The sequence below is a fragment of the Actinophytocola sp. genome (assembly GCF_036378875.1).
Taxonomy (GTDB): domain Bacteria; phylum Actinomycetota; class Actinomycetes; order Mycobacteriales; family Pseudonocardiaceae; genus Actinophytocola.
In genome coordinates, this window is sequence record NZ_DASUVO010000073.1 from 1 (window position 1) to 57671 (window position 57671).

Annotated in this window: 37 protein-coding genes and 4 tRNA genes (1 of these 41 running past the window's edge); 13 read left to right on the plus strand and 28 right to left on the minus strand. The window is 70.3% G+C overall.

What is annotated here, in order from left to right; translation table 11 throughout:
• The coding region (locus tag VF106_RS20245; protein WP_330841325.1) for a DUF4386 domain-containing protein at positions 1 to 555 on the plus strand (555 nt) is incomplete at its 5' end.
• 153 nt (positions 556 to 708) lie between these two features.
• The gene (locus tag VF106_RS20250; RefSeq protein WP_330841326.1) at positions 709 to 903 is read left to right on the plus strand and encodes a hypothetical protein; all 195 of its coding nucleotides are present in this window, start codon (positions 709 to 711) and stop codon (positions 901 to 903) included.
• A gap of 15 nt (positions 904 to 918) precedes the next feature.
• On the opposite strand, the gene aroQ is transcribed toward VF106_RS20250, so the two are convergent.
• On the minus strand, positions 919 to 1464 hold the full coding sequence (gene aroQ / locus VF106_RS20255) for a gamma subclass chorismate mutase AroQ (protein ID WP_330841327.1): 546 nt from the start codon (positions 1462 to 1464) through the stop codon (positions 919 to 921).
• Positions 1465 to 1862: 398 nt separating this feature from the next.
• On the opposite strand from aroQ, the gene VF106_RS20260 reads away from it, so the two are divergent.
• On the plus strand, positions 1863 to 3710 hold the full coding sequence (locus VF106_RS20260; RefSeq protein ID WP_330841328.1) for an AfsR/SARP family transcriptional regulator: 1848 nt from the start codon (positions 1863 to 1865) through the stop codon (positions 3708 to 3710).
• Positions 3711 to 3722: 12 nt separating this feature from the next.
• On the opposite strand, the gene VF106_RS20265 is transcribed toward VF106_RS20260, so the two are convergent.
• The 8 genes from VF106_RS20265 to VF106_RS20300 all read right to left on the minus strand — a co-directional run bounded on the left by VF106_RS20265 (position 3723) and on the right by VF106_RS20300 (position 13082).
• Entirely contained in the window at positions 3723 to 5417 is a 1695-nt protein-coding gene (locus VF106_RS20265; protein ID WP_330841329.1) for an ATP-binding cassette domain-containing protein, read from the minus strand.
• Entirely contained in the window at positions 5414 to 7057 is a 1644-nt protein-coding gene (locus VF106_RS20270; protein WP_330841330.1) for an ABC transporter ATP-binding protein, read from the minus strand. Before VF106_RS20270 ends, VF106_RS20265 begins: the two co-directional genes overlap by 4 nt.
• Positions 7058 to 7210: 153 nt before the next feature.
• A complete protein-coding gene (locus tag VF106_RS20275; protein WP_330841331.1) occupies positions 7211 to 7351 on the minus strand; it encodes a hypothetical protein in 141 nt (46 codons plus the stop codon).
• A gap of 25 nt (positions 7352 to 7376) precedes the next feature.
• Positions 7377 to 7523: a hypothetical protein gene (locus tag VF106_RS20280; protein ID WP_330841332.1), complete on the minus strand. Its 147-nt coding sequence runs from the start codon at positions 7521 to 7523 to the stop codon at positions 7377 to 7379.
• Between the two features lie 47 nt (positions 7524 to 7570).
• Entirely contained in the window at positions 7571 to 7726 is a 156-nt protein-coding gene (locus VF106_RS20285) for a hypothetical protein (RefSeq protein ID WP_330841333.1), read from the minus strand.
• 54 nt (positions 7727 to 7780) lie between these two features.
• Positions 7781 to 9580 carry an alpha/beta hydrolase family protein gene (locus VF106_RS20290; RefSeq protein ID WP_330841334.1) on the minus strand — a complete coding sequence of 600 codons (1800 nt, stop codon included), beginning with the start codon at positions 9578 to 9580 and terminating at the stop codon, positions 7781 to 7783.
• The gene (gene lanL, locus VF106_RS20295; RefSeq protein ID WP_330841335.1) at positions 9580 to 12312 is read right to left on the minus strand and encodes a class IV lanthionine synthetase LanL; all 2733 of its coding nucleotides are present in this window, start codon (positions 12310 to 12312) and stop codon (positions 9580 to 9582) included. The genes VF106_RS20290 and lanL overlap by 1 nt, the downstream gene beginning before the upstream one ends.
• Before the next feature lie 77 nt (positions 12313 to 12389).
• Positions 12390 to 13082 (minus strand): hypothetical protein, encoded by a 693-nt coding sequence (locus VF106_RS20300; RefSeq protein WP_330841336.1) that lies wholly within the window; start codon positions 13080 to 13082, stop codon positions 12390 to 12392.
• Positions 13083 to 13230: 148 nt separating this feature from the next.
• Here VF106_RS20300 and VF106_RS20305 point away from each other — a divergent pair, with 148 nt between their 5' ends.
• Positions 13231 to 13527 (plus strand): RNA polymerase sigma factor, encoded by a 297-nt coding sequence (locus VF106_RS20305; protein WP_330841337.1) that lies wholly within the window; start codon positions 13231 to 13233, stop codon positions 13525 to 13527.
• Positions 13528 to 13571: 44 nt separating this feature from the next.
• Here VF106_RS20305 and VF106_RS20310 read toward each other — a convergent pair whose 3' ends face one another.
• The 6 genes from VF106_RS20310 to VF106_RS20335 all read right to left on the minus strand — a co-directional run bounded on the left by VF106_RS20310 (position 13572) and on the right by VF106_RS20335 (position 19725).
• Positions 13572 to 17159, minus strand: a complete 3588-nt coding sequence (locus VF106_RS20310) for an RNA polymerase sigma factor (RefSeq protein WP_330841338.1) — start codon at positions 17157 to 17159, stop codon at positions 13572 to 13574.
• Between the two features lie 203 nt (positions 17160 to 17362).
• Complete coding sequence (locus VF106_RS20315; protein ID WP_330841339.1) at positions 17363 to 18331, minus strand: hypothetical protein; 969 nt, start codon at positions 18329 to 18331, stop codon at positions 17363 to 17365.
• Between the two features lie 995 nt (positions 18332 to 19326).
• Positions 19327 to 19400 (minus strand) — tRNA-Lys (locus tag VF106_RS20320).
• A gap of 27 nt (positions 19401 to 19427) precedes the next feature.
• A tRNA-Lys gene (locus VF106_RS20325) sits at positions 19428 to 19501 on the minus strand.
• Positions 19502 to 19533: 32 nt separating this feature from the next.
• Positions 19534 to 19606: transfer RNA gene (locus VF106_RS20330), tRNA-Gly, on the minus strand.
• Positions 19607 to 19655: 49 nt separating this feature from the next.
• Positions 19656 to 19725: transfer RNA gene (locus VF106_RS20335), tRNA-Trp, on the minus strand.
• 535 nt (positions 19726 to 20260) lie between these two features.
• On the opposite strand from VF106_RS20335, the gene VF106_RS20340 reads away from it, so the two are divergent.
• Positions 20261 to 21229 carry a helix-turn-helix domain-containing protein gene (locus VF106_RS20340; protein WP_330841340.1) on the plus strand — a complete coding sequence of 323 codons (969 nt, stop codon included), beginning with the start codon at positions 20261 to 20263 and terminating at the stop codon, positions 21227 to 21229.
• Positions 21230 to 21245: 16 nt separating this feature from the next.
• On the opposite strand, the gene VF106_RS20345 is transcribed toward VF106_RS20340, so the two are convergent.
• The 4 genes from VF106_RS20345 to VF106_RS20360 all read right to left on the minus strand — a co-directional run bounded on the left by VF106_RS20345 (position 21246) and on the right by VF106_RS20360 (position 26569).
• Positions 21246 to 22304 carry an ornithine cyclodeaminase family protein gene (locus tag VF106_RS20345; RefSeq protein ID WP_330841341.1) on the minus strand — a complete coding sequence of 353 codons (1059 nt, stop codon included), beginning with the start codon at positions 22302 to 22304 and terminating at the stop codon, positions 21246 to 21248.
• Positions 22305 to 22333: 29 nt separating this feature from the next.
• Positions 22334 to 24121: an AfsR/SARP family transcriptional regulator gene (locus tag VF106_RS20350; protein WP_330841342.1), complete on the minus strand. Its 1788-nt coding sequence runs from the start codon at positions 24119 to 24121 to the stop codon at positions 22334 to 22336.
• Positions 24122 to 24291: 170 nt separating this feature from the next.
• Positions 24292 to 26292, minus strand: coding sequence for a carbamoyltransferase C-terminal domain-containing protein (locus tag VF106_RS20355; protein WP_330841343.1), 2001 nt, complete (start codon positions 26290 to 26292; stop codon positions 24292 to 24294).
• Positions 26293 to 26353: 61 nt separating this feature from the next.
• Positions 26354 to 26569 carry an MbtH family protein gene (locus VF106_RS20360; protein ID WP_330841344.1) on the minus strand — a complete coding sequence of 72 codons (216 nt, stop codon included), beginning with the start codon at positions 26567 to 26569 and terminating at the stop codon, positions 26354 to 26356.
• A 196-nt stretch (positions 26570 to 26765) separates the two neighbouring features.
• Between VF106_RS20360 and VF106_RS20365 the strand changes: the two genes are divergently transcribed.
• The gene (locus VF106_RS20365) at positions 26766 to 33182 is read left to right on the plus strand and encodes a non-ribosomal peptide synthetase (RefSeq protein ID WP_330841345.1); all 6417 of its coding nucleotides are present in this window, start codon (positions 26766 to 26768) and stop codon (positions 33180 to 33182) included.
• A gap of 59 nt (positions 33183 to 33241) precedes the next feature.
• Here the strand turns inward: VF106_RS20365 and VF106_RS20370 are convergent, their stop codons facing one another.
• Positions 33242 to 34267, minus strand: coding sequence for an asparaginase domain-containing protein (locus VF106_RS20370; protein ID WP_330841346.1), 1026 nt, complete (start codon positions 34265 to 34267; stop codon positions 33242 to 33244).
• An 87-nt stretch (positions 34268 to 34354) separates the two neighbouring features.
• On the opposite strand from VF106_RS20370, the gene VF106_RS20375 reads away from it, so the two are divergent.
• The 7 genes from VF106_RS20375 (at position 34355) to VF106_RS20405 (ending at position 50227) form a co-directional block, all read left to right on the plus strand.
• Positions 34355 to 40270, plus strand: a complete 5916-nt coding sequence (locus VF106_RS20375; protein WP_330841347.1) for a non-ribosomal peptide synthetase — start codon at positions 34355 to 34357, stop codon at positions 40268 to 40270.
• 34 nt (positions 40271 to 40304) lie between these two features.
• Positions 40305 to 45257, plus strand: coding sequence for a non-ribosomal peptide synthetase (locus VF106_RS20380; protein WP_330841348.1), 4953 nt, complete (start codon positions 40305 to 40307; stop codon positions 45255 to 45257).
• 77 nt (positions 45258 to 45334) lie between these two features.
• Positions 45335 to 46291 carry a TauD/TfdA family dioxygenase gene (locus VF106_RS20385; RefSeq protein ID WP_330841349.1) on the plus strand — a complete coding sequence of 319 codons (957 nt, stop codon included), beginning with the start codon at positions 45335 to 45337 and terminating at the stop codon, positions 46289 to 46291.
• 16 nt (positions 46292 to 46307) lie between these two features.
• Positions 46308 to 47279, plus strand: coding sequence for a TauD/TfdA family dioxygenase (locus VF106_RS20390; RefSeq protein WP_330841350.1), 972 nt, complete (start codon positions 46308 to 46310; stop codon positions 47277 to 47279).
• 2 nt (positions 47280 to 47281) lie between these two features.
• Positions 47282 to 48043, plus strand: coding sequence for a thioesterase II family protein (locus VF106_RS20395; RefSeq protein ID WP_330841351.1), 762 nt, complete (start codon positions 47282 to 47284; stop codon positions 48041 to 48043).
• 34 nt (positions 48044 to 48077) lie between these two features.
• Positions 48078 to 49001 (plus strand): ornithine carbamoyltransferase, encoded by a 924-nt coding sequence (locus VF106_RS20400; RefSeq protein ID WP_330841352.1) that lies wholly within the window; start codon positions 48078 to 48080, stop codon positions 48999 to 49001.
• The gene (locus tag VF106_RS20405) at positions 48998 to 50227 is read left to right on the plus strand and encodes an MFS transporter (protein ID WP_330841353.1); all 1230 of its coding nucleotides are present in this window, start codon (positions 48998 to 49000) and stop codon (positions 50225 to 50227) included. Before VF106_RS20400 ends, VF106_RS20405 begins: the two co-directional genes overlap by 4 nt.
• Positions 50228 to 50323: 96 nt before the next feature.
• On the opposite strand, the gene VF106_RS20410 is transcribed toward VF106_RS20405, so the two are convergent.
• The 8 genes from VF106_RS20410 to VF106_RS20445 form a co-directional block, all read right to left on the minus strand.
• Positions 50324 to 50668, minus strand: a complete 345-nt coding sequence (locus VF106_RS20410; RefSeq protein WP_330841354.1) for a hypothetical protein — start codon at positions 50666 to 50668, stop codon at positions 50324 to 50326.
• Positions 50665 to 51993 (minus strand): cation:proton antiporter, encoded by a 1329-nt coding sequence (locus tag VF106_RS20415; RefSeq protein WP_330841355.1) that lies wholly within the window; start codon positions 51991 to 51993, stop codon positions 50665 to 50667. The genes VF106_RS20410 and VF106_RS20415 overlap by 4 nt, the downstream gene beginning before the upstream one ends.
• Entirely contained in the window at positions 51990 to 52535 is a 546-nt protein-coding gene (locus VF106_RS20420; protein WP_330841356.1) for a flavin reductase family protein, read from the minus strand. The genes VF106_RS20415 and VF106_RS20420 overlap by 4 nt, the downstream gene beginning before the upstream one ends.
• Before the next feature lie 39 nt (positions 52536 to 52574).
• Positions 52575 to 54113 (minus strand): tryptophan halogenase family protein, encoded by a 1539-nt coding sequence (locus VF106_RS20425; protein ID WP_330841357.1) that lies wholly within the window; start codon positions 54111 to 54113, stop codon positions 52575 to 52577.
• Between the two features lie 94 nt (positions 54114 to 54207).
• Entirely contained in the window at positions 54208 to 55239 is a 1032-nt protein-coding gene (sbnA, locus tag VF106_RS20430) for a 2,3-diaminopropionate biosynthesis protein SbnA (protein ID WP_330841358.1), read from the minus strand.
• A gap of 4 nt (positions 55240 to 55243) precedes the next feature.
• Complete coding sequence (locus tag VF106_RS20435; RefSeq protein ID WP_330841359.1) at positions 55244 to 56587, minus strand: NAD(P)/FAD-dependent oxidoreductase; 1344 nt, start codon at positions 56585 to 56587, stop codon at positions 55244 to 55246.
• Complete coding sequence (locus VF106_RS20440; protein WP_330841360.1) at positions 56584 to 56898, minus strand: acyl carrier protein; 315 nt, start codon at positions 56896 to 56898, stop codon at positions 56584 to 56586. The genes VF106_RS20435 and VF106_RS20440 overlap by 4 nt, the downstream gene beginning before the upstream one ends.
• A protein-coding gene (locus VF106_RS20445) for an amino acid adenylation domain-containing protein (RefSeq protein ID WP_330841361.1) crosses the window boundary here: on the minus strand, positions 56895 to 57671 show its 3' portion. 750 nt of this gene lie beyond the right edge of the window; the window shows 777 of its 1527 coding nt (coding positions 751-1527); its start codon lies off the right edge, out of view; its stop codon occupies positions 56895 to 56897. Before VF106_RS20445 ends, VF106_RS20440 begins: the two co-directional genes overlap by 4 nt.

The window sequence follows — 57671 nt, forward strand, 5'->3', positions numbered from 1 at the left end:
GACCCCAACGCGATGCTGGCCACCCTGGTCGCGCACGAGTCGCTCGCCCGCGCTGACGTTGCCTTTGAACTGGGCATGGTCGTCACCCAGACCCTCGCCGCGGTTTGGTTCTATCGCCTGTTCCGCGCCGTAGACTCCGTCGCCGCGAGCGGGATCGCCGCCTTCGGCCTGGTCAGCGCCGTCGTGGGCCTCGTGAGCGCGGCGCTGCGGGCCACGGCGGTCGAGGTATCGGTCGACCCGGTCGGCGACGCGGCGGCCAACGTCCAGATTCTGTACCTGGTCAGCGACAACCTGTGGGGCGTCGGAGCACTGTTCTTCGGCCTGTGGCTCATCCCCATGGGCTGGTGCGTGCTGCGCTCGGGCTGGATGCCCCGCGTCCTGGGATGGATCCTCATAGTTGGCGGCGTCGGGTACGTGCTCAGCCCGTTCGTCCTGTACCTCGCCCGCGACGCGCAGGTCCTCTTTGACGCAATGGCGTATCCCGCGTCCGTAGGCGAGTTCTGGATGGTCGGCTACCTGCTCATCCGCGGCGTGCGTCGGCAGGCACTGAACTAACCTCACAGTGGTTTCTGGTGGCATGCCACCTGGGGCCCGCCACCGGCGGACCTGACCCAGCGGTTGTCGGTGGCCCGGGAACGGCTCGCCGGGGTGCCGAAGTTGACCCCCCTCAGGGGCAACCACTACGTCGCCTCGACGGATGAGTCCCCGGTGTTCAGCATCCAGCAAACAGATCTGTACGTCCCAGCGTTGCGCCTTGCCGATCTCCCGAACGGCCGCGGCCAGAAAGTGCTGTCTCGGAACGACTTCCCGTGTGGTGACGTGCCGTTCTGGAGCGATCTGCACGAGTGGAGCCAACTTGGCATCGTGCCCGACCTGGCTGACGGAGCAGGCACATCCGCATAGGCGTTTGCTGGCGAATCATGCGCACAACGGCCGGATCGCGCCCCACAGAGCGCGCTCGTGCAGCCGGTCGAGGCTGTACCGGTGGTCGGTCTTCATCTCCGAGAGGACCAGTGAGATCTTGCACCGCGGTGTCGGGCCACGCAGATCCGTGGTAGCCGTCAGTTGGTCGATGAACTCGACGGTGATGCGGTCCAGTTCCGGGCGCACCTCGGTGGCCAGATCAGGACGTTCGGTCGGTGCCAGTTCCGGATGTCGGGTCCACCGGTCGAACAAACCCCGCTGCACCATTTTGCTCATCTCGATCTGTGCTCGGAAGAACTGGACGGTGTCGGGTATGTCGATGCCCGCTTCGGCAGCGAGTGCCGCCGCCTGGTCCAGCACCTGCTGCTCCCGTACCGGGTCCTCGATCGGCGTGGCCGTGCCGAACTTGGCCGCGGCGACCTTGTCGGCGAGCAGGATCCGCTCGGCGGCGAGACCCACCAGCGGCGTCAGCCCGTCGCTGGACAGGGCAGGGGTCGCCGCGGCGGGCATCGCGCCTGCCGTCAACAGGCCGCACAACATCAAGGTAGCGAGTCCGGCTCGTAGCAAGGAGGAGCCAGCAATTCTTGTGGACACTCGAATCTGCCTTCTCTCGGTGCGTAGTGACCGTAGCGCGGATGCCGCGACACGGCCATCGCACTTGTGTCCTCCCGAGGGGGCGCGGACGCGCCTGACCCGGAGCGGCCAGGCGCGCCCTTCTCTTGGGCCGCTTACCGGGTGATCGATAGCCAGGGGCGCCGAAGTGGAGCAGTACGTGTTGCGAGTGGAGCCTGCCCGCTCCGGATCGTCTTCGCCGCGAGTGTCGCCGCCGCCCGTTCCTCCCGCTTTCGGCGACAGCTGAAACCCCTTGTGTGCGTGATCATGCCGCTGACAGGGTCGTGCCCGGGAGAACGCGTCGGGTATGGGGGAGAGGATGTTCGGTGGCGGTAGGCAGTTCCGGTGTTGTGGAGAACGACGATCTGAGCTTCGGTGTCCTCGGGCCGCTGGAGGTGTTCGACGGTGGGCAGCGGATCAACGTCAGCGCTGGCAAGCTTCGTGTGTTCCTGGCAACACTGCTGGTCCAGGCCAACCGGCCAGTGTCGCTGGACGAGTTGGCGATCCGGCTGTGGGGTGAGCGCGCACCGCGCGGAGCGCGTGGCACGCTTCAGGTCCATGCTCTGCGGCTGCGGCGCCTGCTCGGTGACAACCACCGCAGGAAGGTTCTGCGCACCTGGGCGGACGGGTACAGCATCGAGGTCAAGCCCGAGCAGCTCGACCTGCTGCGTTTTCGGCGGTTCCGCGCTGATGCCAGGAGCGCGCTCGGCACCGGAAACCTGAACGCGGAGGCGACACTTCTCGGGCGGGCACTGGGAGAGTGGCGGGGGCGTTCGCTGAGCGACGTCCCGTCTGACTCCCTGCAACGGGAGATCGTCCCCCAGCTCGAGGAGGACAAGCTGCTCGTGCTGGAGCGTCGGCTGGAGATCGACCTCGAAGCCGGCCGCTGGCGGGAGATCATCAGCGAGCTGGTGCAGCTGACCAAGGATCACCCGTGGCACGAACCGTTCTGGGAGCAGCTCATCGTCGCACTGCACCGTTCGGAACGAGTGGCCGACGCGCTCGACACCTACCGCACGGTGCTGCGGCGCTTCCGGGAAGAGCTGGGCGTCGAACCCGGCGAGCGGTTGCGACGGCTCCAGCAGGACATCCTGGCCGGCAACGGGGCGGGCGGGCGAGGCCCGGTGTCCGCCGGCCCTTCGGTGAAGATCGAACCAACGCCGCCGGCCACGATCAGCCAGCTGCCACCCGTGGTCCACGGTTACGTCGAGCGCCAGGAGGTTGTCGACCTGGTGGCCATGACGAGCGCCATGAACGGCGCGATCTTGACGATCAGCGGCATGCCAGGAGTCGGCAAGACCGCGTTGGCGTTGCAGGCGGCGCACCGCCTGTGCCCTCGATACCCGGACGGCCAGCTGTACCTGAACCTGCAAGGGTTCTCCACCACGCCGCCGCTGTCCCCGACGGAAGCGCTCGAGCGGTTCCTCCGATCCATCGGTGTGCCGGCCGACCAGATCCCACCCGACATGGAGGGGCGCGCCGCGCGATACCGCGCGGAGTTGGCTGAACGCCGTGTCCTCGTGGTGTTGGACAACGCGGCGAGCCCAGGTCAGGTCCGTCCGCTGTTGCCAGGACACCCCGGTGCGGCGGTGCTGGTGACCAGCCGCATGGACCTGCGGGGCCTGACAGCCACGCACGGTGCGCACCGGGTCCTGCTTGACGTGCTCGCCCCGGACCAGTCGGCGGAACTGCTCGTCAACCTGGTCGGCGCGCGGCGGGCGGCGGCGGAACCCGGCGCGGTCGCCGAACTCGCGGAGCTGTGCGCACATCTGCCTCTGGCGCTACGCATCGCCGGTGCGAACCTGGCCGCGGATCCGCACGCTCAGGTGGCGCGACTCGTACGTGACCTGCGGGAGTCGAACCGGCTGGCCCAACTCGCCCTCCACGGGGATGAGCTGACCACGGTCCGTGCGGAGCTCGACCTGTCCTACCAACGACTGTCGCGTTCGGACCGGCAGCTGTTCCGGGAGTTGGGCAGCGGCCCCACTCCGGAACTCACCGTTCTGGACGTGGCGTCGCAGAGCGGCGCCACGCCGGACGACGTGCGGCGGGCGCTGGATCGGCTCACCGCGGCGAGTCTGCTCCAACAACCGGCGGCAGGGCGGTACCGGCTTCACGAACTGGTGTGGGAGTACGCCCGCGACCAGGCACACGTGGTGCCGATCTGCTCGTAGACGGTCGGCTCGCTACGTCGTCATCATGTCCGCGAACAGCGGTGATCTCCTGACGAGGTCGCTCGCCGCGCCTACTTGCGCGCCCTGGCCGTCAAGCACCAGGACCTGCTGTGCGCGTGCGGCCGAACTCATCCGGTGGGCGATGACGACCAGCGTGCCGCCGCGTGCGGCGAAGATGGTCTCCACCCGCGCTTCGGTGACGGGATCGAGATGGCACGTTCCCTCGTCGAGGATCACGATGTGCGCCGGTGAGAGATGGACACGTGCCAGGGTGATCAACTGACGCTCCCCTTGGGACAGTGCCTCCACGTTGCCAAGGTCGGTGTCGTAACCACCTGTGCGACGGACAAGGGGACGCAGTCCGAACTCGTCGACCACCGCGTCCAACCGTTCGTCGGTGACCGAGGTGGCGAGATAGCAGAGGTTCTCCCTGAGCGTGCCGGCGAAGACGTACGACTCCTGCGGTACGACGGCGATGGTTCTACGCAGCCACGGCCGGGACAGCTCGGTGAGGGGGACGCCGCCCAATGTGATCTGCCCGGCCTCCGGCTCGGTGAGCCCTGTGATCAGGTTGGCGAGTGTGGATTTGCCTATCCCGCTGGGACCCACGATCGCGAGGTGCGCGCCGTGGTGGAGGTCCAGGTCGAGCTCCTCGACGATGGGCGCGGAGTAGGGGCCGTACCGGAACGTGACTCCGCGCAGCCGCAGATCGAACCTGGCCGCGACGCGGTCGGTAATGGGTGCGGTCGTGGCGGGTACGACGGTCGCCTCGGCAAGCCGCTTCAGCACCACGGCCAACTGCAGGCCCGCGTTGCCGACGGCCTGCACCACCGACCGCAACGCGGGCTCCAGGCCCGTCACGAGGTAGGTCGCCGCGCCGAGCAGCTGGCCCGGGGTGACGGACCCGGAGGACACCAGGCGTGGCGCGAGGAGAAGCATGACCAGCAACGGCAGCCTGGCCCCGAGTGCGATGACGGCGATGCGCCCGGCCCCGGCGGTGGCGGTGGCGCGTGCGGCCGCCGCCTGGTCCGCCACGGCCTGGCCGGCACGGCGTGCTGAGATGGCCGCCGCGCCGCACGCGCGGATGTCGCGGAGCCCGGCGAGCATTCTCCCGCCCTCGTCGGCAAGTCGCTCCTCCGCGATGAGGGAGGCGCGATAGCGGCGCCGCAGCACCGGCGACAGGACGGCCAGCAGCATGCAGGACAGCACGAGGCCGCCCACGGTCAGCCAGGCGAGCTCGGGGAGTAGCGCGAGCAGACCGAGCACGACGGCGATCACGGAGAACACGACGGCGCGCATCGTCATGAGGAGTGCGGCGACCAGCTGACGCACCGCCTCGGCCTGCCGGGAGATCCGCGTGACGGCCGCGGTGTCGGTTCGGTCGTCGCCGTCGGCGGCACGGTGCAGGCTGGCTCGGACTATCCGCCTGACCACGTGGTCGCGAACCGACTCGGCGATTGTGGCCAGGGGCGCGATCGCCTGCCGTGCGCCAACCGCGCCGACGATCATGGCCACCGCGAACAGTCCGAGCATGAGGAGCCCGGTGGCCGGGCGGCCCGCGAGAAATCCCTGGTCCACGGCCCTGGCGATGAGCTGTCCGGACAGCAGCACCGGGGCGGTCTCCAGCACCGACCAGCCGGCCAGCGCGGCCAGTTCGCGGCGCCGGGACGCCAGCGCGGGACGGATCAGGCTCCAACCGGTACTCATGAGCGTGCCTCCGTCAGCTGGCCGCCGAACAACTCGCGATAGCCGGGCTCGGCCAGCAGGGTCTGATGTGGACCCGTCGCGGCGACCCGGCCGTCGTGCAACCAGACGACCAGGTCGGCATTGCTCGCCGTGGATATCCGCGCGGTCACGACGATTCTGGTGGCCCGCTGCCGACCGAGTGCGCCGGTGATCCGCCGCTCGGTGATCGTGTCCACACTGGACAGTGCGTCGTCGAGAACGAGCAGCCGTGGCTCCCGGCTGAATGCTCTGGCCAAACCGAGTCGCTGATACTCCCCGCCGGACGCGTGCAGTGTGTCGACCGGGGTGTCGAGCCGCTGGGGCAACCGGGCGACGAACTCCGCGGCGTCGCTCGCGCGCAGTGCCTCGGTAACCGCGTCCTGACCGGTGGGGTGGTCGCCGAAGGTGATCGCGTCGCCGACCGTGTCGCCGAGGAGGACCGGGCGTTCGAAGGCGTGGGCCACCGCCCTCGGCAGCTCGTCCGGGTCGGCGACGGCGAGATCGACCCCGTCGATGGTCACCGTGCCGGCGTCGGGTTGGAGCAGGCCGCCGGCGATGGCGGCGAGACTGGACTTGCCGGTGCCAGAGACACCGACCACCGCCACCGACGCTCCGGCGGGCACGTCGAGGTCGATGTCGTCCAGGACGACATGGCCGTCGATGACGAGCTGGATGCCGCGCATGCGCACCGCACCGCGTCCCGAAGCAGGGAACCGCGCCGTACCCGACGACGCGGGAACGATGTCGAGCGCCTCGGCCACCCGCTGGGCTGACCCGCGCACCCTGCCGAACTGGCCGAGCACGCCGAGCTGGCGCAGGACACCCATCGCGTAACCGAGGTAGCTGCCCACGGCGATGAGGGCGCCGGGACTGACACGTCCGGCCCATACCCCGTAGCCGGCCGTGGCCAGCACCCCGACCTGAAGTGCTGGCGCGATCAGCGACAGACGCCAGCCGATGTCGCGTTGGGCAAGCCAGAACGCCCTGCCACTGGCCCGCAGCGCCGGCAGCGGCGCCAACACCCGGTCCACCTCGCGGTTGACCGTACCGGCGGCGCGGACGGTGCGAATCCCTCTGATCGCGCCGAGGAGCCGGGTGGCCAGCTCGCCCTGTATCCGCTGGTAGTCCTGGGTCAGCACGGTAACCCGGCGCAGGAACCCGTTGGCGAGCAACAGGACCAGCGGCGCGCCGGCGAGGAACACCAGTCCGGTCCACAGGTCGATGACCAGCAACGCGACGATGCCGGCGATCGACGTCAACCCCGACACCGCGGCGCCGGCCGCGACCGGCACCGCACGGCCGGTCTCCGTCGTGCCCTCCAACAACCTGCTCAGCAGGTCACCGTCGGGGAAGCGGCGCTGTCCGCGTAGGTCAAGGCGCAGCACGTGGTCGACGATCCGGCGCCGCAGCCCGGCCGTCGCCGCGGTCACGACCCGGACCTCGACGAGCTCCGCCACCAGTTCCGCCGTGGTCGCCGCGACGAGCACGACACACAACCACACCAGAGCCGTCGCCGTCGGCACGCGACCCAGTGCGGCGTCCACCGCCGAGGCCAGTGTGGCGGGGAGTGCGATGGCACAGGCCGCGTCGAGGACACGAACGGCCGCATAGGCCGCGCTCATGCCTGGCCGGGAACGCAACGCCTGTCTCAGTGGCTGGGCCGGTGACGGCGGCATCGGTGTTTGCCTCTCGTGTCCGTAGTCTTCAACGAGGTGGCCGCCCCGGGTAACAGCCGGGGCGGCCACCGTCGCATTACCTGTTCACGATCGCCGGGATCACGGCGTGACGATGTCCGGCACCGCGGCGTCGAACGTGTTCCACGGGCAGGTCACCAGGCTCCCCAGCGCGCAGCATCCCTCAACGGTGTCCGCGGCGCTGGCAGGCAGTTCCTGCAGCACCTCGACTCGGATCGTCATGACGGTTCTCCTTGTTGGACCGGCGTCAGCCGGTGTTGGTGCAGCTGTGGCAGGTCGAGACAGTCAGGCTCCAGATCTGGCAGCCCTCGACGACGGAGTGCCAGCAGCAGTCGTCGCTCAGGCTCACCTCGGTGGGCTCTAGCTCCTGCAGGACGTCCACGGACAATGACATGGGTTTCACCTCCTTGGCGGAGTCGTGTGGTGCATCGCGATCGAGTGTCAGAGGGTGAAGGTGCAGCCGAAGCACGTGAAGAGCGTCGTTACGATCGGCGGCGGCGCGAGCGGGCCGCAGCAGCTGCCGAGGATCGGGCAGTCCGCCAGGCCGATCTCCTCGGTGGAGTTCAGCTCCTGCAACATGTTGACGTCCAGAGACATGGTGATTTCACCTCCTTCCGAGCGTGGTTCGCGGTATCGGAACGCGGCTCTGCGTCACTCGCTGTGGCTGAGGAACCGAGCCGCTGTCTGGTGAAGTTCCGCCGACCCGTCCAGTGCGCCATGGCCTGCCTCGGGAACTTCGTGGTACTGGAAGTCGACGTCCGGGCGGCGGCCGAGTGCGGACAGCTCCGCGACCAGTCGCCGGGACTGGGTGACCGGAATCGTCTCGTCGCGCGCGCCGTGCACGATCATGACCTCCGCGCGAAGCCTCGGCAGCAACGCGAGCACGTCGCGTGGGCCCAGTTCGTCGTCGATCGGGGTGCGTCCGCCGAGCCGGTCGATCATGGCCCGGACCTCGGGCGTCGCCTCGGTGTAGAGCCGCTCCGGGGAAAGCATGGGAGCGACCGCGAGCACTCTCGACCAGAGCTCCGGCTCGGCGCACGCGGCGACGAGCGCGAGGAAGGCTCCGTAGCTCGCGCCGTACAGTGCCAGCCGGCCGCCGCCCCGCTCGCTCCGCAGGTACCGGGCGGTGGCCAGTACATCGGCCAGGTCGGGACCGGCCCACCGGTCGACGATGAGCCGGTGGAACGCCTCGTCGTAACCGGTGCTTCCCCGAGGGTTCAGCGCCACCACCGTGATGCCTTCCGCGGCGAAGAGCTGGAACAGCGGTGAGAACTTCACCGACCAGCTGGCCGCGGGTCCCCCGTGCAGGGCGAGAACGACCTGCCGTGCCGTCCGCCAGTCCTGGTGGCCGCAGACGATTCCCTCGATCTCCCCGTCCGCGCCGGGAAACCGCTCGAGCCAGCTCAGCGCCCACGCCGAGAAGCCACCGGCCGGAGTGTCGTCCGGCACCTCTGACCGTTCCGTGCCCCGATAGTGGACGGCACGGCACGGAAATCCCGCACCGATCGAGAACGCCCACATCTCCGGCGGCTCGTCGGCCGAGTCGACCCAGGCGACCGCGCCGAGCCCTCGTCCCGTGGCGCGGTCGAGGACGGACACGGAGTCGGTCTCCGTGTCCAGCACGGCAAGTTCCTCACGTAGGCCCTCCCGGACGTGCAGGGTCACCCACCGGCCGCCGGCGTGCATGGCCAGCGGTACGACCGTGCCGCTCAGCTCGTCGAGCGAGCTCAGTCGTTCCGCAGGCCCTTCCTGGCGGAACAGCCGGAGCCGGTGGGCGCCCTGGTACTCGCTCGCCAACAGCACGGCACCGGTTCGTGCGGTGAACCACGCCGTGTCGCCGTCCGCCGAGGGGGTGATCGGCAGCGGCGTGCATTCGCCGGTGGTGAGGTCGTACCGCGCAGGCCGGCAGTGCCGGCCCTGTCTCACGTTCACCACGTAGCCAGAACCATTGCCGTCCGCCCAGCCCCCGCCGCGCAGGAGCAGCGGTGGCAGGGTGCCCAGCTCGTGTAGTGGCTGGTCCGGCCCTGGCCACAGCCAGCTCGCGCAGGCCCCGTCGGCCGGTCCGTCGCGGCCGATGAAAAGCACTCGACGTGACCCGTCGGGGGCAGGGGCGACGATGTCCGGTCGGAACGGCAGCGGGCCGACGGACCGTGCCGTGCCGTCCGGCTGGACATGGGTCAGATCCTCTGGAGCGAGCACCAGCACCGAGCCGTCGTCGAAAGGCAGGGCATCGGTTGGCGCGGGTTCGCTGCTGTTCGCCTGCCACTGGAGCCCTGGTATCGCCCGAGACCCCGGCATGGCGCCGGATAACGTCCAGTACTCGACGTACATGAACCCCCGGCCGTCGGTGACCAGGCACGCGGCGCTTCTGCCGCTCGCCGAGTACCGGAACGTGAACCGCGAGCGCAGGCTGACCAACGTCTCCCACAGCTCGGCTGTCGCGGCGGTCATCACCGTGGACCGGTGGGGAGCGCGAGATCGTCGACCATCCACCACCGCTCGCCGCCGTGGCGCAGCCGGTGCAGGAAGCCGACCGCACCGGTGAACCCGGTGTTGTAGCCGTAGCTGAGGCCCGCGCCGGTCTCGTTCATCACCACAAGCCGGTCCTCACGCAACGCGGTCAGCCGGTAGAGCGCGAGAGCGTGCTCCTCGGCCCAGTCCCGGTACTGCTCGTCGCCGGTGGCGGCAGCCATGTCGAGCAGGAACTCACCGTTGCCCGCGAGGCCGTGGCAGTGGCTCGCGGCCAGCAGCCACCGTTCGGCCCTGGTGGCCACCGCGGCCCGATGGGCGGCATCGCGGTACCGCTCGTCACCGGTGGCGCGCCACAGTCGGATCAGGAAGGTGCCGATGCCCGGCGCTCCGCTGCACCACCAGCACGAACCGTTCAATCGCTCCGAACCGTCGGCGTCTTCCTGCGCGATCGGCCACCACGCCCCGTCGCCGGACAGCTGGGCAAGCGACAGCAGCAGTTCCCCGCCGTCGACGGCCTGCCGCACCAGGTCGGGACGGTCCAGCTCGGTCCCGGCCGCGAGCAGGAACGCGCAGATGCCAGCGGTTCCGTGCGCGAAGCCGTAGTGCACCAACCCGTTCGCGTTGGGATCCGGGCTGTTGCGCACCGGCCACACCATCTCGTCCGGCACTCGCAGGGACAGGACGGTGTCCGCACTGATGAGCACTCGCTCACGCAGGTCGGGGTCGTTCGTGCGTCGCCACAGGTGCAGCTGGGCCATCCCGCTGCCGGCGACACCGTGGGTGAGGTCCGGGTTGTTCCACACCACGGGGAGGTGTTTCGCCCGCTCGACGGCGCGGTCGGCCATGTCCTGGTCACCCAGCTCCACGGCGGCCTCGTAGAGCGCCCAGTGGGTGCCGGCCCTGCCGAAGTACAGACCGGGCAGTGTCCGGCCCTCGGTGCGCAGTCGCCGGTCGAGCCATGTCGCCGCCGTGCCAAGGGTGGCGCGGAGCTCGTCGTCGCCGGTCGCGCGCACCGCCCGCCGCAGCGCGTCGATCGTGCCGGCGATACCGGCCTGCACGCTGAGCGGGTCGAACATCCTGCCTTCGAGCGGCGTCGCAGGCCAGAGGTTCTCGGGATTCTCGGGTGTCATCGCCGCGACGATCTGCCGGCGACCGTCGTCGAGGAGTCGTTGTTGGAGCTCGGCCGTCAACCGGGTCGGCAGGGCGGGGTCCGATGTGGACCTGGCGTTCGGTTCGAACGCCTCGAGGCGCTCACGGACCCGGTGCAGCGGCGTCCTGCTGTCGGGGTCGGCGCACATCAGCCCGCGCAGCACCGGGGCGAGCGCGCGCAGCGTCGGGTTCGCGCCGGCCACGGCGTCGATGAGGAACCCGATCCGGTCGTCGTGCGGGCGTACCGTGCCGTCCGGGTCGTCGGCGGGGATCAGCGCGTGGGTCCCGCCGCACAGGTAGAAGAGCGACGCGCCGACGCTGTAGAGATCGGCGGTCGGCGGTGGCGCGGGGTAACGGGGCGGGCCGGTCACCTCCTCCGGCGCGACGTAGGACATCGTCATCACGCGGGTCACCTGCTGCCCGGGCACGGCGAGGAACTCCGTGTCGATCAGTGCCAGCGTCTCGTCCGGCGTCACCATCACGTTGTTGGGCGTGAAGTCGCGGAACACCAGTCCCTTGTCGTGCACCGTCGCGGCGAGGTCGACCAGCTGCCGGGCGATCGGCAGGACGCGGTCAAGCGGGATCACCCGATCCGGTCGCTGCCTGACCTCGGTGTCCACCCAGTTGGTGAGGGTGATGCCCGGCACCTCTTCCTCGGCGAGGAACAGGTGCCCCTGGTACTCGAACAGGGAGACGGGTTGCGTCGCCACGCGCAGCGGCGCCAGGAGGCGCAGCGTCTCGTACTCGTTGCGCAGGAAGTCGCGGGCGTCCGTGCCGTCCGGCTCGGCGGCGACGAAGGGCCTGGCTTCCTTGATGATGACCTTCGCGCCGGTGTGCTCGTCCATCGCGCGGTAGACGCCACCCCGGTTGGAGTGTCGGATCGCCTCGTACACCACGAAGCGGTCGTCGAGCATCACCTTCGACGTGCCGCGTTCGGCGTTCTTCCGTTCGTCGTCCGCCGCGGGGAGGGGCAGCGGCGCCCAGCTGGGTGGGGAGTACCAGGCGTTGCGGTTGTCCGGCGTCCACTCGCCGTCGGGGGCAACCAGCATCGGCACGAACGCCCCGTCCGACTCCAGCACCTGCTGCGTTCCGGAGAACCCGCCGTACCGGTAGTGCACCAGGCTTTCCGGTCGATATCTCCGGTCGGAGAGAATCGCCGGCCCCTCCATCCCGTCGGTCGCCTCGTGCAACAAGTCCAACAGGGACCGGAACTGCTCGTCATCGCTCGGATATATCGTGATGAATTTCCCGCCGGCGCCGCGCGAACATCGCACCGACAGCAGTGACCGCAACTCGGTCAACCCTTTGGCGAACTTGTATGCCACCCTGTGCTCGAACAGCACTCTCGACGCCGCTTCGAGCACGCGGGACGCGGACCGGGGAGTGGCCGACAGATGAATCTTCCACCCCTGTGGTCTCGTCAACTGGCCCGGCGGCGTAACATAGCACCAGATGTCGGACACAGTGTGCCGCCAACCGTGCAAACGAACAACGTCGTCACGAACGCGCAGAAAGTCGTCGACGAATGACACCTCGGTCAGCTTTTCTCGGTCGCCCACCATCGCTCCACTCGCTATCCAGCCGACATCGGTTGATACTTCAACCAGGTCGAGACGAGACAATCATGTCCGACGCGGCTTCAAAGTCGGCGAAACCTTGGTTTAAAAGCGCTTAAAGCCGATCTGGACGATGGGACGGCCGCGCCGGGGGCGGGGCCAGGGATGGCTGGTGATGGCTCCGCTAGGTCGTGGTGTGGGGTGTGCAGCCAGGCGAGGGTGTCGGTTTCCTTGACCTGTATGTGGGTTGGGGTGTACTCGGCGGGGTCTATGCCGCGGTAGTGGTGGCGGACGACCGCCTGGTAGATCAGGTCGGACACGACGACGACCACGTCTGGCTGGGTCGGGTGGCGTAGTTCCCGGTACAGCGGTTCGCCGTTGACCAGGCGGCATGTGGTGATCAGGTCGGTGCCGACCCAGCCGTGTGGGTCGCGGTGCACCTCGCCGGCGTGTACCGCCACGCGTAGCCGGATGCGTTGGGACGCCGTGGTGTTGTGTGCGTGGATGTGGTCGGCGATGGTCGGGATCACCGGGTCCAGCAGGTCTATCTTGGACACTCGCGCGGGGATCAGCAGGATCATCCCGTCTCCGCAGTGTTCGACGAACGCGCGGTTGACGCCCGCCGCGGCGAGTCCGGCGTGGACGGCTGTCGTCAGCACGTCCCTGGCACGCAACAAGGTCTGGTTGTGCCAGCGGCCAGAGCCGGCGATGTCGACGACGATGATCGAACGGTGTTCCAGCCTGCGCTCGGTGCGCCGGCTTCTCAGGATGGTCATGGTGGTGTCCTCTCGGTCAGGGCACCTGTTTCGTGGCGGCAGCGGCGTTGTTATCCCCGAAAAAAGTCGGCCAATTTCAGGGGAGAACCGGGCGGTACGGGCCACGTCACCGGTGAACTCACCCGACTCTGCCCTTTGGAGGCCGACGATGACCGATCGTCCGCTGCGCCTGGTGTGCGTGAACCAGGAAGACGACGACGAGCTGGTGGCACGGTTGCGCGCCGGGGACTGGAGTGCCCTGGACGGCCTCTACTACCGCTACGCACACCCCGTCTTCCAGCGTTGCTGGCGCGTGCTGCGCGAGCGCGACATCTCGTGGCAGGTCACCCAGGACACGTTCGCGGCGTTTCTCGCGCACCTGCCCTGTCGTTGCGGCCGTCCTCTTCGGGACTGGCTGTTCGACACCTGCGCCCGGTTGTCCGCCCAGGCCGCCGAGCACCGGTGACCGATCAGGGAGGTGGACGCCCGCGTCCACCTCCCTGATCAGCTCTACCGAATCGTGAGTGTCGTGCCACCACGTCCGGACAGGACACCGTCGAGGCTCGGGTCGTAGTCGATGAGACCGTTGTCCTTCACCACGAAGTCGTACTTGCGGCCGTCCAGTGCGACCACCCGGTGCTTGCCTGGCAGCAACCCCACGGTCTGCTCCTGGCGTGGGTCCTTCCAACCCGTCACCCCGGACACCTGGATTGCGGTGTGTGTGGTGGCCCTGGCGTCGACGGTGATCGCGACGCCGCGCACGGTCAGCGTCGTCGTGCCCCGGCCGCGCGCCCAGCGGTCATAGCCCTGGTCGATCTCGAGCCGGCCTTCGTTCGTGACCTGGAACCGCACCGCGTTCAGCTGCGGGGTCTGCACGTAGTGGGGCCCCGGCAGCAGCCGAAGCGTGTACGTCGGCCCGTCGAACCGTGTCCCGACGCCGGAGACCACGAGGTAGGTGTAGTCGACGGACGACCTGTCGAACGTCACCGGCAGTCCGTGGATGGTCAGTGTCGTCGTGCCGCGCCCGGTGGCGAGACGGTCATGGCTCGGATCGAACTCGACCCGGCCCGCGTCGGTGACCTGGAACCGGATGACGGCACCGGTCGGCGCTTGTACGTAATGTGCGCCGGGCAGCAACCGCAGCGTCCGCACCGGGCCGGCCTTGCGCCAGCCGGTGCCACTGATCGCGGTGTCCGTGTAGTCGGTGTCGGTCGTGTCGAAGGTCATCGGCAGTCCGTGAATCGCCAGTGTGGAGGTTCCCCGGCCTTCGGCGAGGTAGTTGACGGCGGGTTCGAACTCGACTCGGCCGGCGTTGGTGATCTGGAAGCGGACGACCGCGCCGGTCGGCGCTTGTACGTAATGTGCGCCGGGCAGCAATCGCAGCGTTCGCACTGGGCCGCCGCCGCGCCAGCCGGTGCCGCTTATCGCCATGTCCGTGTAGTCGGTGTCGGAAATGTCGAAAGTCACCGGCAGCCCGTGAATCACCAGTGTGGAGGTTCCCCGGCCTTCGGCGAGGTGGTCGAGGGCGGGTTCGAACTCCACCTGACCTGCGTCGGTGACCTGGAAGCGCACGACCGCACCGGTCGGCGCTTGCACGAAATGCGCGCCGGGCAGCAGCCGAAGCGTTCGCACTGGGCCGCCGCCGCGCCAGCCGGTGCCGCTTATCGCCATGTCCGTGTAGTCGGTGTCGGTCGTGTCGAAAGTCACCGGCAGCCCGTGAATCACCAGTGTGGAGGTTCCCCGGCCTTCGGCGAGGTGGTCGAGGGCGGGTTCGAACTCGACTCGGCCGGCGTTGGTGATCTGGAAGCGCACGACGGCACCGGTCGGCGCTTGTACGTAATGTGCGCCGGGTAGCAGCCGCAGTGTGCGCACTGGGCCGCCGCCGCGCCAGCCGGTGCCGCTTATCGCCATGTCCGTGTAGTCGGTGTCGGAAATGTCGAAAGTCACCGGCAGACCATGAATCACCAGAGTCGACGTCCCTCGACCATCGGCGAGGTAGTCCAAAGCGGGATCGAACTCCACCCGACCCGCATCAGTGACCTGGAACCGGATGACGGCGCCGGTCGGCGCCTGCACGAAATGCGCGCCCGGCAGCAACCGCAACGTCCGCACCGGGCCGGCGTTGCGCCAGCCCGTGCCGCTGATCGCCGTGTCCGTGTAGTCGGTGTCGGACGTATCGAAGGTCACCGGCAGGCCGTGCACCGCGAGCGTCGAGGTGTTCCGGCCGGTGAGCAGGGGGTCGAGGGCGGAGTCGAACTCGACCAGGCCGTCATCGGTGATCTTGAACCGGACGACGGCGCCGGACATGGCCTGCACGAAATGCGCGCCGGGAAGCAGCCGCAGTGTCCGTACTGGGCCGGCGTTGCGCCAGCCGGTGCCGCTGATCGCGGTGTCCGCGTAGTCGGTGCCCGACGTGTCGACCTTCACCGGCAGGCCGCGCACCACGAGCGTCGACGAGCCTCGACCCGACACGACATGGTCGAAGCGGTGGTCGTAGTCGATGGTCCACGACTCGGTGACCGTGAAGACGATCTTGTAACCCGGATGGGTCAGCAGCACGTGCCTGCCGGGTGACAGCCGGGTCGACTGGACGCTCCGCGCGTCCCGCCACGTGGCCTCACCGGAGATCCCGAACGAGGTGTAGGCGGTCTCGGTGGCGTCGATCTCCATGTCGCGAGCCTGGGGCGGCGGCGGGTTCGGCGTGGTGGGCTTCGTTGGCTCGGTGGTCCTTTCCGTGGTGGTGGTGGTCGTCTGGGGGATCACCGGCGGTGTGGTCGTGGTGGTCGCCACGGCCGGGGGCGCGGTGGGGTTCGGGTTCTCGCGCGCGGGCACGGACGACGTGGTGACGGTCGTCGAGGCGGGCGACATCGTCGGCGCCGCGTCGGATGGCCGCGTTGGTGGCGTAGTGGTCGTGGCGCTGACGGCCGGCGGTCGTCCCTCGGCCTCCGCCCGGCTCGAACCGCCGGGGTTGTCGCTCAGCAGTCCGAGCATGATCGTGGCCGCGAGCACGACACCGCCGACGGCGACCGCGACGACGCGGCGTGCGGCGTCCGGATCCTGCTGCACGAACTGCACGACGTTGTCCACCCCGGGGACCGACGCCACCCGCGCGGTGACCGCCAGGCGGACGCGTTCGGCCAGCCCTGGCGGCGCGGCGGCGGCGAGTGGCACCGGCAAAGCGCCGATCGCGGCGGCCGGACTGGACGACGACACGGGCACGTCGCCGGAGCGGCTGAGAAGCGCGATCACCGCGCGCCGACGCTCGTCGTCGTCCTGCGTGAGGCCGATCAGCCCCGGTCCGAGCGCCCACTTGCTGTACTCGCGGGCGTCGCGCGCCCGCGGCCCGCACACCGGGCACTCGCCGGCGTGCTTGAGCACCAGCGCGGACTGGGCCGGGTCGAGCACGACGCCCCGGCCCAGTCCACCCTGACCAGCGCCGTGCATCGTGTCCAGGCTCGCGGACAGGTCCGGGCAGTGCCGCCGGCACGTGCGCGCGACGACCAACGCGGCGATGGCGTTCAGCATCGCCTTCCTGGCCCGGTTGAGCTGCCGGTTGAGGCCGGTGACCGGCATGTCCAACGCCGCGGCGAGATCGTCGCCGACGACGAGGCGCTGTTTCTCCCGGCTCAGCCGGACGTGCGCACGCATGATCGGCTGGAGCCCGGCGCCGATACCGTTGATGGCCCCGTCGAGCGTGGCCCACAGTTCGCGCTTGCCGATCAGCATTTCCAGCTCTGTCGGCACTTCCGGCAGGTCGGCGGTGTCCTCCACTTCGACCCGCGGCTCGGGCGCCGGCCGGGGCAACTCCACCGGCAGCTCACCGCCGTCGCGGCGCCTGGCCTCGTAGCGTTCCTTGAGCACGTTGCGTGCGATGCCGAAAAGCCAGGCGTCCAGCACGTTCGGCTGTTGCCCTCGGTCGATTCCCTCCAGCGCGCGGGCGAGGACCTCGCTGACACAGTCGTCGATGTCACCGGTATTGGGCAGTCGGGAATGGAAGTACGGACGCAGACGGTTCTGGCACAGGCGGAACAGCTCACGCCTGGCCGCGTCCTCGCCGCGTCGCAACCGGGCGAGCAGGTCCTCGTTGGGGGTCGTCATCGAGTCTCCCGATGGAGTTGACAGTGATGCCGAGAACTCAGTGACGGGGTTGAGGAGATTCTCCCCGCTATCCGGCAAGATTTTCTTTTGCGTCTTCTTCGCGGGTATTGTTCCGGCCGATCCGGCCGGTCGGAAGTGCCCACGGCGGGTTGTCCCTGATTTGACTAGCGGCGGCCCGGGAACACCGGGCCGCCGCCGTCCGATCAGGCCACTCGGAGCTCGACGTTGTCCAACTGCAACCAGTCCCCACCTGGTGTGCCATTACCCCACAACCCGCCGAAGACCGTCACCGTGGTGCTGCCAGCCGAGTGGAACCTGACCTCGATCCGCTGGTAACCCGTCCCGGTGGCGCCGAACCGCGATTCCCGCGGCGGCCACTGGCCCGGCAGCCGGGCACCGAAGAATCCGGCGTTGACATTGCCTGATGTCCGCACCCAGCCGGTCAGCACGTAATTCGTGTTCGGCCGTACCGGAACCGACTGCAGGATCGCGTTCCAATTCCGTGCGGTCGACCAGGTGAACGCATTGTTGGCGCCGGTCTGGCCCGTGCCGAGGTTGCTGTCGACACCCTTCCAGTCCGCTCCCTCGGTCCACCATGGGAATCCGATCGAGCGGCTGGGCTGGCCCTCGAACCCGCCGTCGAACACCGGGTTGACGCGCGCCGCGAAGGACCTGGCGTCACCGGTGAACCGCCACAGCGGCCGGCCCGACTGGAAGGTGAGTGGGCGGGTCTCCTGCCCGAACAGCCCCCAGGACCGGTAGTTGGCCTCGAGCACGTCGAGGTTCCAGTTGTCCCCGAAAAGTCCGCCGCCGAATGTCGTGGTCAGCGTGAACCCGGTGATCTCCTCGGGTTGGATCTCGAACCGGGTCAGGCAGATCCACACGGTCCGGACACTGCCGCCCGGCCAGCCGACGCTCCGGTTGACGTTGGGCACCGTCACCGGCGCGTGCCAGCGCGGCACCACCGTCACGTTCAGGTTGTCGTTGCCGCCTCGCAGGTCGTCGCCACCGGTTGTGAAGGTCAGTTCCAGGACCGTGTCCCGGGTCGTAATGTCCGGGCCACACAGATGTGTCTGGTGAGGCGTCGCCGCACCCGCCCCGGGCGCGACGAGCGTCGCCAGCCCGGCGAGCATCGCCATCAGGCCGGCGAGGACACCAACTCGTGTTCGCATGAGCACCTCTCACCTCGCGGTTCGTCCGGCCACTCCGGCCGGACACCCACTCAGTGGCGTCCGCGAACGAGTTCTCCCCTGACGAGAGAGAGAAAACTGGCGGTCTGAGAGCTGCCAGCCACCCCGACGACCCCTGTGAAGACACCCGCCGGTCAACTCGCCACAGTGCGGTGGCCGGCACGCGAGATGGCCTGGCCAGCCACGATCCCAGCGGCACGCAGGCCGGGCGGTTCGCGATAGCGTTCGGAATCCTCACTCATCGATCGGCAAAGGTGATCCGCGTGACCGACGCATCGGGGCCCCGTCTCGGGCGAAGAAGACAGGGAGACAAGGTGAACGTCACCGCCGATGATCTCGATGCGGCAATCTCCACTGTTGCGAGCACGCTGCGTCCGGCGACCGATCGGGACTGGTCGTCCGTAGCTGGCACCGGCGACTGGGACTGCTGGCACACCGCCGAACACATCGGCGACTGCCCGCTGTCCTACGCGGCCCAGCTCATCGCACAACCCACCGAACGATACGTGCGCTTCCTCGCCACCGCGGACAAAGACGCCACGCCAGCAGAGGTGCTGGAGTTCGCCGTGACCGGCGGAGGAATCCTGTCCGCAACGGTCCGCGCCGCGGCGCCGTCCGTCCGCGCCTATCACCCCACCGGCATGGCCGACCCAGCCGGCTTCGCGGGCATGGGATGCGTGGAGACCCTCGTACACGGCGAAGACATCGCACGAGGCTTCGGTCTCCACCTCGACCCACCGCGCGACCTCTGCGCCCGGGTACTCGCCCGGATGTTCCCGCACGCCGCCGCCGACCTCACCGGCACCGACTCGTGGACCGCGATGTTGTGGGCCACCAACCGAACCCCAACTCACCGGCTTTCCACAGCAGACCGCCTGGCGCTGGCGAGGCAACCCGCTCGACACCTGACCCCGCCAGGTTGCGGACTCCACACGGGACGCTCCCTGCCAGGACTTCAACCTGGTGCGTGGATCTCGTGGGCCGCCGGGGAGTCGAACCCCGAACCCGCCGGGTAAAAGCCGGCTGCTCTGCGCAGTTGAGCTAACGGCCCGCGCGGCACGGTCGTGTGCCGACGGAGTAGGTCGCCGGGGACTCGAACCCCGTACCCGTCGCTTAAGAGGCGACTGCTCTGACCCGTTGAGCTAGCGACCCGCGGAGGAGGCAGGACGAGGTTCCGTCTTGCGAGCGGCTGGCGGGCATCGAACCCGCTGCTTCGGTTTGGAAGACCGACGTGTCCGCCGAGTTCACCACAGCCGCATGAACGCCCCGAACCTGTACTCCGTTGTGTAGATATCAATAGAACAAGCAGCGGTGGAGGGAGTCGAACCCCCGGACGAACGGTTTTGGGGACCATTCCGCTTCCGAAGCTCACCGCCACACAAACCACAACACGAAATAGAGAAAGCCGCCCGATCGGTTCTACGATGGGGCGGCTCCCTTGGCCTGACACGACATCTGTCAGGGTGGGGAGCCTGTGCGGCCCAGGATGCCTGGTTCTTGCCAGGAGAAGGGTTTCCGGTCGTTGTTCGGCGAGCACACAGCGGCGGCGGCCGGATACTGGTGCCGCAACCCTCGCTTTCGTGTGTTCGTCATGACCACTCCTCCTGGTTGATGTGCACATTAATCATGACCTGTGCGCGGACGGGCGTCAATCTTATATTCGGCGAGAGGCCGGCGACTCGTTCTTGCCCGTGGTGTCAGTAATTCGACTGCGGACCGCGATCTGGCCGCTGTGCGACCACGGCGGCGATGGTCAGTGGTCGGACCACTCCAGGTCCGCCCTGGATCGGTCAACAGTGATCGAAAAGGTTGAGATCAGTGATCTTCAAGGGGAAGATCATAAACTGGGATGGTCGATCGGCAGGGCGAGGTCACCTGGAAGGGGGGAACGTGGAGTTTCTGGGTGCCAGTGTGGACGCTGGCATTCTGTACCAGGCGATGATCAAGTATCCGCACGTCGGCCTCGCTGACCTGAGCCTGTGGTTGACGTGGCCGGCAGACAAGCTGCACCGCGCGCTCGCCGAGCTCGAGCAGCTCAACCTGATCAAACCGGGCTGGCAGACGCAGCGCGAGGTGGTGCTGACGACCCCGGACACGGCGCTGCACGACCTGCTGGAGCGGCAGGAGGCCGCGCTCGCCCGTCGCCACCAGGACATGGTGCGCAGCCGTGCGCTGGTGTCGAGCATGCTGGCCGAGTACAACCAGGCGCGGGCCGAACAGATCGGGTTCCCGACCGAGCGGGTGCACGGCCTGGAAGCGGTGCAGAGCTTCGCTGACCGGCTGGCGGACGGCTGCACCACGGAGATGATGTCGTTCTCGCCGGGTGGCCCGCCGCGGGATCCGCAGGAGGCGGCGGACCGTGTGGAGGATCGTCAGCTGCTTGACCGGCGCGTGCGCATCCGCAGGCTGTACCTGACCAGCATCACCAACGACGCCGCTGCTCTCGGCTACCTTCGCTGGCTGGTCGAGCAGGGCGGTGAGGTGCGAACGGTACCCAGCCTGCCGGTCCGTATGTCGATCTACGACCGAACCGTGGCGATCGTGGCCATCGACCCGATGCGCTCCGCGGAGGGGATCATCGTGCTGCGCGGCACCGGCGTCCTCGCGGCGTTGTGTGCGTTCTTCGACCACGCCTGGGGGCGGGCCACCGAGCTCGGCGCGCCGAGCAACCGGGATGAGGCCGGGCTGGCGGATCAGGACCGCGAGGTGCTGCGACTGCTCGCCGACGGCCACACCGACGCGGTGGTCGCCCGCAAGCTGGGCGTGTCCGTGCGGACCACCCGCCGGGTGATCGCGGAGTTGGCCGAACGCCTCGGTGCGCGCAGCCGGTTCCAGATCGGCGTCCGCGCGGTCGAGTCCGGTTGGCTGTCCGACTGCTGAGTCACGGCCCGAGCCGTCACAGGGACAAGGTCTGCCCGATGCCGGCTCGTTCGGCGGCGGCGGCCACCCGGTAGGCCACGGCGATGTCCAGGATCGCCATCCCGAACGCGTTGCACACCACGATGTCCGTGTCGTCGCCACGGCCCCGGTGAGCGCCGGAGACGACTTCGCCGAGCGTCGCGTCGACCTTGCGGACGGAGGTGCCGGGGCCGCCGGTCTGGCCGCTCACGATCCCGGACGGCGGCAGAAGATCGCCCGAGTGGTACATCCGCCCGAGCAGCCGGCGTCTGTCCCCGCTGACCAGCTCCCAGTCGTCGACCACGAGGACGTCGCAGCGTTGCACGACGTCCGGCAGCAGGTCGTCGAGCGACACGTTGGACACGAGCGTCCCCGGCATCAGCCAGTCGTACGGGATGTAGCCCTCCGTCACGGTCGTCACCGGCACCACGAGGTCGGCGTCGGCGACGCACTCTCGTGCTGTCGGCACGATCTTAAGGCGCAGCCCCGGCAGCGACGACACGACCTCACCGCGGAAGGTTTCCGCGCGCACCGGGTCTATGTCGAACAGTCGCACGTCGGTCAGCGTCGGCACCGTTTCCGCGAGCAGCCGCAGGTGCGCCATCGCCAGCGTGCCGCACCCGATGAGGCCCATGCTGCTCATTCCCTTGCGCCCCATCGTCTGCGCGGCGAGGGCGGTCACGGCCGCGGTCCGCAGGGCGCTGACGTGCGCGGCCTCCATCAGCAGGCGCGGGCGCGCGGTCTCGGCGTCCAGCAGCAGGGTGAAACCCTGCGAGCGCGGGAGGTGGTTGGCGGTGTTGCCGAGGCTGGCGTTGATCGTCTTCAACCCGACCGCGAAGCCGTCGTCGAAGTCGACCGCGCCCGGCATCGCGAGGCACCGGTTGGCCGCACCGCCCGGTGAACGCCATGGCAGATAGGCCTCCTCCGGGAGCACCACCCTGTTCTCGCTGTGAAGGCGGAGCGTTTCGGCCACCACCGACAGCACGTCGATGGCGGACATGGTCCGCACGACGTCGTCGTGGGTCAGGTAGCGGAACTCGTTGGCCGCTGTCGTCATGCGTAACCCCTTGGGGGACGGGCGGGGGATCAGCCGGCTTTGCTCAGCACGCACTGGTCGAGTGCCAGCGCGAGGACGAGTCCTGGCAGCTGGTAACGGTCGGCCGTCAGCGGCTCGGGTCGCACGAGGTGCGCGACGATGAGCTCGTCGAGCAGGTCGATGGTGTCCATCATGGACATCTCGAGCAACTCTGCCGCGGTGTTCGCGGAGAACGGCCCGGGTTCGAGGCTGGCCAGGCGCAGCAACGCGTTCCGCGACTTGTCCGGCAGCGCAAGGTAGGCGGGCATCAGCCGCTCGCGCACGTCGAGGTCGCCCTCCCGCAGCTCGTCCAGCACCCGCTGTGGGTCGGCGAGCCGGTCGGCCAGCCTGTCGAGCGGCCAGTGCGTGCAGGTGGCCAGCCGGGCGCCGCAGACCCGGACGGCGATCGGCAGGTGGTCGCAGAGCTCGGCGATGCGGACGGCCGTCCGGTGTTCGCGGGCGATCCGGTCGGCACCGACGATCTTCTCCAGCAGCCGCACGGACTCGTCCGGGGAGAACACGTCCAGCGCGATGCGTTCGACGCCCTCGAGCGCGGCGAGGGGGAAGCGGCTGGTGATCAGCACGCCGCAGCCAGGCACCGCGGGCAGCAGAGGGCGGACCTGCCGCTCGTGGTCCGCGTCGTCGAGCACCAGGAGGGTGCGGGTGCCGGAAAGGGTTCGGCGGTACAGCTCGACGCGATCCGCGAACGAGTCCGGCAGCTGTGCGGCCGGGACCCCGAGCCGGGTGAGCAGCGTGGCGAGCACGGTCGCCGCGGTCGGCGGTTCCGGCAACCGGCCGCCGAGGTCCACGAGCAGTTGGCGGTCCGCGAACTGCCCACGCAGCAGCCGGGCCACGCGCAGCGCGAGCGTTGTCTTGCCGGAGCCGTCCATGCCACTGATGGCGCACACCATGGGCAGGTCGCGGTCGTTGGGTGAGTCGGTGAGCACCGCGCAGGCCCGCGCGGTCTCGCTGTCCCGGCCAATGAAGTCGTTCGGTTCCGGTGGCAGCGCGGGGCCGCCGATCCAGTTGCGCCGCGTCCGCAGCTGGATCGGCGGCCGCGGTGGGAAGGAGGTGAGGATGGACTGGTGCAGTTCCTGCATTTCCGTCGACGGGTCCAGGCCCAACGCGTCCGCGAGCGTGATGCGGAAGTCCTGGTACGCCCGAAGGGCGTCCGGAGTGCGGCCGCTGCGATGCAACGCGTTCATGAGCTGCACGCGGGGCCGCTCGCGTAACGGCTCGTCGGCGACCAACGCGGTCAACTCCGTGATCAGTGGTTGGTGCTCGCCAAGCGCGAGCTCCGCGTCGATGCACTTCTCCAGTGCGGTGAGGCGGGCCTCCTCCAGGCGCGGCTGCTCCACCGCGGCGAGGTGGTCGGTGACTCCGCCGAGCGCCTCGCCGGTCCACCGGGAAAGCGCGCTGCGAAGCAGCTTGCTCGCCTCGGCGTGGCGGCCGGCGGCGAGCGCGGCACCCCCGTGTGCGGCCAGGTTCTCGAACTCGACGACGTCGAGCCGCACGCGGTCCTGGGCGGGCAGTTCGAGGCGATACCCCGGCGGCTGGCGCCTGATCTTCGCCTCGGCTCCGAGGAGGCTGCGTAATCGCGAGGCGTAGGTCTGGATCTGCGCCTGGGTCGTCGCCGGCAGGTCCTCGTCCCACAGCATCTGCATCAGCCGAGCGTCGGAGACCACTCGACCGCGGGCGAGCAGCAGCGACGCCAGGAACGTACGCATCTTCGAGCCGCGTACCTCGATCCAGCTGTCGCCCGCCCAAGCACCCACCATGCCGAGGACCTGGAACCTCATCAAAGTGACTCCTCTCGCACGCCTGCACGTCGTCTCCGCCGAGGAACGTCCCCTAGAATTTTGGTAACTTATTTCCAGAACTGCCAGCTACTGTGTTTGACAGGAACATGCACTGACAGGATGTGGACTCGACGGGGACCCGGCGTGCGGGGACTGTCGGTAGCCGCTTCTCAGCGGCTCTCCCGGAAGTTCTGCTGGTACTGCGGGGTGGGGATGTCCAGCTCGCGGTAGCGGTTGGGCAGGCCGGCCCAGTCGAGGAACTCCCGCCTCCGCATGTCCAGCACCAGGTTGACCGCCTCGTCGCAGTCGATGCCCGCCTCCTCGGCGATCCGGCGCACGGATCGCGAGTCGTCGACGAGGCTGAGGATCTTCGCCTCCCGAGGATCGCTCGGCCCTCGGTCGGACCCGGACGTGAGGCTCGTCGGCACCATGTCGGGGAAGGCCGGCGCGGAGAACTCGTACCCGCCGATGTAGAGCCGGTCGAGCCGGGAACCGAACAGGCAGTTCAGCGCGTCTCCCGGGGTCTCCACGATGGGCCGGGTCCTGAGGTTGAACGAGGTGTTCAGGATCATCGGGATCCCGGTCAGCTCGTCGAACCGCTCGATCAGCTTTCGGAACAGGCCACCGGGTTCCTCGGCCACGGTCTGGATGCGACACGTGCCGTCGACGTGCGTCACCTCCTCGACGATCCGCCGCTTCCCGTCGATGACCGGGCACACGAACAGCATGAACGGGCTTTCCGGCACGGGGATCTCGAAGAACTCGGCCGCGCGCTCACCGAGCACCGACGCGGCGAACGGCCGGAAACCCTCCCGGAACTTCACCCGCGCGTTGAGCTTGTCCTTCATACCGGGGATCCCGGGGTGGCAGAGGATCGACCGTGAGCCGAGCGCGCGTGGCCCGTACTCGGCGCGGTCCTGGAACCAGCCGATGATCTCGCCGCGCTCGATGGCCGCCGCGGCCGACCGCACGAGTGAGTCCTCGTCCGGGTGATGGACAGGCTCGCAGTGCCACGTCGCGCTCGCCTGCTCGATCCGGTCCGAAGACGTCCGCGGCGGGCCGAGGTACACGTCGGGCAACGTGTACGCCGTGGTCTGCGCGGACTCGGTCGGCTCGTTCACGATGTTGTAGTAGGCGTACAGGGCCGCACCCGCGGCGTTGCCGTCGTCGGTCGCCGCCGGGAACACGGCGATGCCGTCGATATCGAGCTCGCGTGCGAGCCGTGTGTTGGCCGTCGAGTTGAGGAAACAGCCACCGGACAGTGCCAGGTTGCGGCTGCTCGACATGCGCAGGCTCTTGCTCGTCAGGTACAGCAGTGCTTCTTCGAACTCGGTCTGGATCTGGCACGCGAGGTCCATGTGCAGCTGTGAGATGGCCTCGCCGCGCTGTCGTGGCATCAGTTGAGCACCTGACTCCACATAGGCCGCGAACCCGAGGTCGACCAGTGACTTCACCGCGTCGTCGAAACTCAGCCCGTCGCCACTCACCTCGATGAACATCGACTGCGCGGACAGTGGCTTGCCGTACGGCGCGAGACCCATCGTCTTGCCGGCGTCGTCGTAGGCCGTTCCCGACTCGCGGAAGCCGAGTGTGAGCGTGACGATCCGGTACAGCTCGCCGAGTCCGCCGATGTTCTCCGGCAGGAAGATGCCGCCGTTGTGGATGGTGCCGGCGATGCGGGTGCTCGCCCTGGTCATCCGGAACAGCTCTTTCGGCCGGCTCCTCATGTCGAACTCGAAGGCGGTCTCCCGTTCCCGGTGTCCGTTGAAGATGGACCCATAGGTGTCCACCACGACGGCCGCCGCGTCGCTCAGTCCGGACGTGTAGAACGCCGCGCTGGCATGCGCGAGGTGGTGTGCGGGATGGGGCAGGGAAAGCCGTTTCCGCTCGGGTGCGAGCACCCCGAGGATGTCCAGCAACCGTGACTCCTCGTCCTGGTCGCCGGACTCGGTCGAGGTCCCGATCCAGTAGTCGACGTCGTCGATGGTGAGGCCGGCGCCATCGAGCACCTCGACGGCCAACCGGGTCATTGCCAGCGTGTACTCGTGCCACGGCACGGTACCCCGCTTCTGCTGGGTGATGCGTTCCAGCGCGAGAGCGGCCGTGACCCGGCCGTCTTCGACCAGACTCATACTGCTGTCGTGGCTGAGGTTGACACCGACGATCCGCATGTGTGACTTCTTCCGAGAGTGCGCAGGCGTCCGCCTGTACAGGGGGAAATACGGGGGTTTCTCAGGCGCCGTGCGCCTGCATGCGTTGCCGCAGGCTCAGGGGACGCATGTCGGTCCACAGTTCCTCGATACGCGCGAGGCATTCGTCCTTGGTGCCCTCGGTGCCTTCCGAGTACCAGCCGGCCGGTGGCTCGCGGTCGGTCCACCAGACCGAATACTGTTCCTCGTCGTTGAGCACGACCCGCCACCTGCGGTCGTCAGTGATGTTCTCCGTCACCGCGCCTCCTTGCTCGGTCTCCTGTCGCGGCGTGCCGGTGGTTGTCCACAGCCCGCGCTGAACACGGTGTCGCCGCTGCCCGCAGGTTGGCCGCTTCGGCCATATCGCGGCTATATGGCCGAAGCGGCCAACCGGTATAGCGGTGATATTGGCGGCCCGGCAAGGGTTGCCGGGAAACGCGCAGACAGGAGGCTCGATGGCCAGCAGGTCGAAGACGTCCCTCGACGCCCGCCGCGCGCAGGTGCTGTCGCGGCGGCTGCGGGGCAGCGACGGCGCGTCCGCGGGCATCGAGAACGCGGACCGGTCCCGGCCGTTGCGGTTGTCGCACGGTCAGGAACAGATGTGGTTCCTGCAGCAACTGCGCCCCGGCAGCTCGGAGTACCTGGTGCCGGTGGCGATGCGGCTCGTGGGTGAGCTCGACGTCGACGCGCTGCGCCGATCCTTCGACCAGGTGGTGGCGCGGCACGAGGTCCTGCGCACCCGCTACGAGATGGACGGCGGTGTGCCGGTACAGGTGGTCGACGACGCGGTGAGCGGCCTGCTCCGGCCGGTGCGCCCCGATGCGTCCACAGTAGACATCGATGAGTGGACGGCGGAGCTCGTCGCTCGTGAGACGACCACCGCCATCGACCTCGCGCGCGAGTGGCCGTTTCGGGCCGTGCTGATCGAGCAGTCGCCGACCGAGCACGTGCTGGTCGTCACGCTCCACCACATCGCGTGTGACGCGTGGTCCACCCGCATCCTGCTGACCGAGCTGGCCGAGGGCTACCGCGCGGCAGTGCGGGGGGAGCGTGTGGCGCTGCCGCGACTGCCGGTGCAGTACGCCGACTTCGCCGCGTGGCAGCGTACCCGTCTGTCCGATGAGGACAGTGCGCGCCAGCTCGGCTACTGGCGGGACGTGCTGTCGGACGTCGCGCCATGCGAACTGCCGACGGACCGGCCACGGCCGTCGGTGCGCGGGTACGAAGGTGCCCAGGTCGACCTCCGGATCGAGCCTGCCCTGGCGGCCAGGTTGACGACGTTCGCGCAGGCCGAGGGCGTGACCTCGTTCGTCATGCTGCTCACCGCGTTCCAGGCGCTGCTCGCCCGCTACACCGGCCGCGCGGACGTCCCGGTCGGCACGATCGCGTCCAGCCGCACCCGTCCGGAGCTTCGGCAGGTCGTCGGCTACGCGGTGAACACGCTCGTGATCCGCACCCGGTGGTCCGGCGAGGTGTCGTTCCGCGAACTGCTCCATCACGTGCGGGAGATCGTGCTCGACGCGTTCGACCACAGCGCCGTCCCCTTCGCGCAGGTGGTCGACGCGGTGGCGGAGGAGCGGGACCTGTCGCGGACCCCGTTGTTCCAGACCGTGTTCACGATGCACGAGACGGACGGCGCGGGGATCGCACTTCCCGGCGTCACCGCGCGGCCGTATGCCGCGGCCGGCCAGGCGGCCCGGTGCGACCTCGAGCTCCAGGCCGCGCCCATGCCGGACGGCTCGATCAACGCCAGGCTCATCTACGCGACGGAACTCTTCGACCACGCCACCGTGACCCGCATGGCCCGCCACTTCACCACACTGCTCGCGCACGCCGCCGCAACACCCGACGCTCCGGTGTCCACACTGGACATGCTGGCGGCGGCCGAGCGGGCGATGCTGACCCGGCGGGCCGGCCCGCCGGTGGCCGGACCCGGTGTGCCGGCACGCTTTCGCGCCCAGGTCGCCAGGACCCCGGACGCCGCCGCGGTGATCACCGAGCAGGGCACGACCTCCTTCGCGGAGCTCGGCGCGCGGGCCGACCGGCTCGCCGGGGTGCTCCACTCGCACGGGCTCGGCCCTGAGCAGGTGGCCGGTGTCCTGCTGTCCCGCGGTGCCGACCTGATCGCGTCCTTCCTCGCCGCCTGGCAGGTCGGCGGGGCCTACCTGCCGATGGGCCCGGAACTGCCCGCGCAGCGGTGGGAGTATCTGCTGTCGGATTCCGGTGCCCGCTGCGTGCTCACCGAACGCCGGTACGAGGCCGAACTGCGCGCGGTGTTCGACGGTTCCGTCATCGTCCTCGACGAGCTCGACGACACCGGCACGACCGGTCTCCCGCCGGCGCCGCCGCCCGACCTCGGCGCGGACGCCCTGGCCTACGTGATCTACACGTCGGGTACGACGGGCCGCCCCAAGGGCGTGCAGGTCACCCACGGCGGGCTGGCCTGTCATCTCGACTGGGTACTGGCGGAGTACGTCGGCCGGTCCACGGGCGGCGCGCCGCTGTTCTCGACCGTCGCATCGGACGTGGTGGTCCCGGTCCTCTTCGGACCGTTGCTCGCCGGCCAGCCCGTACATGTGCTGCCACAGGACATGGATCTCTCCGAGCTGGGTGCGCGGCTGCGCGCGGCCGCACCGTTCAGCTTCGTCAAGCTGACCCCGGGCCACCTCGATGTGCTCGCACATCAGCTCCGCGACGACGAGATCGATGGTCTCGCGTCGACGCTGGTGCCGGGGGGTGACGTGCTGACCGGGCAGGTGGCCCGCCGGTGGGACGCGCTGCTCGGTGCCGGCCGGGTGGTGAACGAGTACGGCCCCACCGAGATCACCGTCGGCAACTCGACGTGCCCGGTCGCCGAGGTACCGGAACGCGAGGTCGTCCCGCTCGGCCGCCCGATGCCCGGCACGAGCATGTACGTGCTGGACGAGTGGCTGAACCCGGTGCCGGTCGGCGTGATCGGCGAGGTCTGCGTCGGTGGTGCCGGTGTCGCCCGCGGCTACGCCGGCAAGCCGGGTGTCACGGCGGACAAGTTCGTGCCAGACCCCTTCGGCCCGCCGGGGTCGAGGCTGTACCGCACGGGTGACCTCGGCAAGGTCCTGCCGAACGGCATCGTGGACTTCGCCGGGCGCCGGGACGACCAGGTCAAGATCCGCGGTTACCGCGTCGAGCTGGGCGAGATCGAGGGCACGCTCGGCACACACGACCACGTGGCGCAGGCACGGGTGCTGCTGCGCTCGGACGGCGACCAGGATCCCCGGCTCGTCGCCTACGTGGTCGCGGTGGACGGCGCACCCGTCCTGGACGCCGGCGACCTGCGGGCCTGGCTGGAGCGGACACTGCCGGAGTACATGGTGCCGCCGGACATCGTCTTTCTCGACCGGATCCCGTTGACCGCCAACGGAAAGCTCGACGTGTCGGCCCTGCCGGCGCCGGCGGGCGGGGCGGCGGTCGACTACGAGCGGCCGCGAACCGCGGACGAGGAGCGGATGGCCGCCGTGTGGGCGGAGGTCCTCGGCGCCGACCGGGTCGGTGTGCGGGACGGCTTCTTCGACCTCGGCGGCGACTCGATCCGCGCCGTGGCGCTGGTCGGGGCGTTGCGGGAGGCCGGGTTCGACGTGTCGGTGCGGGACATCTTCGCGGAGCGCACGGTGGCGGCGCTGTGCGTACTGGTCGCGGAGAAGCCGCTGCTCGCCGACACCGGCACGCTGGTCGCGCCGTTCGCGTTGCTCTCCCCGGCGGACCGCGAGCGGCTCCCGGACGGCGTGACCGACGCGTACCCGTTGTCCCGCAACCAGATCGGCATGCTGTTCGAGATGCTGGCGGACGATCAGAACCGCTACCACAACGTCACCTCGTTCCGGGTCATCGATGCCTTGCCGTTCTCGCTCGTCGCGATGACCCAGGCCGCGGCGATCGTCACCGCACGGCACGAGGTGCTGCGCACCTCGCTGCACCTGACCGGCTATTCGGTCCCGATGCAGCTCGTACATGCCACGGCGAAGCTTCCCGTTGCCGTCAGCGATGTCAGCGGGTCCACCTCGGAGGAGGTGGAGCGGCTGTTGCGGGAGCACTCCAACCGCGAGCGCCGCGACCTGTTCGACCTGGAGAACCCGGGTCTGATGCGGTTCTTCGTGCACCTGACCGGCGACGGCGTCTACTGGCTCTCGGTCACCGAATGCCATCCGATCCTGGAGGGCTGGGGCCACCACACGCTGATCATGGAGCTGCTCCGGTGTTACGAGGCGCTCCGCGACGGCACCGCACCGCCACCGGCCGAGCCGCCCGCGGTGCGGTTCGCCGACTTCGTCGCCGAGGAACTGGCCGCCATCGACTCACCGGAGCACGCCGCCTACTGGCAGGGCGTCGTGGACGGTTACCAACCGTTCACACTCCCGCAGGAGTGGGGCGACCCGGCGGCGCCCGCCGGCACGACGCGGCAGACGCGGGTGTCGTGGCGCGACCTCGAGGCGACCCTGCGGGCGCGGGCGAGCGAGGCGGGCGTGTCGCTGAAGAGCGTCATGCTGGCCGCGTACGTGAAGGTGCTGGCCCAGCTCACGGACGAACGCGCGTTCCACACAGGACTCGTCTGCGACGCACGACCGGAACGTGCCGGGGCGGACCGGGTCTACGGTATGTACCTCAACACCGTCCCGTTCGCCGTCGACCGCGGCGCACGCACATGGCGGGACCTGCTGCGCCAGGTCTTCGAGCGCGAGGTGGAGTTCTGGCCGTACCGGGGCTTCCCGTTGCCGGAGATCACGCGGCTGGCGCGGGGCGGCGGGCGGCTGATCAACGTGCTGTTCAACTACCAGGACTTCAACCAGGTCGACGCCGACCTGCTCGGCGACCTCGCGGGTGAGGACGACAGCCCGACCGAGTTCCCGCTCAGTATCTCCTCGCGGGCCGGGTACGTGTTCGTGACCGTCGACCCGAGGGTGGTCAGCACCGAGCGGGCGGAGGCGGTCGCGGGGATGTTCCGTGCCGTGCTGACGGCGATCGCCGACGACCTCGACGGCGACGCGACCGCGACCTACCTGCCGCGCGGGGAGCGTGCGCGGCTGCTCGGCTGGGCCCGCGACGCGGTGCCCGCCGTCGGGGAGGCGCCCTACGTGCCGAACGTGATCGAGGCGTTCGAGCGGCAGGTGTGGCTGAGCCCGGACGCCGTCGCCGTCGACTGCGTGGGGGTTCGGCTGAGCTACGCCGAACTCGACGCGAGGGCCGCCCGCCTCGCCCGCCGGCTGCGATCGGCAGGCGTCGGCCCCGGCCAGGTGGTCGGTGTCGTGGCGCGACGCGACGAACACCTGCTCGTCGCGCTGCTCGGGACGTGGAAGGCAGGTGCCGCCTACGTGCCGCTCGGCACCGAGCAGCCCGCGGGGCGGTGGGCCTTCATGCTCGTGGACAGCGGTGCCCGCTGGGTGCTGACCGGACACGCCGACGTGGACAAGCTCGCCGCGTCGTTCTTCGACGGCGAGACCATCATCGTCGACCGGGAGAGTGCCGCGCCCGAGCACTCGCCGGCCTCCCTGCCCGCGCGGCCGAACGGCGACGAGGCGGCCTACGTGATCTACACGTCCGGCTCGACCGGAAGGCCGAAGGGCGTCTGTGTCTCGCACAGCGGCCTCGCGAACTACCTGCGCTGGGTGGTCAGCGACTACCTGGGCGATCTCGGTGGCGGCGCTCCGCTGTTCTCGACGCCGGCGTCGGACCTCGTCGTCACGACGCTGTTCGGGCCGCTGCTGGCCGGGCAGACCGTCCATGTCGTGCCGGAGGACACCGACCTCGCCGAGCTCGGCAGGCGGCTGCGTGCCGCGGCTCCGTTCGGGTTCGTCAAGCTCACCCCGGGCCACCTGGAGATGCTGGCCCACCAGTTCGACGCGGAGAGCGCCCGCGGCCTCACCAGGAACCTGGTCGTCGGTGGCGAGGCGCTGCCCGCGCGGACGGCGCGGCGGTGGGCGGAGTGGCTTGGCGACGGCGCGCGGGTGATCAACGAGTACGGGCCGACCGAGGCCACGGTCGGCAACGCGTGCCACGTCGTGGACGGCGACGGGCGCGAGGTCGTCCCCGTCGGCCGGCCGATCGAGGGCACCACCATGTACGTGCTCGACGACACCCAGCAGCCGGTGCCGGTCGGCGTGCCGGGAGAGCTGTGCGTCGGCGGGATCGGCGTGGCACGGGGCTACGTCGGCAGGCCGGGCCTCACCGCGGCACGGTTCGTACCCAACCCGTTCGGCCCACCGGGCACCCGCCTGTACCGCACCGGGGACATCGCGCGGGTGCTGCCGTCCGGCGCCGTCGACGTCATCGGCCGGCGGGACGGGCAGGTCAAGATCCGTGGCTACCGGGTCGAGCTCGGTGAGGTCGAAGCGGTGCTGAGCGGGCACCCGGAGGTCGCGGAAGCCCGGGTCGTCTGCCGGCAGGGCCCAGGGGGCGACCAGCGACTGGTGGCGTACCTGGTGGCCGCCGCGGACGGCGCGGTGCCGGCGCCGGAACAGCTGACACGCTGGCTCGCCACCACCCTGCCGGCGTACATGGTGCCCGGCGCGTACGTGCAGGTGCCGCGAATCCCGTTGACCCCCAACGGAAAACTCGACACGGCGGCGTTGCCGGACGCGGCGGCCGACACCGGGCGCACCCGGCATGTCCCGCCGCGCACGCCGAGCCAGCAGCGGATGGCCGCGGTGTGGGCCGAGGTGCTCGGCGTGGCCCGGGTCGGCATCGAGGACAGCTTCTTCGATCTCGGTGGCGACTCCATCCGGGCGGTCGTGCTGGTCACCGCGTTGCGTGCCGAGGGTTTCGCCGTGTCGGCCAGGGACATCTTCGCCGCGCCGACCATCGCGCGGTTGTGCGGCGAGGACAGGAGTGGGATCTCCTGAGAACCGGGGGCGGTCACCGTCGCGGAACCGCGCGACGGTGACCGCCCCCGGGAGGTGTATCAGCCGAACTCGGGCACACCGAACTCCTGGAACCAGGACCTCAGCAGATCGAGATCACCGGTCATCGCCAGCCCCAGTGTCAGCAGCAGCCGGGCCTTCTGCGGCCGGAGGTCCTCCGCGGAGATGATCCCCGGCACTCCCGTCTCGTACACGGCACCCGCGATGTTGCGGTTGGCGGCGACGATGACGGCACCCCCGACGATCGCGTCCTTGACCGCCGGCCCCTGCCGGTCGGACGGGTCGCCCGCGATGACGATCCCGCGGGCGCCCGCGGCGGCGAACGCGGCGATCGCGTCGCCGCTCGCGTCCACATAGGAGTAGGCGATCTCGGTGCGTGGAAGTTCGGTGGCCGCCACAGTGGACAGGTCGAACGGTGTGTGCCAGCGCGGCGTGCCGTGCCGCCGGCGTCGCGCCGGTGCGCGGAGCAGCCGGATGTTCGCCCCGTCGATCGTCCCGAGGACGCCCCATTCCCGGCTCTCGTAGGCGTCGAGCCGGAACGTGCTCGCCTTGGTCGCCTCGCGCGCGGCGAGGATCCGGTCGTTGAGCATCACGACAGTGCCGAACCCGGTCGTACGGCCGGAGGCCGCGAGCACGACCGCGTTGTACAGGTTGGCCTGCCCGTCGCTGCCGAACGCCTGCCACGGGCGTAGCGAGCCGGTGACGACGACGGGTTTCGGGCTGCGCACGGTCAGGTCGAGCCAGTAGGCCAGCTCCTCGAGAGCGCGGGTGCCACACAGGACGACCACCGCGTCGGCATGCTCGAGCCGCTCGTCGACGAGCGTGGACATCGCGTGGTAGTCGCGCAGCGTGCGGCAGCCGCCTGTCTCGCCGGCGAAGTCGACCGGCTCGGTCAGCGCGACGTCGTCGAGCTCGGGCCGCAGCCAGTCCAGAAGCTCGCCCGTCGTGAGCGCGCCCCCCTGGTAGGTCGCGAAGTCCGCTCTCGTCTCGGCCAGCGCTGCGATCGTGCCGCCGGCGCCGATGACGGCGACCGACCGTGGTTTTTCCTGGTCCGATGGGTTGTTCACGCATTCTCATTGTCGCGCCGGCCCTATAGCGACCCAATATCAGCCGGGTATAGCAGCGGCATAGCCCCGGTTGGCACCGTGTGCCGCATGCTTGAGCCGGGTGATCGGGGCGACGGGAAGAGGCTGCCGCTTTCGGCCGCACAGAAGGGTGTGTGGCTCGCACACCAACTCGACGAGAGCGGCGGCAGGTACAACTGCGCCGAGGTGCTCGACATCGAAGGGCCCGTCGATGTCGACGCCTTCGCCGCCGCGTGGCGCGAGGTGCGTGCGGAGGCCGACGTGCTGCGGGTCGAGCGCATCGTCGACGAGGACGGGCTGTGCCAGGTCATCACGTCCGCCGACGACGTCCCGCCGCGGATCGTCGACCTCACCGGCGAACCGGACCCGGACCGGCGTGCCGAGGACTGGATGCGTGCCGACCTCGCGACACCGGTCGACCTCGGCGTCGGCCCGCTCTCGGCGGCCGCGCTGATCCGGCTCGGCGAACGACGATTCCGGTTCTACTGCCGCATGCACCACATCGTCACCGACGCGTACACGATGCGACTGCTGCACCGCACGCTCGCCGACCGCTACACGACGCTCGTGTCCGGCTCGGCCAGGACCGAGCCGGTCCTGCTGCCACTGACCACCTTGCTCGACGCCGACGAGGGCTACCGCGACTCCGCCGCGTTCGAACGGGACCGTCGCTATTGGACGGACAAGTTCGCCGACCGGCCCGAGTCCATGCGGGTGCCGGCCATCGGTGCTCCCGAGCCGGAGCCGGGCGTCGTCTGCTGGCGCGGCACGCGGGCGCTCGGCGAGGACGGCATCGACCGGATGCGTGCGGTGGCCGAGCGGGCCGGCGGCACCTGGCAGATGGTGATGGTCGCCGCCGTCGCCGGCTACCTGCGGCGGCTGACGGGCCGGCAGGACGTCGTGGTCGGCCTGCCGGTGAGCGGGCGGCGGAGCCTGTCCGCCCGGCGCACCCCCGGGATGGCGGCCACGACGATCGCGCTGCGCCTCGACGTCACGGCGGCGACCACACTGACCGGGCTGGTCCGGTGCGTCGCGGACGAGCTCGGGCAGGCCCTTGGCCACGAGCGTTTCCGCCATGACGAGGTGTGCCGCGAACTCGCGGTGAACCGGGGCGAGGGCGGCTTTCTCGGTCCGCTGGTGAACTTCATGCCCTTCACGGAGGAGTTCCGGTTCGCTGGCACGCCCGCCACCGTGCGCAACCTGTCGGCGGGCCCGCCGATCGACCTGTCGATCGGGATCTACGGTCAGGACGACGGCCCGATGTCGCTGCTGTTCGAAGCCGACCCGAAGCGGCACGGCCGACGCGGCGTCGCCGAGCACGCCGACCGCCTCATCGCCTTCGCCGAGGCCGTCGTGGCCGACCCGGACCGGTCGCTGGCGTCGTTCGACCTGCTCACCGGCGACGAGCGGCACGAACTGCTGGTGCGCAGGAACGACACCGCGCACCCGGTCCCGGCGGGGGACGTCGCGGAGCGGGTCGCGGAACGCGTGCGGCACGCACCCGACGCGGTGGCGGTGGTCCACGGCACCACCGAGCTCACCTATCGCGAGCTGGACGCGTTGGCCGAGCGGCTGGCGAACCGGCTGGCCGCCGGGGGAGTCGGTCCCGAGGACGTCGTCGCGCTGGTCCTGCCCAGGGAGCCGGGGTTGATCGTGGCCATGCTCGCCGTGCTCAAGGCCGGCGCGGCGTTCCTGCCGATCGACCTCGGGAACCCGCCCGAGCGGATCGCCTTCCTGCTCGACGACTCCGGCGCGTGCCGCGTGGTCACCGACGCCGCCACCCGGCCGGTACTGCCGGCGGACGCGGCGGTCCTCCTCGTCGAGGACGGACCGGACGACCAACCACCCGTGCCGCGCCGGAAGGCCGACCCGGCGAACCCCGCGTACGTGATCTACACGTCCGGTTCGACCGGAACACCCAAGGGCGTCGTCGAGCCGCTTTCCGCGCTGTGCAACATGATCGCGGACAACATCCCCCGCTATGGCATGCACGAGAACAGTCGCGTGCTGCAGCTCGTGTCGCCCGGTGTCGACGCTTCCGTGGCCGACATCTGGCCGGCGCTCGTCGCGGGCGGCACGCTCGTGCTCGCGCCGCCGGCCGCCGAGCTGCCGTTCGACCGTCTGGCGGGGATGCTGCGTGAGGAGCGGATCACGCACATCGCGCTCCCGCCGGCGCTGCTCGCGAACGTCCCCGAGATCGAGCTGCCCGACCTCGAGACGATCCTGGTCGGCGGCGAGGACACCGACCAGCGGCTGTGCCGGCGGTGGGGACCGGGCCGCCGGCTGCTCAACATGTACGGCCCCACCGAGGCCGGCGTCGGCACGTCCGGGAGCAGGCCGCTCACCGGCGACGACCGCCCCGACATGGGCACCCCGCTGCGGAACGTCCGCGTCTACGTGCTCGACGACGATCTGCGGCCGGCCATCCCCGGCACCGCGGGCGAGCTCTTCGTCACCGGCGCCGGCCTGGCCCGCGGCTACCTGCGGCGTCCCGGCCTGACCGCGGACCGGTTCGTGCCGTGCCCCTACGGCCCGCCCGGCGCCAGGATGTACCGCACCGGCGACCTCGTGCGGTGGCGTCCGGACGGCATGCTCGAGTACGTCGGCCGCGTCGACGACCAGATCAAGATCCGCGGCGCCCGCATCGAGCCAGGGGAGGTCGAGGCGGTGCTCACCGCACTCGACGGGATCGACGCGGCCGTCGTGGTGGCGGACCAGGGTCCGCGTGGCCGCAAGCGGCTGCTGGCGTACGTGGTGGCGGAGAACGGCGCGTCCGTCGACCCGGACGCGGTGCGCGGGTTCGCCCAGCGGTCGCTGCCGAACCACATGATCCCGGACACGGTGATCGTCCTGCCGGCGATACCGCTGACGCCGGCCGGCAAGGTGGACCGGCGCGCCCTGCCCGCACCGGAGAGCGTGCGGCCGGAACCAGCCGCGGCACCGGTCGCCACCGGTGCCGTGCAGGTCCTCTGTGGACTGCTCGACGAGGCTCTCGGGATCTCCGGTGTCGGTCCGCACGAGTCGTTCTTCGACCGTGGCGGGGACAGCATCGTCGCGCTGGAGCTGGTCTCGCTCGCCCGCCGGCACGGGCTCGGGCTCACGGCCAGGGACGTGTTCGCCCACCCGACGGCCGCCGGCCTCGCCGAGGTCGCCCGCGAGCTCGACGTGATCGCCGTCGACGAGCCCGACGCGACCGGGCCGATGCCGCTGACCCCGATCATGCACTGGGCGGGAGCGGGCCGTGCGCCCATCGACGGCTTCCACCAGGCGGTGACCGTCAGGACCCCGGCCGGCCTGTCGCTCGACACGCTCGAGCGCACCCTGCTGTCCCTGGTCGACCACCACGACGCGCTGCGGATGCGACTGCGGCACGATCCCGAGCCGGTGCTCGACGTCCACCCGCCCGGGACCGCTCCGCGCGACGGGTGGCTGCGCCGGGTCGACGCCACGGGGTTCGGCCCCGACCGGCTGGCGGCGGAGGTCGCGAGCGCGCGTGCCGCCGCGTGGCGGCGCCTCTCGCCGGAGTCGGGCGCGGTCGTCCAGGCGGTGTGGTTCGACAACGGGCCGGCCGCACCGGGCACGCTGCTGCTCCTCGTGCACCACCTCGTGGTCGACGGTGTGTCGTGGCGCGTTCTGTTGCAGGACCTGGCGATCGCGGCGGCCGGACCACCGAGCGCCATGGCCCCGGTCACGACCTCGATGCGCTCCTGGGCACAACTGCTCGCGGCCACCGCGGCCGCCGGAACGTACCGCGACGAACTGCCACACTGGACCGGCGTGCTGAGCACGCCCGATCCTGCGTTCTCGCCGGACCCCGACCCCGAGGTCGACACCTTCGGCACCGCGCGGACCGTCCGGCAGACCCTGCCTCCCGAGGTCGGCGACGCGCTGCTGGACACCGTGACCGCACGCTTCCACGCCACAGTCGGCGACGCGTTGCTGACCGCGTTGGCGCTGGCCTTCGCCCGGTGGCGCGAGCGGCGGACCGGGTCCTACGCCGACGGGGTGCTCGTCGAACTGGAGGGACACGGCCGGGAGGAGATCGCGCCAGGGGTCGTCCTCGACCGAACCGTCGGCTGGTTCACCACACTGCACCCCGCACGGATCGCGCCGGGCGCCATGCCGTGGACCGAGGTCGAGGCGGGTGGCCCCGCGGTCGGCGCCGCGCTCAAGCGGGTTCGCCGGCAGCTGCGTGGCGCGCGGGACAACGGGATCGGGTTCGGGCTGCTGCGTCACCTCGACCCGCTGGCGGGCGAGACGCTCGCGGCACTGCCAGGGCCCCGCCTGTACTTCAACTACCTCGGCCGCTTCCGGTCGTCCGGCACCGCCGACTGGGAGATCACCGGCGGCGAGGACAGCTTCTCGGGCGGTGCCGACCCGCGGATGCCCATGCCGAACGTGCTCGGCGCCGACGCGGTCACCCACGACTCACCGACGGGCGCACGCACGACGCTGATGCTGACGTGGCCGGCGCGGCTCCTCGACGAGTCCGATGTGGACGATCTGCTCGCGTTGTGGCGCGAGGCGGTTGCCGGGATCGTGACCCACGCTGGCACCGCGGCGGCGGGCGGGCTGCTGGAGTCCGACGTGCTCGCGGACCTGACCCAGGAACGGGTCGACCAGCTCTGCGCGGCGTACCCCGGCGCGGTCGACATCCTGCCGCTCGCCCCGATGCAGGAGGCGTTCCTGTTCCACAACCTGCTCACCGAGTCCGATGTGGACGTCTACGCCTCCCAGGTGCGCATCGACATCGACGGCGACCTCGACCCGGCTCGGCTGCGCTCGGCGGCCGCGAAGGTCCTCGCCCGCCACGACAACGTCCGGGCCGCGTTCACCTTCGACGACGACGGCACGGCCGTCCAGGTCATCCCCGGCGAGGTAGGCGTTCCGTGGTCGACGGCTGACCTGTCCGATGTGGACGAGTCGGACCGGGAGCGGATGGCAGGCGAGCTCGGGGCGCGCGAGCGCGTGGAACGGTTCGACATGGCCAAGCCGCCGATGCTGCGCCTGCTGCTGATCCGGCTCGGCGCGCGCAGGCACCGGCTCGTGCTGACCACCCACCACATCCTGTGGGACGGCTGGTCCACCGGCACCGTGCTGCGTGAGCTGTTCGCACACTACGGCGCGGACGTGCCCGACCTCCCCACAGTCACGCCGTACCGTCGCTATCTCGAATGGCTGGCACGACAGGACGACGACGGCGCACGGCACGCGTGGGCGGCCGCACTGTCCGACGTGGCCGGTCCCTGCCACGTCCACACCGCGGACACACTGGGCCCGCAGGCACCGCACCGGCAGATCCGGCGCACCATCGACGTGGACAGGACCGACGCGCTGACGCGGCGGTGCCGGACGCTCGGCGTCACCCTCAACACGGTCACCCAGTGCGCGTGGGCACTCGTGCTGTCCCGGCTCACCGACTCGACGGACGTCATCTTCGGCACCTCGGTGTCCGGGCGGCCGCCCGAGCTGCCCGGCGTCCGCGACATGGTGGGGCTGCTGACCAACACCATCCCGGTGCGGGTCCGCCTCCGGCACGACGAGTCGCTGGCGTCCTTCGTGCGGCGGGTACAGGACGAACAGGCGGCGTTGCTGCCCCACCACCACCTCTCCCTCGCCGAGATCCAGCGGCAGGCCGGGTTCGGCGGCGGCCGGAGCCTGTTCGACACCACCACGATGGTCGTCAACTACCCGCTCGACCCGTCGGTGTGGCCGGACGAACTCGGCGATCTCCGCATCAGCTCGTACGGGCTGGAGGACGAGACGCACTACCCGCTGCGCATGGTCGTCATTCCCGGCGAGGAGCTGGGCCTGTGGCTGGGGCACCGGCCCGACGCGTTCGCCACCGGCGCGGCGAACGCGTTGTTCGACCGGTTCACCGCCGTGCTGCACGGCTTCTCCGACGACCCGGGACGTCCGGTGGGAGAGCTGCTCGCGACCGACGACAAGCGCCGGTTGCTAGCCCAATGGGGCGGCTATGCCTGAGCCGACCGCGACCACCCGCTTGGAGGATCTCCCGATGACCACGACCATCCCTCAGCTCGTCGCGCGGCAGGCCGCGGCCACCCCGGACGCGGTCGCCGTCGCCGGCGCGGACGGCACCCGCACCTACGCGGAGCTGGCGGTGCGGGCCGGCCGGCTCACCGCCGCGTTGCGCGCGGCGGGTGCCGGACCAGAGTCACCGGTCGCGGTGTGCCTGCCCCGCGGTGTCGACCTGGTGGCCGGTCTCCTCGCCGTGTGGCAGGCCGGTAGTGCCTACCTGCCGCTCGACGCGGACCACCCCGTGCGGCGCAACGCCATGGTGCTGCGTAACGCGGGGGTCCGGATCCTGCTCGCCACCGAGGACTCGGCGGCCCGGCTCGCGGCGCCGGGCGTGGTCACGGTGGTGCCGGACGACATCGGAGAAGACCTCGCGCCGGCCACCGCCATCGCGGAGCTCGAACCGGACGGCGCCGCCTACGTCATCCACACCTCGGGTTCCACCGGCACACCGAAAGGCGTTGTCGTCACCCACGCCGGCATCGCGAACCGCGTCGACTGGGCCGTGCACGGCCAGGGGTTGACCGCCGCCGACCGCGTCGTGCAGAAGACCGCGCTGACCTTCGACGCCGCCGGTTGGGAGATCTTCGCGCCGCTCGTGTGCGGTGGCACGGTGGTACTCGCCCCACCGGGCGCGGAACAGGACCCGGCGGCGCTTGTCGGCGCGGTCGCCGAGCACGACGTCACCGTGTTGCAGGTGGTGCCCTCCGTGCTGCGGGCGCTGGTGGCCGAGGACGGCTGGGACCGGTGCGCCCACCTGCGGCTGCTCACCTGCGCGGGGGAGCCGCTGCACGCCGAGCTGGTCGGCCGGTTCCTCGAGCTGGTGCCCGGCGAGGTCGAGGTGTGGAACACCTACGGGCCGACCGAGTGCGCCATCGACGTCACCGCCTACCGGTTCGACCCGGCACAGCGGTCCGGACCGGTGCCCATCGGCAGGCCGATCCCCGGCATGCGCGTGCTGGTCGCCGACGACGATGGCAACCCGGTCGACATCGGGGTCAGCGGCGAGCTGCTCGCCGGCGGTGTCGGCGTCGCCCGCGGCTACCTCGGCCGGCCAGGGCGCACGGCCGCGTCGTTCGTCCCCGATCCCTTCGGACCGGCCGGCTCGCGGCTCTACCGCACCGGCGACCTGGTGCGGTGGCGCGCGGACGGGTACCTGGAGTACCTCGGCCGCGTCGACACCCAACTCAAGATCAACGGCGTGCGTGTCGAGCCGGGTGAGGTCGAGGCCGCGCTGGCGGCCCATACCGGCATCCGTGCCGTCGCCGTCGGCCCGTTCGCCGCCCCGGACGGTGCGACGCGGCTCGTCGCACACTACGAGCCCACCGAGCACCCGGTCGGTGACCTCCGCGCCTACCTGACCGAGCGGCTGCCGGCGACGCACCTGCCGTCGGCGTTCGTGGCCGTGGAACGCCTGCCACGCCTGGCAAGCGGCAAGATCGACCGGTCGGCGCTCGCGGCCCCGGAGCAGGACACGGCCGAGCGGGTCATGCCGCGCACCGACGCCGAGCGCACCGTGGCACGGGTCTGGTGCGAGCTGCTCGGGGTCGACGCGGTCGGGGTCGACGACGACTTCTTCCAGCTCGGCGGCTCCTCCCTGCAGTTCACCCGGCTCGCGAACCGGCTGCGCAAGGCCACCGGCGTTGAGATCGACCTGCGCCGGCTGCTGTCGGCCACGACGATCGCCGGGCAGGCCGCGCTGCTGACACCGGACCGTGCGCGGGTGGCCGATGCGATCCGCCCGGTCGCGCGGACCGGCCCGCTGCCGCTGTCCACCGGGCAACGCCGGATGTGGCTGCTCGACCGGCTGCGACCGATGAGCCGGGAGTGGGTGTCGCCGCTGTTCCTGCGGGTGCCGGGCGACACGGCGGACGAGTGCGTCCGGCGGGCACTGGACGCGCTCGTCGAGCGGCACGAGTCGCTGCGTACGCGGTTCACCGACGATGGCAGGGAACCGGCCCAGGTCATCGACCCACCGAAGCCGATGGAGCTGCGCGTTCTCGCGGTCACCGGCGACGACCTGGTCACCGAGCTCGACCGTGAGCTCGACCGCGGTTTCGACATCGTCGAGGGGCCGTTGGTGCGTGCGGTGCTCACCGCGGCGGACGAGGCGGGCGAGCGGCTGGTGGTCGTTTCGATGCACCACATCATCGGCGACGGCTGGTCGGCGGCGGTCCTCACGCGCGACTTCCGCGAAGCCCTCGCCGCGGCACGCGAGGATCGCCCACCGGCGTGGCCCGAGCTGTCCGTGCAGTACGCCGACTACGCGGCATGGCAGCGGGAGCGCGCGGCGGGCCCGGACGTCGAGAAGGAACTGCGGCACTGGCGTGGTGTGCTGGACGGTGCTGTTCCGCTCGCGCTGCGCACCGACCGGGCACGCCCGGAAGCCCGCGACGGCAAGGGTTCGATGGTGCCCGTCACGATCGAACCCGCGGTGGCGGACGCCATCGACGAACTCGGCCGTGGCTGTGGCGCCACGCCGTTCATGACGCTGCTGTCCGGTTTCGCCGCCCTGCTGGCCCGTCACACCGGCCAGTGGGACGTGTCGGTCGGCACGCCGGTGTCCGGACGCGACCGTGCCGAGATCGAGAACGTCGTCGGCTTCTTCCTCAACAGCCTGGTGTTGCGTTGCCGGCTGGACGGGCAGTCGTCGTTCCGCGACGCGCTCTCCGGGGTGCGTGACACGTGCCGGGACGCTTTCGCCCACCAGGACGTGCCCTTCGAGCGGCTGGTCGCCGAGCTGGCCCCGGAGCGCGACCTGGCCCGCACGCCGCTGTACCAGGTCGCTTTCGACCTGCACGACGAGCGGCTGACCGGCTCGGCGGCACATCCGGACGACCTCGGCACGCTCGTCGAACTGGCCCGCATCGCGAAGACGGACCTCACCCTGTACCTGCGCCGCGAGCCGGACGGCGGGTACGTCGGCGGGTTCGAGTACGCGACGGCGCTGTTCGAACGGTCGACGATCGAGCGGCTCGCGTCCCACTTCGGCCGGCTGCTGTCGGCCGCGGTGACCGATCCGGAGACCCGTCTGTCCGAAATAGACCTCGACGGCGGGGAGCAGGCCGTGCGCCGCGCGGCCCGCCGGATCGCCGCGGGGTTCGGCTCCGTGCCCCGCCTGCTCGAGCGCCAGGTCCGCGCCACCCCCGACGCGGTCGCCCTGGTCGCCGGGGCCGAGCGGGTGACCTTCGCCGAGCTCGACGACCGTGCCAACCGGATCGCCCACCACCTGCGGCGGCGGGGCGCCGGTCCCGACTCGGTCGTGGCCGTGGCCCTGGAGCGCGGCGTCGAGCTGATGGCCGCGCTGCTGGGGGTGTGGAAGGCGGGTGCGGCCTACCTTCCGGTCGACCAGGCACTGCCGGCGGACCGGATCGCCTTCATGCTCACCGACGCCGGTGTGCCGGTGGTCGTGACCCGCTCGCTTCATCGGGACCGCGTTGGTGCGTTCGGCGGTGCGGTGGTCGCGCTGGACACCGACGTCGACCTCATCGCGGCGGAGCCGGCCGGCGCGCCGGACCGGGTGAACGATCCCGACCTGCTCGCGTACGTGATCTACACGTCCGGTTCGACCGGCCGGCCGAAGGGTGTGCAGATCACGCACGGCGGCCTGGCCAACCACCTGCGGTGGGCCACCAGCGAGCTCGTGGTGACCGGCGGCGGTGGCGCGGTGTTCTCGTCGGTGTCGTTCGACCTCGTGGTGCCGAACCTGTGGGCGCCGCTGCTTTCCGGGCAGCCCGTACACCTGCTGCCACCGGATCTCGATCTCGCCGACCTCGGCAGGCTGCTGTCGGACGCGGCCCCGCTGAGCTTCCTGAAGCTGACACCGGGACACCTGCGCATCCTGACCGACCAACTGCCCGAGGAGTGGCTCGCGGACCTGGCCCAGGTCGTGGTCGTCGCGGGGGAGCCGCTGCCGGTCGAGCTGGCCGGACGGTGGGCGCGGGTGCTCGGACCGGGCAGGCTGGTGAACGAGTACGGCCCGACGGAGTCGTCCGTCGGCACCTGTGTCCATCCGGTCGACGTGGTGGCTGGCGACTCGGTGCCGATCGGGCGCGCGCTGCCGGACATCGAGATGTACGTCCTCGACGACGCCCTCCGGGAGGTGCCGGCCGGTGTGGTCGGGGAGCTGTACATCGGCGGCGCTGGGCTCGCGCGTGGCTACCTGAACCGCCCGGGGCTGACCGCCGACCGCTTCGTGCCGGCACCGTTCGGCGCACCGGGCACCCGCCTGTACCGGACCGGCGACCTCGTCCGGACGCTGCCTGACGGCGACGTCGACTTCATCGGACGCAAGGACGACCAGGTCAAGGTCCGCGGCTACCGGGTGGAACCCGGGGAGATCACCGCCGTGCTCACCAGCCACCCCGATGTGCGGGACGCGGTCGTGGTCGCCTCGGACGGCCCGGCGGACTCCGTGCGCCTTCTCGCCTGGTGCGTGCCGGCGGTCGCGGACACGGCCGGCCTGGTGACCGCGTTGACCGAGCACTGCGCGGGGCGCCTGCCCGACTACATGGTCCCGGACGGGATTGCGGTGGTCGACCGGATTCCGCTCAACGCCAACGGAAAGGTCGACAAGGCCGCGCTGCCGCCGTTCGACGCGGCGGAGGCCGCCGAGTTCGTCGCGCCGTGCGGCGTCGTCGAGGAGCGGATCGCGCGGATCTTCTCCGAGTTGCTCGGCACGCCGGTCGGCGCGAACACGCACTTCTTCAAGGCAGGCGGCAACTCCATCCTGGCCATTCGCCTCATCGCGGACCTGCGGTCGGTGTTCGAGATCGACCTGCCGATCCGCGCCGTGTTCGAAGGGCCGACGGTGACGGACCTGGCCTCGGTGATCGAGGCCGAGATCACCGCCGAGGTCGAGCAGATGTCCGAGGAGGAGCTGGACGTGGTCGCGGCGGCGGAGACCGGACCGGTCGACACGTCGCGGGTATAGCCCGAGTACCGGTGCGATATGGCCGGACTCCGCAGAGTGTGACGGCGGTGCCAGAACGAACGAAAGAGGTGGTCCTCGTGCCAGAACCAGTCGGCCCGCGGTGGTCGCCGACCGTCATCGGTCCGTCCGACGTCGACGTCGAGCCGACGGCTGAGGGGCTGCGTGCGCACCTGGCCTCGATCGACGACCTCGGTGCGCGGCTGACCGCGGCGAAAGCGTTGGTGTGGCGCGGTTTCTCGGTACGGCCCGACGAATTCGACGCCATCGCCGACCTGCTGCTGCCCAACCGGCTGGCCTACAAGCACGGCAACTCGCCGCGCACGAAGGTCGGTGCCGTCGGCCAGAACGTGTACACCTCCACGGAGTACCCGCCCGAGTACACGATCTCGATGCACAACGAGTTGTCCTATGCCGCCCGCTATCCGAGCCGGCTGCTGTTCTACTGCCAGCAGGCGCCCGGCAGCGGCGGAGCCACACCGGTGGTGGACGGCGCCAGGTGGCTGGCCGCGCTGGACGACGAGGTGCGCGCCGCCTACGCGGGTGGTGTGCGGTACCGGCAGAACCTGCATGACGGCCACGGTTTCGGCAAGAGCTGGCAGGACACGTTCGAGACCGCCAGCCGGTCCGACGTCGAGCGGTTCCTCGCGGACACCGGGGCCGACTGGGAGTGGCGGGCGGGCGGCTCGCTGCGGATCGAGCATGCCGGGCCGTCGACGATCGTCGACCCACGCACCGGCGCCGAGGTGTGGTTCAACCAGTCCGACCAGTGGCACGCGGCGACCCTCGGCGACGAGACCGCCAAGGCGCTGGCCGCGATCATGCCGGCGGAGGACATGCCGCAGTCGGTGACCTTCGCCGACGGCTCGCCGATCCCGGCCGAGTACGTCACGCAGGTGCGTGACCGAGGGCTGGCCGAGGCCGTCGACCGCGACTGGGCCACCGGTGACCTGATGTTGATCGACAACGTGCTGGTCGGGCACGGCAGGCGGCCGTTCACCGCGCCGCGCCGGGTGCTCGTGGCCATGTCCGGCTGAACGGAGGCGCACAGAGATGACCCAGACCGTCGAGCTACCCCAGATCCTGCCGTTCGTGACGCACGGCGACCCGGCCGGTCGCGCGCTGCACGACGTGGTCACCGCCGAGCACGCGCGGCTGCGCAAGCTCCTCACCACGCACGGCGCGCTGCTGTTCCGTGGGTTCCCGGTGCCGGACGTGGCCGCCTTCGAGGCGGTCGTCCGGGCTTTCTCTGGCGAGCCCCTGACCTACAACGAGCGCTCCTCACCGCGACACTCGATCAAGGGCAACGTCTACACCTCGACCGACTACCCGAGGGACGAGGAGATCTTCCTGCACAACGAGAACTCCTACCAGGCGGTCTGGCCCCGGGTCGTCTACTTCTACTGCGACCGCGAGCCCGAGACGCGCGGCGCGACCCCGCTCGCCGACGTCCGGGGGGTGTACCGCGCGATCGACCCCGCCGTGCGGGCGGAGTTCGAGCGTCGCGGGTGGATGGTCGTGCGCAACTACCGCCCGCACTTCGGGGTGTCCTGGTCCGAGGTGTTCGGTACCGGCGACCGGTCCGAAGTGGAGCGGTACTGCGCCGACCGCGGCATGGTCGCCGAATGGCCCGGAGAGGACCACCTGCGCACCACGGCGGTGCGCAAGGCCGCCTACGCGCACCCGGACACCCGCGAGGACGTGTGGTTCAACCACATCACGTTCTTCCACCACACCTCGCTCGACGAGGAGCTGCAGGAGGGCCTGCTCGGCATGTTCGGCGAGGAGGGCCTGCCCACCAACACCTACTACGGCGACGGCGCGCCGATCCCCGACGACGTCGTCGCGCACCTGCGGTCCTGCTACCGCGCCGCGTCGCGCCGGTTCGACTGGCGGCACCAGGACGTGCTGCTGGTGGACAACATGCTCGTCGCGCACGGCCGTGAGCCGTTCACCGGTCCGCGCAAGATCGCGGTCGCGATGGGCGAGGCCCACGTGTCGGACTACCTCGAGCGGTTGGGGTGACCGTGGGGCGATTACCGACGGCCAGGCCGGCCAGCTGGTACCGGGTCTTCGTGCCCCGGCCCAACGCGACGCTGCGCCTGGTGTGCTTCCCACAGGCCGGCGGCGGCGCCAGCGTGTTCCACGGCTGGGCGGCACGGCTGCCCGAGTCGGTCGAGGTGGTGGCCGTGCAGTACCCGGGCCGCCAGGACCGCAGCCACGAGGAGCCGATCTCCGACTTCGAGCTGCTGGCGGACGCGGCGGTCGCGGAGCTGGGGCCCCTGTTCGACCGGCCGGTCGCGCTGTTCGGCCACAGCCTCGGCGGCACCGTCGCGTTCGAGGTGGCGCGGCGGCTCCGGCCGAGGTTTCCCACGCCGCTGGCGCGCCTGATCGTGTCGGCCCGCAAACCCCCCACGGACTGCGCGACCAACGGCTACGACTTCACCCGCGACGACGACCTGCGTCGCTACCTGGCCCGGCTCGGTGAGGGCGCGGGCCTGTTGCTGCGCGACCGTGAGCTGTGGCAGCTGCTCGTCCCACCGCTGCGGGCGGACCTGCTGATGTCGCAGCGCTACCGCTACGCGGAGGGCGCGCCGCTCACCTGTCCCATCTCGCTGATCGCGGCGCGGGACGACCGCACCTGCACGATCGAGGACATGCGTGCCTGGTCCGGCCGCACCATCGGCGCCGTCGACGAACACGTCATCCCCGGCGACCACTACTACGTGGCCGACCCGCCCGACGAACTGTTCACGATCCTGGCCAACGCCACCGACCGGCCCCGCTGAGCGCCGGCCCACCCCCGACCGCCGAGGACGCCCGATGGTTCGCACGAAGCACCTCATCTCGATCGACGACCTGTCCGACACCGACCTCGACGCCATCGTCGCCAGGGCCGTCGACCACGCGGCGGATCCGGCCGGCCATGGCCACCCGCTGGCCGGCCAGTTCGCCGGCCTCTACTTCCGGCACACCTCGACCCGCACCCGCACGTCGTTCTGGTCGGGCGCGCTGCGGCTGGGCGCGGGTGTGCTGAACTTCGGTCCCGGTGACCTGCAGACGACCACCGGTGAGTCCACAGAGGACAGCGGGCGGGTGCTCGCGTCCATGGTGGACATCCTGGTGGCGAGGACCTGCGGCAGCGAGGACGAGCTGCGTGGCTGGGCGTCGTGGCAGGGCATGTCCGTGGTCAACGCGATGAGCGAGTTGGAGCACCCGACCCAGGCGCTGACCGACCTGGCCACGATGCGGGCGCACTTCGGTTCCCTGTCCGGGCTGCGCGTGACCTACCTTGGCGAGGGCAACAACACCGCCACCGCGCTCGCGCTGGCCGGCGCCCGCATCCCCGGCATGGAGATCGACTTCCGCACCCCGCCCGGCTACGCGGTCGACGCTCGCGTGATGGCCCGTGCCATGGCGACGGCCGTGCGCACCGGGGCGCGGATCTCCGAGTCCCACGACATGTCCGCGCTGCCGTCGGGCATGGACGTCGTGTACACGACCAGGTGGCAGACGACCGGCACCACCAAGCCCGACCCGCGCTGGCGGGAGGTGTTCGCGCCGTTCCAGGTGAACGAGACACTGTGGGAGACGAACCCCAAGGCGGTGTTCATGCACGACCTGCCGGCGCATCGCGGGGAAGAGGTGACCGCCGAGGTGCTGGACGGACCTGACAGCATCGCGTTCGAGCAGGCGGCCAACAAGCTGTGGACCGCGATGGCCGTGCTCGAGTGGGTCCGGGCGTGACCGCCGAACCGGTCGAGAAACAGAACACCGCACCACTGCGCCGTAACCGGGACTTCCTGCTGCTGTGGACAGGTGCCGGGTTCGCCCAGCTCGGCGCGAGGATGAGCGTGATCGCGTTCCCGCTGGTGCTGATCTGGCACCACGGGTCCACCGCAGGCGCCGGGCTGGTCGCGTTCGCCGGGCTGCTGCCGGCGCTGGTCCTGCAGCTGCCGGCCGGCGTGCTGGTGGACCGGTGGGACCGGCGCCGGTTGATGATCGTCTGTGACGCGGTCGCGGCCGTCGCGATGCTGAGCGCGGCCGTCGCGCTGGGGTTCGGGGTGGTGTCGCTGCCGCACCTGTTCGTGGTGAGCTTCCTCGAAGGCAGCTGCATGATCTTCTACCTGCTCGCCGAGCGGGCCGCGGTGCGCAACGTGGTCGCACCGGAGCACCTGCCGACGGCGCTCGCGCAGAACGAGGCGCGTGGCCGGGCGGCGGGGCTGCTCGGCCAGCCCACCGGCAGCGCGCTGTTCGCGGTGCTGTGGTGGCTGCCGTTCGCCGCGACCGCGTTCGGCCACCTCGTCGCGCTGACCAACGTGACGATGGTCAAGAAGAAGTTCCAGGCCGAGCGGACGAGCCGGCCGCTGAACCTGCGCCGCGACGTCGTCGCCGGGGTGCGTTGGCTGTGGGGCCAGAAGTTCCTGCGCAGCGCGACGATCCTGGTGGCGGTCACCAACTTCCTGGCTCAGATCGTCAACATGGCGCCGATACTGGTGATCAGGGACCTCGGCGGGTCGGCCGCGCTGGTCGGACTGGTCGGCACGGCGGGCGGGCTCGGTGGCGTGTGCGGCGCGCTGTGCGGCGCGTTGCTGCTGCGCAGGCTCTCGCTCGGCGGGGTGATGCTCCTGGACCTCGCGACCCGCGCCGTGCTGATCCCGGTGATGGCGTTCACCACGTTCCTGCCGCTGCTGTTCGCGCCTTTCGTGCTGATGTCGTTCACCGGGGCGGTCCTCAACGTCGGGGCGGGCACCTACATGGCGCGGATCGTGCCGGACGAGATCCACGGCCGGGCCATGAGCGCGGTGCTGCTCACCTCGTGGGGCGCGAACTCCGCCGGTGCGCTGGCGGCCGGCCTGCTGCTGAGCGTGTTCACCCCGACCGCCACGCTGCTGGGGGTCGGCGTGGTCCTGGTCGGGATCCTCGCCGCCGCCGCGCTCAACCCCACCATCCGCTCAACGGACATCCGCTGAGCCGCCGTCCCGCCGTGACCGCGAAGGTTCGCAGGGCACGGCGGGTCCAGCATCCCGGTGTCCGAGCCGAGCCGGCGAACGCGCTCGGTCACAGCATCAGCTCGGCCGGCTCGTCCTGGCACAGGCCTCGGCGTCCTTCGCCTCGATCACCGCGAAGTTCGCGGCGGTGACCGCGGCCCTGGCGGCGGCGAGCACCGCGCGCAGGTGGCTGTGCACGTCCACCGAACCGGCGCTCGAGCGGGCGCGTCTGGCGGCGTCCACGGCCAGTACGGCGGCCTCGACGACACAGAGGACCGCCTCGTCCAGCGGGTCGGAGCGGTCGGACGTGGCCCGCAGCGAGGCTAGTTCCGCGGAAGTGAGCGGAAGCGGACGCCCGCGGAGGGACTCGCGGCTCTCGACGGTCTCGATGGTCTCGACGGTCTGTGGGGCAGTGCTGGTCATGACTGGCTTCCAGTTCGTTCGAGCCGGCGCATCACCAGGCCGGTCATCGCGGACGTGATCACGGCGACGAGCACCAGCACGGTGAAGCCGTACTCGTTGATCAGGCCCGCCTGCAGGCCGACGGTGGCCACCACGAGTTCGGTGATGCCACGGCAGTTCATCAGGGTGCCGAGCTGCAGCGCCTCGCGCGGCGGCAGGCCGGCCAGCCGTGCCGCGCCGCCGGCGCCGACGATCTTGCTGGCCATCGCGGCGAACAGGACCAGGGCGAACAGCAGCCAGCTACCGAGGTCGCCGCCGACCAGGCCGAAACTGGCCTTCAGCCCGACGCCCGCGAAGAACAGCGGCAGCAGGACGGTGATCGTGAAGCCCTGCAATTGCTCACTGACCCGGGTCATCGCGTCGGTGCGGGGGATCAGGGTGCCGAACAGGAACGCGCCGATGATCGGGTGCAGGTCGATCTGCTGCGACAGAGCCGCGACGGCGACCGCGCCGATCACCAGCCCGGCCATGAGTGCCTGGTCGGAGCGGGCACGAGCGACCAGCACCGCCAGCACCGGGCGCACGCAAAGCAGCATCACGAGCAGGAACGCCAGCGCGAGGCCCAGCCTCGGCAGCAGCCGCGCACTGTCCCCGGTGCCGGCCATCGCCATGATCACCGCGAGCGCGAGCCAGGTGACACCGTCGCCGATCGCGGCGCTGGTCAGGGCGATCACGCCGACGTCGCGGCGGTCCATGCGCAGGTCGACGAGGATCCGCGCGAGCACCGGCAGCGCCGTGATGGACAGCGCGAGGCCGAGGAACAGCACGTGGGTGACGGTCGGACCTTCGCCGGCGAGGGCCGACCCGGCGAGGAGGGCCACCCCGACACCGGCCAGGAACGGCAGCCCGGTCCCGCCGAGCACGGTGGCCGTGACGACCCGCTTGCGCCGGATGGCGCCCAGCCGCAGCTCACAGCCGAGCAGGAACAGGAAGATGATCAGGCCGAGCTGGGCCGCGGCGTCGAGCGCGGCGAGGATGTGTGCCGGGAACAGCCAGGCCCGGGCGTCCGGCGCCATCAGGCCGAACACCGACGGGCCGAGCAGCAGGCCGCCGATGATCTCGCCGAGCACCGCGGGCTGCCCGAGACGGCGCAACAACGCGCCGCACAGGTGGCACACCAGCAGGATCGCGGCGACGGCGAGCAGGAAGTGGGTGATCGGTTCGGCCGGCTCGTGCGTGCCCTTGCCCATCCCGAACCACCACACGACGGCGGCCGCGAACACGGTGGCACCGGTCGCCACCCCGAGCCAGCCGTGTTTGCGGATGCCGGTGCGGAGCTGGCTCACCGGGGCGTTGGGAGCGAGCCGGCGGCAGAGGGGACGGGGGGCCCGGTGAACGTCCGCATCCCGTACAGCAGCGGGTTGCGCGGCTCACCCGCGACATCGAGCACCCGCCCGAACACGACGACATGGTCGCCGACCGCGTGCAGGTCGGTCACCATGCACTCGGCGAACGCGAACGCGTCGTCGGTCAGCTGGGGCAGCTTGCCGTGCGGGGAGGGCTGCCAGGCGACGGCGGCGAACCGGTCCGGGTCGGGCGAGGCGAACACCTCGGCCGCCGCCCGGGCCTGCTCGGACAACAGGTTCACCGCGAACGCGCCGCGCTCGCGTACCGCGGTCAGCGTGCCGGAGCCCCGGTCCAGGCACACCAGCAGCGTCGGTGGGTCGAGCGTGACGCTGACCAGCGAGTTGCAGGTGAGCCCGTGCGGCCGGCCGGCGCCGTCCACCGAGGTGACGATGGTGACGCCGGTGAAGTAGCCGTTCATGAACTGTTTGAGGGCCGCCGGGGTCACCCGTGCGGAGCGGGGATGCAGCTGGATCGTGTCCATGTGGTTCCCTCCTGGGGTCCGGTGGTCGCCTCCCGCGGGTCAGTCGTTGATGCTCGCCAGGTACTCGTAGCAGCTGGGCAGCGCGGCGACCATCTCCGCCGCCTCGGCCTTGAGCTTGGCGAACTCGGCGAGCGCGTTCGTCGGGTCGAGGTGGCGCAACGCGGGCCGGGCGGTGAGCGGGATCCGGCCGAGGCCCAGGTTCATCGTGTTCCACGAGTAGCTCTCGAACCCGTGGTAGTGCGGGTAGATCGTCTCCTCGTCGAGCAGGTGTGACTCGGCGAGGTCCAGCTTGGCCTTGACACCGTCGGGCAACGGGCGGGTCTTGGTGTCCTTCCAGTACGCGGTGTCCTCGCGGTCGGCCGACCGGTAGTGCAGGATCAGGAACTCCTTGACGCCGTCCACCGCGTGGTTGATCCGCCGGTTGTACGCGGCGGTCATCCGCTGGTCGAAACCCTGGTCCGGGAAGTGCTTCACCAGCTGCTCGACGGCGTGCTGGATGAAGAAGATGCCGGTGGACTCCAGCGGTTCGACGAACGCGCTCGACAGTCCGATCGCGACACAGTTGTGCACCCACGAGTTCTCGTTGCGGCCGATCCGCATCCGGATGTGGTTGGCCTCCAGGTCGTCGCGGTCCGGCGCCACCTTCGCACGCAGCTCTCGCTCCGCCCGCTCCGGCGTGATGAACTGGTCGGCGTAGACGTAACCGTTGCCGTTCCGGCGGAACAGCGGGATCGTCCAGGCCCAGCCGGCGCTCATCGCCGTGGCCGTGGTGTACGGGTCCATGTCGGTGGCGTCCGCACGGGGCACCCGCAGCGCGACCGCGCGGTTGTTGGGCAGGACATCCTCGAAGGACTGGAACCTCACGCCGAGCGTCTTGTTGATCAGCATGCCGCGGAAGCCGGTGCAGTCGATGTAGAGGTCACCGGTGAGGACACCGTGGTTCTCGGTGCGCACCTCGGAGATCCACCCGCGGGAGTCCTGGCCGACCTCGGTGACGTTGTCCACCACGTGCCGCACACCGCGCTCGATGCCGTACTCCGCGAGGTAACGGGCCACCGCGTCGGCGTCGAAGTGGTAGGCGTAGGGGAACTGCGCGCGCTGTTCGTCCAGAGTGGACTTGCCGAGCGAGCCGTCCAGGGAGGACACGAACAGCGAGCCGTCGAGCATCCGGGGGGAGCGCTTCGCCTCGCAGAGCGCCGCGGTGATGAAGCAGGACCGGTCGAACGGCTGGCTGCGGTCACCGAGCGCGAGCCACCACTCGGCCAGGCTGAACCCGTCGGCGCCACGCAGCCGCTCGAACGGGTGGTAGAAATGCTCGCCGGGCTTGCGCCAGTTCTCGAAGCGGATCCCCAGCTTGTAGCTGCCCGCGCATTTCGGTAACCATTCGTTCTCGGCCAGACCGAGATAGTCGAAGAAATGCCGGACGGTGCTGAACGTCGCCTCACCGACACCGATACGCGACACCTGTGCCGATTCGACGAGCGTCACGTCGACGGACTCGCCGAACGCCGCTTTCAGGTACGTGGCGGACATCCAGCCGGCGGTGCCGCCGCCCACGATGACTACGGACCGAATCATGATGCAACTCCCTCGTCGCGGAGCGGACCGTAATGTGCTCGACCGGTTCACTCGGAAAACGCACTCCACGGTCGTGGAGGCGGCCATACTGTCCCTATATCGCGGAGACGGTCCCGACGGGCGGCCGGGCGGGGGCGGGATTCTCCCAAAGCCGGCTGACGGCACCGAAGTTGTCGGTCACCCACGCGTCGGAATAAATGGTGTCCAGATACCGGTCGCCGCCGTCGGGCAGGATCAGCACGCAGGTCGAGCCACGCGGCAGCGCCGCGGCCTGCCCGCGTAGCGCGGTCACCGCCGCGCCGGACGATCCGCCCGCGAGGATCGCCTCCCTGGCCATCAGCATGCGGCACCCCACCACACAGTCCAGGTCGCTCATGTGCACGACCCGGTCCGGCGCGGTCGTGTCCAGAATGGACGGCCGCACCGACGCGCCGTGACCCGGGATCATGCGGGGCACGGGCGGCGGCGCGGCGTCGAACAACGCGCTGCCGACGGCGTCGACCGCGACGATACGGGTGCGCAGCCCGTGCCGGCGCACGTAACGCGCGCAACCCTGCAGCGTTCCGGTCGTGCCGGCCGGGCAGAACACGTAGTCGACCGGTTCGGCCAGGGCCGTCACGATCTCGCGCATGGTCTGTTCGTGTGCCCTCGGGTTGAGCGGGTTCGCGTACTGGTTGGGCCAGAACGCGTGCGGCACCGTGGCCACCAGCTCCCGGACGCGGCGCAACCGGGCGGGCAGCAGTTCGCCGGTCACGGCGTCCGGTTCCGTGACGACCTCGATCTCCGCGCCGTAGGCACGCAGGATGTTCAGGTTGTGCGCGGTCGTCTTCGTGTCGACCACGCAGCGGAAGCGCAGGCCGAAGTACCGGCAGAGCTGGGCGAGCCCGATCGCGAGGTTGCCAGAGCTCGACTCGACCACGACGGAGCGGGCCGGGTCCAGCTCGCCGGTGTAGAGCTTGTCCAGCAACATGCTGATCGCGGTGCGGTCCTTGATGCTGCCGCCGGGGTTGAACTTCTCGACCTTGGCGTGCACGCGCAGGTCGAGCTCGACCGAGATCCGCTCGAGCTCGACCAGCGGGGTGGCCCCGATGGTGGCGAGGATCCCGCGCAGTGTGTGGTCGATCATCCGCTCAGAAGCTCGGCGCCGACGTCGGTGCGCGCAGGGAGCCGAGGTAGGGATGCCACAGGTGGTCGGGGTCGGCCTCGACGGCGGCCACCACCTCGCGCATCGCGGCGAGCGCCTTGGGCTCCTCGCCGTCGTAGACGTCGCCCTGCAGCATCTTCAGCACGTCGATGCGGTAGCGCGGGTCCTGGACGAACGCGGTGAACAGCACGTTGAGCCGGTAGTAGATGGAGATGAACTCGTACCAGTACTTCACCGCGCGGCGCAGCTTGGTCTCGTAGGTGTCGAAACGCTTCTTGGTGAAGTCACCGGCCTCGTGCGCGGCGATGATGTCCTGGCAGGCGATCCGCGCGCTGTTGAGCGCGACGCTCACTCCGCTGGAGAAGATCGGGTCGACGAACCGGGCCGCGTCGCCGATCAGCACGAAGCGGTCGCCGCAGATCTGCTTCATCGCGTAGCTGTAGTCGCCCTCGACCTTGAACGGGCGGATCCGCTCGGCCTTGTTCAGCGCCTCGGCCAGTTCGGGGCGGCTGCCGACGAAGTCCCAGAAGAACTTCTCCCGGTCGGAGTTCGCCTCGACGAACCGCTTCTTCTGCGTCACGACACCGATGCTGGTGATCGTGTCGGTGATGGGGATCTGCCAGACCCAGGTGTCCTTGATCGGCAGGAAGTGCACGAAGATGTGCTCGGCGACCGCCTTGTTCGGGCTCAGCGCGTCCCGGTCCAGCCCCTCGAACCAGGTGTGCAGCGCGTACTGGTCGAACACCGGGTCGGACACCTTGACCTTCAGCTGGCGGCCCAGCACGGTCTGGCGCCCGGACGCGTCCAGCACCATCCGTGCCGTGTAGACGGTGTCGCGGGGTCCGAACCGGACAGTCAGCCTGACCGCGTCCGGATCGTCGAGATCGACGTGGCGCACACGGGCGCCGTTGAACACGGTCGCACCCTGTTCCTGCGCGTGCCGCAGCAGGATCGCGTCGAACCGGCCGCGGTCGACGTGGAAGGTGTAGTCCCGATCAACACCGGGCTGGTTCCGCTCGACGAACTGGATCTCGGCGGACCAGTCGTGCGACAGGCCCTGGTAGCCCATGAACGGGATGTCCCGCGACTGTGCGGAGGTCCAGGAGGCGCCGTACTTCTTCGGGAACCTCGCCTCGTCGATCTTGCCGAGCGCGCCGATCTCGACCAGCACCGGGGTGGTGGCCGGCACGAGCGACTCGCCGATGTGCGGCCGGGGGAACGTCTCGCTCTCGAAGACGACGACCGACATGCCGGCCCTGGCAAGATAGGAGGCCGCGGTGGAACCGGCCGGACCGCCGCCGATGATCGCGACGTCGTAGTCGGTGCTCATGCCTGGCCCGCCTTCCCTGAGTTGGATGTGTTGGTCGCGTCGGCGAACGGAGGGTCCTCGGGCGCTTCGGCCACCACCAGGGTCGCGATACTGGTGACGTCCCGAAAGTTGCGTGCGTTGATCTTGGCGGGGGAGACGAACACGCCGAGTTGTTCGCGGACGTGGGTGAGCAGCAACGCCGTGCGCAGCGAGTCGATGATCCCCCACTCGAGCAGTGGGGTGGACTCGGTGAGCTCGCGGCTGTCGTCACCCCACAGGAACTCCTCGCGGATGAACTTCATCAGCGCGTCTGTCACTTCTGCCTGCTTCACCGTGCTTTTCCTTTCTGGCCGGCCGGTACGAGGCCGCGTTCGGCACGCCGGGCGACGAGCTCGGTGTGCCGCCGCACCAGCGCGGGCCGGTCGAGTTTGCCGTTGCCGGTACGGGGTAGGTCCGGTCCGATGTGGACGTGCTCGGGGAGTGCGTAGGACGGCAGCAGCCGGGCACAGTGCGCCTTGACGGCGAGCGGGCCGGGCGTGCGGTCGCGCACCGGCACGACGAACGCGACCAGTCGTGCCTCGATGCCGCTGCCCACCAGGACGACCGCGACGTCGTCCACGTCGGGGTGGCCCGCGATCGTGCGCTCGACCTCACCGAGCCCGACCCGGTGACCGCGCACCTTGACCGTGTGGTCGCGTCTGCCGACGTAGTCGAACGAGCCGTCGTCGAGCACGCGCACGATGTCGCCGGTGTGGTAGGGGCCGCGCTGCGGTGGCGCTCCCCAGTAGCCCAGCAGAACGGTGGGCCCGGTGACCACCAGCTCGCCATCGTCGCCGCGCCCGGCAACCGTCCCGTCCGGACGCTGGGCCCACACCGTGTCGCCGGAGCAGGCGCGCCCGATCGGGACCGGCCGGTCCCGATCGAGGTCGGCCGGGGTGACCTCGTGGTAGGTGCAGACGTTGGTCTCGGTGGGGCCGTACAGGTTGAGCAGCCGGGCGTCGGTCCAGCCGGCCAGCGAGCGGACCCCGCCGATCGGGAACGGCTCGCCCGCGAAGCAGACGACACGCAGCGCGGCGGGCGCGGGCCGCTCGAGCAGGCCGCCGTC

What these genes read in the sequence shown, in the direction of transcription:
- aroQ (WP_330841327.1), bottom strand. Translation starts at nt 1,464, where the DNA reads ATGTTGTGCGGCCTGTTGACGGCAGGCGCGATGCCCGCCGCGGCGACC.
- VF106_RS20265 (WP_330841329.1), bottom strand. Translation starts at nt 5,417, where the DNA reads ATGAGTACCGGTTGGAGCCTGATCCGTCCCGCGCTGGCGTCCCGGCGC.
- VF106_RS20270 (WP_330841330.1), bottom strand. Translation starts at nt 7,057, where the DNA reads ATGAGCGCGGCCTATGCGGCCGTTCGTGTCCTCGACGCGGCCTGTGCC.
- VF106_RS20275 (WP_330841331.1), bottom strand. Translation starts at nt 7,351, where the DNA reads ATGACGATCCGAGTCGAGGTGCTGCAGGAACTGCCTGCCAGCGCCGCG.
- VF106_RS20280 (WP_330841332.1), bottom strand. Translation starts at nt 7,523, where the DNA reads ATGTCATTGTCCGTGGACGTCCTGCAGGAGCTAGAGCCCACCGAGGTG.
- VF106_RS20285 (WP_330841333.1), bottom strand. Translation starts at nt 7,726, where the DNA reads ATGTCTCTGGACGTCAACATGTTGCAGGAGCTGAACTCCACCGAGGAG.
- VF106_RS20290 (WP_330841334.1), bottom strand. Translation starts at nt 9,580, where the DNA reads ATGACCGCCGCGACAGCCGAGCTGTGGGAGACGTTGGTCAGCCTGCGC.
- lanL (WP_330841335.1), bottom strand. Translation starts at nt 12,312, where the DNA reads ATGGTGGGCGACCGAGAAAAGCTGACCGAGGTGTCATTCGTCGACGAC.
- VF106_RS20300 (WP_330841336.1), bottom strand. Translation starts at nt 13,082, where the DNA reads ATGACCATCCTGAGAAGCCGGCGCACCGAGCGCAGGCTGGAACACCGT.
- VF106_RS20305 (WP_330841337.1), top strand. Translation starts at nt 13,231, where the DNA reads ATGACCGATCGTCCGCTGCGCCTGGTGTGCGTGAACCAGGAAGACGAC.
- VF106_RS20310 (WP_330841338.1), bottom strand. Translation starts at nt 17,159, where the DNA reads ATGACGACCCCCAACGAGGACCTGCTCGCCCGGTTGCGACGCGGCGAG.
- VF106_RS20315 (WP_330841339.1), bottom strand. Translation starts at nt 18,331, where the DNA reads ATGCGAACACGAGTTGGTGTCCTCGCCGGCCTGATGGCGATGCTCGCC.
- VF106_RS20345 (WP_330841341.1), bottom strand. Translation starts at nt 22,304, where the DNA reads ATGACGACAGCGGCCAACGAGTTCCGCTACCTGACCCACGACGACGTC.
- VF106_RS20350 (WP_330841342.1), bottom strand. Translation starts at nt 24,121, where the DNA reads ATGAGGTTCCAGGTCCTCGGCATGGTGGGTGCTTGGGCGGGCGACAGC.
- VF106_RS20355 (WP_330841343.1), bottom strand. Translation starts at nt 26,292, where the DNA reads ATGCGGATCGTCGGTGTCAACCTCAGCCACGACAGCAGTATGAGTCTG.
- VF106_RS20365 (WP_330841345.1), top strand. Translation starts at nt 26,766, where the DNA reads ATGGCCAGCAGGTCGAAGACGTCCCTCGACGCCCGCCGCGCGCAGGTG.
- VF106_RS20375 (WP_330841347.1), top strand. Translation starts at nt 34,355, where the DNA reads ATGCTTGAGCCGGGTGATCGGGGCGACGGGAAGAGGCTGCCGCTTTCG.
- VF106_RS20380 (WP_330841348.1), top strand. Translation starts at nt 40,305, where the DNA reads ATGACCACGACCATCCCTCAGCTCGTCGCGCGGCAGGCCGCGGCCACC.
- VF106_RS20390 (WP_330841350.1), top strand. Translation starts at nt 46,308, where the DNA reads ATGACCCAGACCGTCGAGCTACCCCAGATCCTGCCGTTCGTGACGCAC.
- VF106_RS20400 (WP_330841352.1), top strand. Translation starts at nt 48,078, where the DNA reads ATGGTTCGCACGAAGCACCTCATCTCGATCGACGACCTGTCCGACACC.
- VF106_RS20410 (WP_330841354.1), bottom strand. Translation starts at nt 50,668, where the DNA reads ATGACCAGCACTGCCCCACAGACCGTCGAGACCATCGAGACCGTCGAG.
- VF106_RS20420 (WP_330841356.1), bottom strand. Translation starts at nt 52,535, where the DNA reads ATGGACACGATCCAGCTGCATCCCCGCTCCGCACGGGTGACCCCGGCG.
- VF106_RS20425 (WP_330841357.1), bottom strand. Translation starts at nt 54,113, where the DNA reads ATGATTCGGTCCGTAGTCATCGTGGGCGGCGGCACCGCCGGCTGGATG.
- sbnA (WP_330841358.1), bottom strand. Translation starts at nt 55,239, where the DNA reads ATGATCGACCACACACTGCGCGGGATCCTCGCCACCATCGGGGCCACC.
- VF106_RS20435 (WP_330841359.1), bottom strand. Translation starts at nt 56,587, where the DNA reads ATGAGCACCGACTACGACGTCGCGATCATCGGCGGCGGTCCGGCCGGT.